Consider the following 55227-nt stretch of genomic DNA (forward strand, 5'->3'; position numbering starts at 1 on the left):
CCAGGAAGGGCCCCACGCCGTCGTCGCCGACACGGTTGATCAACTGCACCACGCCGACCGGCCGCTCCTTGAACCCCTTCAGCGCGAAAGCGAGGATCGAACGGGTGCGGAACCCGGTCTTCTGGTCGAAGCCCGGGTTGAAACGGAAGGGCCGGTCCGCAGGGATGGCGTAGGCGTCCTCCACGAACACCGTCTCGCCGGTGGCGGCGACGTAGCCGGCGATGGAGGTGAGATCCACCGGGATCCGGAAGGCGGTGCTGCGCGTGCGCACCCGATCGTTGTGCAGCGCCACCGCCTCCAGCGTGCGGCTCCGCCCGCGGCCGTGCAGGAAAAAGACCGATCCCGCCTCCGCCCCGGTCAGATCGCGACACTTGCCGAGCACCCGGCCGCTGAGCGCGCGCAGAGACTGGTTCGGAGCCTGCTCGATGAACTCCAGGAACTGCTCGACGAGGCTCACCAGTGCGTCCTTTTGCGACAACATCGCACAGGATACACCAATCAGGCGAAACGCATCCACCCGCCAAGCCACAGCCAGACGACCGCGAACGCCATCGACAGCAGCGTCATCGGCACGCCGCAGCGCGCGTGCTCGCGAAAGCCGAGCGTCACGCCGGCCAAGGCCGCCCGCTCGGCGACGATGATGTTGCACAGGCTGCCCGGCAGGGCCAGGTTGCCGGCCAGCGTCGATAGCAGCGCCAGCCCATAGAGCGCGCCTTCCGGTGGCGCCTCCCAGGCGGAGAGCAACAGCACCACCGCCGGCACGTTGCCGATGGAGTTGCTGGACGCCAGCGCCAGCGGCGTCAGCACCGCCAGCCGGTCCGGCCACCAGCCGGCGGCGGACAGCGCCTGCACGATTTCCGCCGGGATGCCGGTGAGGCCGAGCGCACGGTTCACCGCGAACAGCCCGGCGAACAGCACCAGCAGGTGCCAGTCCACCATGCCCAGCATGTCGCGCGACGCGAGGCGCCGGCTGACCAGGATGAAGCCGGCCACCAGCAGCACGCCCGTCTCCTCCGGCAGCGGCGCGGCGAACAGCGCCAGCAACGCCACGGTCGCCGCCACCGCCTTGCCCAGCTGCCAGCGGTCGAGCGACGCCGGCGCGATCTCCTCCCCCTCCGGCCCGCGGAGGTGCAGGCGGTCGCGCCACACCCACCAGACGACGCCGTACACGCACGCCACGGCGACCAGCGCCGGGACGCCGCAGGCACCGAGAAAGCGCCAGAAATCCAGGTGACCGATCTGGGCGATCAGGATGTTCTGCGGGTTGCCGATCACCGTCGCCGCCGAGCCGGCATTGGCAGCCCCGGCCAGCGCGATCAGGTACGGGCGTGGGTCGAGGCCGCGCGCCTTCAACCCGACGCACAGCATCGGCGTCATGGCGAAGGCGACCACGTCGTTGGCCAGCACCGCCGACAGCCCCCCGGCCACCGCCACCGTCGCCGCCAGCAGCCGCGCCGGCGAGCGCGCCGAAGCGGAGATGCGCAGCGCGCACCAGTCGTAGAATCCGCTGGCGGCGTACTGCGCCGACAGGATCATCAGGCCGAACAGGATGAACAGGGTGGGAAAGTCGATCGCCTCCACCACCTGCCGCGAGGTCAGCGCGCCGGATCCCAGCAGCAGCACGGTGGCGACCACGGCGATTCCGGTGCGGTCGATCCGCAGCCCCGGAAAGCGCCCCAGCGCCATACCAAAGTAGGTGAGCGCGAACAGCGCGACGACGGTCGTGGTCATGCCCACGCTTATAGAGGCTTCCGTCGCTCCACGGAACGCATGGCTGCCATGCGTCACACCGGGTGTGGGCGATCCGTCCTGGGGGCGTACCTCACGCAACGGGAAAGGGACACGACCCATGGACTTCCGCTTCGACCTCAGCGCCGACGCGCCCGACCTGTACGGCGCCTTGTCCAACGTCACCAAGGCGCTGGGCGCGTCCGGCCTGCCGACCGGCCTGAAGCACCTGATCGACCTGCGGGTGTCGCAGATCAACGGCTGCGCCTACTGCATCGGCCTGCACACCGAGTGGGCGCAACGCGACGGTGAGAGCCGCGAGCGCATCGCCGCCGTGGCGGACTGGCCCGCTTCGCCCCTGTTCACCCCCGATGAGGGCGCCGCCTTCGCCTGGGCCGAGGCGCTGACCCGCCGGGAGAAGGACCGCCTGGACGACCTGCACGCCGACCTCGGTCGCCACTTCGACCGCGCGCAGGTGGCGGCGCTGACCATGGCGGTGGCGGCGATCAACGCCTGGAACCGCGTCGGCATCGCCATCCACCGCGAGGCGCCGGCGGAGCAGGCCGCCGCATGACGCTCGTGGCCGACGACCGTTCGCTCGATCTGTTCGTCGCCGAGCGGCCGCGGCTGCGCGCGCTCGCCTACCGCATGCTGGGCTCGCTCAGCGACGCGGACGACGTGGTGCAGGACGCCTGGCTGCGCTGGGCGGCCGCCGACACCGGGGCGGTGGACAGCCCGCGGGCGTTCCTCACCACGCTCACCGCGCGCCTGGCGCTCGATCGCCTGCGCGCGGCGAAGGCAAGCCGCGAGACCTACGTCGGCCAGTGGCTGCCGGAGCCGGCGGTGGCCCCCGAGGGCAACGCCGACGAACCGGAGGGCAGCGTGCCGCTGGCTCTGCTGGTCCTGCTGGAGCGGCTGAGCCCGGAGCAGCGCGCGGTCTACGTGCTGCGCGAGGCAATGGACCTGGACTACGCCGAGATCGCCGGGATCCTCGGCCGCTCGGTCGAGGGCTGCCGGCAGATCATGAAGCGGGCGCGGGCCGCGCTGGACGGGCCACAGCGCTTCGCCGCCGACGGGACCGGCACCCGCGCGCTGGCCGACGCCTTCGTCCAGGCCTGCGCGTCACTCGACTATGGGCGGATCGTCGCGCTGTTCAGCCAGGACGCGGTGCTGCTGGCGGACGGCGGCGGCGTGGCGCGCAGCGCGCTGAACCCGATCCGCGGGCCGGACCGCATCGCCCGCTTCTTCCTGGGGGTGCAGCGCAAGCGCGCCCTGCTGCTCGACCTCGTGCCGGTGCGGGTCAACGGCGGGCCGGGCTTCGCGCTGCGCCAGGACGGCGATCTCATCGGGGTGATGGGGGTCGAGGCGGCGGATGGGCAAATCCGCCGGCTCTACCTGATCGTCAACCCGCGGAAGCTTCCGCCAGAAGATCTATGGTGACGCCCTCGCGCGCCGCGACGACGTGGCCGGGCCACGCCGCCTGCGCCTCGGCCTCCAGCGCCGCCATGCCGGTGTCGTCGCGGTCGGGATCGTGGTGGAACAGCACCAGCCGCTTCACGTCGGCCGCCCGTGCCAGCCGCACCCCCTCGGTCCAGGTCGAGTGGCCCCAGCCGACGCGCTGCCGGTACTCCTCCTCGGTGTAGGTGGAATCGTACAGCACCATGTCGCAGCCGGCGATCAGGCCCAGGATGTTCCGGTCGATCTCGCCCGGCACGTGCTCCGTGTCGGTGACGTAGGCGAGCGAACGGCCCGCGTAGTCGACACGGTAGCCGGTGGCGCCGTCCGGGTGGTTGAGGGGAGCGGTGCGCACGCTCAGCCCGTCGCCGAGGTCGAGGGTCGAGCCCGGCTCCACGTCGGTGACGCTCAACGACGCGGCCAGCGTGCGGTAGGGCACCGGGAACAGCGGGCCCCGCATCTGCCCCTCCAGTACCGCCTCCGCCCCGCCGGCGGCGCACAGGTGGCCGGAGACGATCTCCAGCGCGAAGCCCGGCGTGTAGACCGGCGCGAAGAACGGGAAGCCGCTGATGTGGTCGAGGTGGGTGTGGCTGAGCAGCAGGGTCGCCCGGGCGATGCCGCGGTCCAGCAGGCGGCGGCCGAGCAGGCGGATGCCGGTGCCGGCGTCGAAGATCAGCGTGCGGTCGCCCGCCGTCACCTCCACGCAGCTGGTGTTGCCGCCGAACCCCATGTGCGAGGCCATCGGGCACGGCACCGTGCCGCGGACGCCCCAGAAGGTGAGAGTGAAGCCCATGCCGTGCGCACCCAGAGAAACGGGCCATTCTAGCACAGCCGGGCCGGTGTGCAGTGACTGCGATCACAGGTCGCGCGTTTACGCCGCCCCCGCCATGATGTCGAGCACCCGCGTCTCGCACATGGGCTTCAGGCGGCAGGAGTCGCACGCACGCGGCGCACAGGCGAGCGTCTGCTTCATGGCGGCGAGCTGCCCAAGCATCTCCCGCTTCTGCCGGCGGGAGACGACATCGCTGTACAGAACATAGACAAACGCCGCCTCGACGACGTCGGCCTCGGCCTCGGACAGGTTGATCCGCATGTGCGTCCTCCGCTGAATGACAGGATTAGCACACGAATCTTTCCCGCGGATTGCGGTGATGAAATATTCCGACGCGGAATACACTATTTCGTACGCCTATTCGCCTTGTGCAGTGCGGTGGCGGGAGCTAGGCTCCGCCCATGAGCGCCGTCCCGCACCCTCCCACCGCCGTTCTGGACGCCGAGATGGTCGAGGCCATCAGGGTGCTCACCGACGCGGTGCGGCGCGAGCGGGTGCCCGGCGTCATCGAGTTCCGCCAGTTGGAACGCGCGCTGGAGCAGGCCGTCGCCCAGGGGACCGAGGAGCATCTGGCCGAGGCCGCCTCGGTGTTCCACGCATTGGACGGCGACTTCCGCTCGCGGATCGTCAACCGTGCCCGCGCGCTGGCGCAGGCGGTGGTCGACAAGCGCCACACCGCCGCGGCCGATGCGCCGCCACCGCTGACCGCCGGCCCGCGCCCGCAGCCGTCGGTGGGCGCCTCCCCCTTCCTCGCCGCGCTGAACCAGAGCCGGGCGCGCTGATACCCTCTCAGTGATACCCCTCCGCCACCTTGCCGCGGAACACGCGGTAGGAATAGACGGTGTAGCCCAGGATGACCGGCAGCAGGAACGCCACCCCGACCAGCAGGAAGATCTGCGAGTCGCGCGGCGACGCCGCGTCCCAGATGGTCAGCGCGCGCGGCACCACGTAGGGCCACAGACTGATCGCCAGCCCCAGGAACGACAGCGCGAACAGCGCCATGGTCAGCACGAAGGGCGCCGTCTCGCGCCGCCGGTGCAGCGCCGCGAACAGCGCCAGCACCACCGCCCCGGTCACCAGCGGCACCGGCGAGAGGTAGAGCAGGTTCGGCCAGGTGAACCAGCGCTCGCGGATCGCCGGGTGGGCGTAGGGCGTCCACAGGCTGACCACCACCAGGAACGCCGCCACCAGCCCCGCCAGCCACCACGCGGCGCGGTACGAGAAGCGCTGCAGGTGCCCCTCGGTCTTCAGCACCAGCCAGGTGGCGCCCAGCAGCGCGTAGCCGCACACCAGCCCCACCCCGCACATCAGGTTGAACGGCGTCAGCCAGTCGAGCGCCCCGCCGGTGTAGCGCCAGTTGCCGGCCTCGATGGCCTCCACCGGCACGCCGGTGATGAAGGCGCCGAGCAGGATGCCCTGCATCACCGTCGCCACCAGCGAGCCCAGGAAGAACGAGGCGTCCCACCACGGCCAGCGCAGCGTCGACTTGAAGCGGAACTCGAACGCGACGCCGCGGAAGATCAGGCCGAACAGCATGACCATGATCGGGATGTAGAAGGCCGGCAGCAGCGTCGCGTAGGCCAGCGGGAAGGCCCCCAGCAGCGAGGCGCCGCCGAGGATCAGCCACGTCTCGTTGCCGTCCCAGATCGGCGCCACCGAGTTCATCATGGTGTCGCGGTCGCGCTTTTCCCGCACGAACGGGAACAGGATGCCGACGCCCAGGTCGAACCCGTCGAGCAGCACGTACATGAAGACGCCCAGCGCGATGATGGCGCTCCAGATCAGCGGCAGGTCCATGGCGCTCCCCTTCCCTTCACGCTTGGCCGTAGAGCGTGCGGGCCTTGTCCTGGAAGTGCGGCGGCTCGGTGACGTAGTCCGGCCCGCGCCGCACCATGCGGAAGAAGAAGATCAGGAAGGCGGTCATCAGCACCGTGTAGGCCAGCAGGAACAGCGCCAGCGTGGTCGCCACCGACGCGGCCGGCAGCAGCGACACGCCGTCGGCCGTGCGCTGCAGCCCGTAGACCACCCAGGGCTGCCGCCCGACCTCGGTCACCGTCCAGCCGGCCAGCAGAGCCACGAAGCCCAGCGGCGAGACCGCCACGCACAGCCGCTGGAACCAGCGCGCCCGGTACAGCCCGCCGCGCATGCGCAGCCACAGGCCGAGCACGGCCACCAGCACGAACAGCATGCCGAGGCCGACCATCAGCCGGAACGCGAAGAAGACGATGGCGACCGGCGGCCGGTCCTGCGGCGGCACCTCCTTCAGCCCCTTCACCGCGCCGTCCAGCGAATGGGTGAGGATCAGGCTGCCGACGTAGGGGATGGACAGCTCGACGTGGTTGCGCTCGGCCTCCTGGTCGGGGATGGCGAAGACCACGAAGGGGGCCGGCGCCTCGGTCTCCCACAGCGCCTCCATGGCGGCGATCTTCACCGGCTGGTGCTTCAGCGTGTTGAGGCCGTGCAGGTCGCCGATCGCCACCTGCGCCGGCGCGGCCAGCAGCCCCATCCACAGCGCCAGCGAGAGGGCGCGCCGGGCGAACTCCTCATGCACGCCCTTCAGCAGGTACCAGGCGGCGATCCCGCCGACCACCAGCGACGTGCTGAGCAGGCAGGCCATCACCATGTGCGCGAAGCGGTAGGGGAAGGACGGGTTGAACACCGCCGCCCACCAGTCGGTGGCGACCACCCGCCCGTCCTCGATGGCGAAGCCGGCCGGCGTCTGCATCCAGGAATTGCCGGCGAGGATCCAGAAGGCGGAGATGATGGTGCCCAGCGCCACCATGCAGGTGGCGAAGAAGTGCACGCGCGGGCTCACCCGGTGCCAGCCGAACAGCAGGATGCCGAGGAAGCCCGCTTCCAGGAAGAAGGCGGTCAGCACCTCGTAGCTGATGATCGGCCCCAGCAGGTTGCCGGAGAAGGTGGAGAAGCGGCTCCAGTTCGTGCCGAGCTGGTAGGAGAGCACCAGCCCGGACACCACGCCAACGCCGAAGGCCAGGGCGAAGATGCCCGTCCAGAAGCGCAGCAGGCGGTAGGCAAGCTCGTCCCGGCGGAAGAACCACTGCGCCTCCAGCACCACCAGGAACAGGCCAAGCCCGATGGTAAGTGTGGGGAACAGGATGTGGAAGCCGATGGTGAAGGCGAATTGCAGCCGGCTCAGCAGCAGCACATCCAGATCCATGAACCCTCTCCCGCAAGGCCATACGGTGCCCGTGCGGGAAACGGAGCGGAGGCGTTACTGTTGCAGGAAACGGAAGTCCTACCCCTCTCCCGCCCCGGGAGAGGGAGGGGCCCGCCCATAGGGCGGGAGGGTGAGGGTGCGTGCGAGGATCCTGGAGTTTACCCTCACCCGGCCGCCTGCGGCGGCCACCCTCTCCCGGGACGGGAGAGGGTTGATACCCGCCGCCAGCCTAGACCTTGTACGCGAGCCGCAGCCCGCCCCAGTGCCGCCCGCGGACCGTGATCGGGGCGGAGACGTCCTTCATCAGGACGAAGTTGCCGCCGCCCATGTCGCGGCGGTAGGTCTGCAGCAGGAACGGCTTCATGTTGCGCCCCGCCGCCAAGCCGACGCGGTCGTTGAAGATGCGGCGGTTGCGGCAGTTGGCGGCGTTCCACACCGGGTCCCTGCCCTGCGGCTGGCTGAATTTCCGGTTGTGGGTCGGCAGGTAGCCATTGGTGTCGATGGCCACGCAGAAGACGATGCGCGGGTTCTCGCCCAGCACCGCCTCCTGCAGGTTCGGCAGCACCCGGTCGCAGAAGGTGGTGCCGCGCGCCATCACCTGCTGCGGGTTGCTTCCTGGGACCGGCTGGTAGTTCTGGTCGAACAGGTCGGATTCGGAAATCTCGCCCTTCGCCACAGCGTCCTCGAACGCGGCGGAGATCTTCTCGGCGGTGCCGCGGGCGAGCCGGATGAAGGGGGTGTCCACCGTCTCGACATCGAGTTCGGCGGTGATGCCGATCAGGCGCTCGCTCATGCCCAGCAGGGTGTTGATGCGGTCGCGGGCCTGCGCGAGGTTCTCGTTGGACAGCTGCACGCCCACCGCGAGGTCGGCGATTTCGTGTTCTAGGTCGGTGCAGTTGGTGCCGATCTCCGCCGCGGCGGCGTCGATCTTGTCGGTCTCGCCGGTCAGTTCCGACATGGCGCGGCCGACGGTGTCGATGACGCCGCCGATGGCGGTGGTGCCCTCGCTGACCGCGCGCGCCTTGGCGGCGCTGGCCGAGCTTTCGGTCATCAGGCGCTGCGCCTGCTCGTTCAGGTACTTCAGCGTGGCGTCGATCTCGGCGGTGGCTTCCGAGGTCTTGGTGGACAGCGCCTTCACCTCGCCCGCCACCACCGCGAAGCCGCGGCCGGCCTCGCCCGCCCGCGCCGCCTCGATGGTGGCGTTGAGCGCCAGCAGGTTGGTCTGCTTGGCGATGGCGTAGATCTCCTTGGCGACCTTGCCGACGCGCTCCAGCGCCTCGCGCAGGCCGGCGATCTGGCTTTCCATGCCGCCGACCGCGGCGACGAGGTTGTGGATGTCGGCGAGCGACTGCTGCACGCGGTCGTGCGACGTCTCCACCTCCTGGCGCGCCCGCTCGGTCACCGTCCGCGCCACCGAGGAGGCGGCGGAGATGTTGCGGGTGCTGGATGTCATCTTGGCGCCGGTGTCGCGAAGCTGCGCGAAGACTTCGGCCTGTTTGGCGATGCGTCCGGCGACGTCATCCACGTGTCCGGCCACATCGGCGATCTCGATGCCCAACGTGCCCGCTTCCGCCGCGATGTCCGCGATCAGAAACGAGCGGTTGCCGAGGGTGCTGTCCATTGCGTCCGCCGTAACTGGGGTTTTTGTTGTAGCTGCTTTGATGCGCTTCTTCCCTGGACGGATTATTGCGAAAATCTTGCAAATCCGCAACTACGGCGGACAGCCGGAAGCCTCTCCAAATCCTCGTATAACAAGGATTTTACAGGCTTCCACCGTTCCGGCCCAAAAATGGCGGTATGGGACTATGGTCGGGGTTGAATTACCGGTCCGCCGCGATGCGGTTGTCCAGGCGTTCATCGTTCAACCCGGCCGGCTCCTGATGGATCAGCACCTCCGCGTTGTCGAAGGCGGCGCGCAGCGTCCGCTCGACCGCGTCGGTGATGTCGTGCGCCTGCACGAGGTCGAGGTGAGGATCCAGTTCGAGGTGCAACTCGATGAACACGCCGGTGCCGGAGCTGCGGGTGCGCAGGTCGTGCATGCCGCGCACCGGCTCGTGCGACCGCACCAGGCCGACGATGCGCGTGCGTTCCTCCTCCGGCAGCTCGCGGTCCATCAGCACGGCGAGCGCGTCGCGAGCGATCCCCCAGGCGCCGTACAGCAGGAAGCCGGCGATGCCGATGCCGAACAGCGGGTCGACGGCGCCGATCCCGGTCCAGCGGTTGAGCAGCAGCGCGGTGATCACCGCCGCGTTCATCAGCAGGTCGCCGGAGTAGTGCAGCCGGTCCGCCCCGATGGCGACCGAGCCGGTGTGCCGCACCACGTAGCGCTGGAAGGTGACCAGCACCGCCGTCAGCACCATGGACAGCAGCATGACGCCGACGCCGACCGCGGTCTCGCCCACCGGCGCGGGGAAGATCAGCCGCCGCACCGCCTCGATCAGCAGGAAGGCCGCCGAACCGCCGATGAACGCCGCCTGCGCCAGCGCCGCCAGCCCTTCCGCCTTGCCGTGGCCGAAGCGATGGGCGGTGTCGGCCGGGCGCAACGCGTGCCGCACGCCGAGCAGCGTCACCACCGACGCCATCAGGTCGGTCGAGGAGTCGATGAGCGAGGACAGGATGCTCACCGATTCGGTCAGCAGGTAGGCGACCAGCTTGGCGACGATCAGCGTCGACGCCATGGAGACGCTGGCGTAGGTCGCCCAGCGGCGCAGCCGTGCGGCCTTGTCCTCGCCGCCCTTTTCGACGTCGGTCATCACGGGAACAGCCGCTGCGTGGTCCAGCCGTCGCCGGCGCGCAGGAACTCGATGCGCTCGTGCAGGCGGAACGGCTTGTCGGTCCAGAACTCGATGCGCGCCGGCAGCACGCGGAAGCCGGTCCAGTGCTCCGGCCGCGGCACGTGGCCCAGCCCGAACTTGGCGGCGTACTGGGCGACGCGCTTCTCCAGCTCCCAGCGGCCCTCCATCGGGCGCGACTGCTGCGACGCCCAGGCGCCGATGCGGCTGTCGCGCGCCCGGCTGTCGAAATAGGCGTCGGCCTCGGCGTCGGTGACCCGTTCGACCGCGCCCTCGACCCGCACCTGCCGGCGCAGCGACTTCCAGTGGAAGCACAGCGCCGCGTTGGCGTTGGCCGTCAGCTGCTGGCCCTTGCGGCTTTCCGTGTTGGTGTAGAAGACGAATCCGCGGGGATCGATGCCCTTCAGCAGCACCATGCGCACCGACGGCCGGCCCTCGGCGTCGGCGGTGGCCAGCGCCATGGCGTTGGGGTCGTTCGGCTCGCTGCGGGTGGCCTCCTCCATCCACGCGGCGAACAGCGCGTAGGGGTCCTGATCGGTCACGTCGCTCATCTCCCGCCCAGCCTTTCTGCGTTCCCTGGTGCAAGACGCTTGATCACAGCGTCGTCGCAATTCACAGATAGCGTGCGTTCGCATATATCACTGTCCGTCGGGACGGGGGCGCTCCAATTGCGGATGGCGCCCATGAAAAAAGCGACGCAGGCAACAGTTCGAGGCAGGCACCATGTTCAAGACGTTCATCCCCGTGCTCGCGGCCGCGGCCCTGCTGGCCGGCTGCCAGTCCACCAAGGAGACCGCGAGCAATCCCGCCAACACGTTCGGGGGTGTGATCAACTCGCAATACGGCGCGTCCGCCAACCAGAAGCTGGCGCAGAGCGGCACCGGCACCATGCTGGGCGCCTTCATCGGCAAGGAGGCGAAGATCGAGCAGGCTGACCTGCCGCTCGCCGAGAGCGCCGCCAAGCGCGCCTACGCCGCCCCGGTCGGCGAGCGCATCTTCTGGAACAACCCGCAGACCGGCAACTCCGGCACCATCACCAGCACCCGTGAGGGCTACACCTCCGCCGGCACCTACTGCCGGGAGTACCAGCAGACGGTCACCGTCGCCAACCAGACGGAGCTGATCTACGGAACCGCTTGCAAGCAGGCGGACGGTGCGTGGAAGATCGTCACCAACAGCTAACCGGCACTCGAAGCCCCGGCCGGGGTAAAGGAACAGTCTGCTCGTGGCCCAGATTCGCGATCCCTATACCGTCCTCGGCGTGACCAGAGGCGCCAGCGCCGACGACATCAAGAAGGCGTATCGCAAGCTCGCGAAGCAGCACCATCCCGACCTCAAGCCGGGGCACGCCGGCAACGAGGAGCGCTTCAAGGAGATCTCGGCGGCGTACGCGTTGCTGTCCGATCCCGTGAAGCGCGCCCGGTACGACCGCGGCGAGGTGGACGCCTCCGGCAACGAGCGGCACGCCGGGTTCGGCGGCCGCTCCGCGCACGGCGCCCGCTCGCGCGCCCACGCACCGGGCGGCAGCGGGGCCGGCGGGGCGGACGAGGGCTTCGGCGGCTGGGGCGACGACTGGTTCTCCGACCTGTTCGGCGGGCGCAAGCGGCCGGGCGCGGGCGCGGGCTCCGGAACCGGAACCTCGGGCGGCGCCAAGGCGCGCGGCACCGACATCGCGTACTCGGTCACCGTGCCGTTCCTGGAGGCCGCCAACGGCACCAAGCGGCGCATCAGCCTGTCGAACGGCAAGAGCATCGACGTCGCCATCCCGCCCGGCACCGAGAACGAGCAGAAGCTGCGCCTGAAGGGCCAGGGCCTGTCCGGCCTGGGCGGCGCGCCGGCCGGCGACGCCATCGTCGAGGTGCACGTCGAGCCGCACCCCTACTTCACCCGGCAGGACGGCGACATCCACGTCGACGTGCCGATCACCCTGAACGAGGCGGTGCTCGGCGCCACCATCCGCGTGCCGACGGTGAGCGGCCCGGTGGCGGTGAAGGTACCGCCGGGGTCCAACACCGGCTCCACGCTGCGCCTGCGCGGCAAGGGCGTGGTCAGTCAGAAGACCAAGGCGGCCGGCGACCAGTACGTCAAGCTGAAGGTCGTCCTGCCCGACCCGCCGGACGCCGAGCTGGTGCAGTTCATGGAAAAGTGGTCGAAGACCCGCAGCTACGACGTGCGCAAGAAGGCGGGGCTGGAGTAGGACGCCACAAGGCGGCGGCTCACAGCGTGTGCTCGACCAGGATCTTCACGCCGATCGCGATCAGCCCCAGGCCGCCGACCAGCTCCGCCCGCTTGCCGAACAGCGGCCCCGCCGCGCGGCCCATCAGGACGCCGCCCGACGCCATGCCGAAGGTCACCAGACCGATCAGCAGGCAGGTGCCGACGATGTCCACGTCCACCACCGCCAGCGACACGCCCACCGCGGCGGCGTCGATGGAGGTCGCCACCGCCATCAGGAACAGCTGGCCGAGCGCCAGCCGGCCGTTGGGCGAGTCGTCCTCCTCGTCATCGGAAAAGCTCTCCCACAGCATCTTGCCGCCGACGCCGAGCAGCAGCAGGAAGGCGATCCAGTGGTCCACCGCCTCGACGTACGTGGCGAAGGTCAGGCCGAGCGCGAAGCCGATCAGCGGGGTCGCCAGTTGCACCCCGCCGAACATGACGCCGACGCGCAGCGCCTCGCCCACGCCGGGGCGGCGCAGGACAGCGCCGGTGCCGAGCGCCGCGGCGAAGGAGTCCATGGACAGGCTGGAGGCGAGGATCAGGGCGGTGGCGTAGCTCATGGACCCGGCGCGCGGAAGGGGTAAGGGCGCGGGCATGGCTACCAGACTATGAACAGCTGTTCAAATGCTATCCCTGTGACCGGTCAGGAGGAGGAGCGCCGCCGCGCGCTCAGCGGCACCGCGCCGCTGCCGCCGCCGGCGGGCTCCTGTTCGGACAGCAGCGTCTTCAGGGGCACGCCGAGGATCTCGTGCTGCGAGGCTTCGGCGGCGTCGAGCAGCTGGGCGGTGCGCTCCTGCCAGGGCAGCTCCAGGCCGCCGATGTTGCGCACCGGGCCGCGCAGGCCGATGCCCAGCGCCTTCATCAGGTCGAACAACGTCGCCTCGGTCAGGTCGCGGGTCACCACCCAGGCGTCGCGCGTGGTGTGCGCCACCCAATGGGCGTCGCGCATCTGCTCGAGGATGCCGTCGATCAGCACCGCGCCCACCGGCACCCGCTGCACCAGCGTGCGCCGCCGCATGCCGACGCCCAGGCGGTTGGCGTCCATCAGCTCACACAGCACCGCCAGCGCCAGCGCCAGACGCTGTCCGGGCAGCAGCCCCTCCGGCCCGCCGCGGGTGATCTTGCCGGCGCGCCATTCCGGCAACCCGGCGGTGATGACCGCGCCGAACAGCACGGTGGACCAGGCCACGTACAGCCAGAACAGGAAGATCGGCACCGTCGCCAGCGCGCCGTAGATGGTCTGGTAGGCCGGGAACTCCAGCATGTACCAGGCAAAGCCGGCCTTCGACGCCTCCAGCAGCAGCGAGCCCACGGCGCCGCCGCCCACCGCGTCCATCCACAGCACCGTGCGGTTCGGGATGATGAGATAGAGCAGCGAGCAGCCGATCCATTGCAGCACCAGCGGCAGCAGCCCGCTGAACCCGGCGGCCGGTGCCGCCAGCTCCTCCAGGTGGACCATGCGCAGCACGTTCCACAGCTGGGTGGACAGCGTCAGGCTGGCGCCGGCGAACAGCGGGGTCAGCGACACGATGGCCCAGAAGGAGAGGATGCGGGTGACCATCGAGCGCGGCTCCCGGACGCGCCAGATGGCGGCGAACGACCCCTCGATGGTCCAGATCAGCAGCACCGCGGAGACCGCCAGACCGATGATGCCGAAGATCGGCATCTGCCCGGCGTTGGCCATGAAATGGCCCAGGTATTCCAGGATGGCGTCGCCGATCTGCGGCACCATGTTGCGGAAGATCAGCTCCTGCATGCGCTTCTGCAGCTCGGCGAAGGCCGGGAACGCCGAGAAGATGGCGAAGCCGATGGTCATGATCGGCACGATGGCCAACAGCGTCGTGTACGTCAGCGACGCCGCCGTCTGGAAGCAGTTGTCGTTGTAGTAGCGCATCGCCGCGTGGCTGAGGAAGCCGAACAGCTCCCGCGCCATGCGCACGATCCGCGGCTTGCGCCGGCGCTCCGCGAAGGGCTTGGCCGCGGTCGGCTCCGTCATAGGACTTCCTCCCCCGCCCGGTTTGACCCGGCGTGTCTTTCGTGTAGGATGCGCCGCGAAATTCCTGAACCGCCGTTCAAAACGGCCATAATAGTCACGAGGTCCGGATGTCGAACCCGAAGCCGCTCATGGCTGGCAAGCGCGGCCTGATCATGGGCGTCGCCAACGACCGCTCGATCGCCTGGGGCATCGCCACAGCGCTTGCCGAGCAGGGGGCGGAGCTTGCCTTCACCTACCAGGGTGAGGCGCTGCTGAAGCGCGTCAAGCCGCTGGCCGACTCGGTCGGCGCGCGGCTGGTGCTGCCCTGCGACGTCAGCGACGAGGCCAGCATCGACGCGACCTTCGCCGCGATCGAGAAGGAGTGGGGCAAGCTCGACTTCGTGGTGCATGCGATCGCGTTTTCCGACAAGAACGAGCTGGACGGCCTCTACCTCAACACCACGCGCGGCAACTTCCTCCGCACGATGGACATCTCCGCGTACTCCTTCACCGCGGTGGCCCAGCGCGCGGTGCCGCTGATGACGGACGGCGGCAGCCTGCTGACGCTGTCCTACTACGGCGCCGAGCGCGTCATGCCGCACTACAACGTGATGGGCGTGGCGAAGGCCGCCCTGGAGGCCAGCGTACGCTATCTCGCGGTGGATCTGGGAGCGCAGAACATCCGCGTCAACGCGATTTCCGCCGGCCCGATCAAGACTCTGGCCGCCAGCGGCATCGGCGACTTCCGCTACATCCTCAAGTGGAACGAGCTGAACGCGCCGCTGAAGCGCAACGTTACCATCCAGGAGGTCGGCGGCGCCGGCCTGTTCCTGCTGAGCGACCTGGGCGCCGGCGTCACCGGCGAGGTGATGCATGTGGACAGCGGCTATCACGTCGTCGGCATGGTCGCGGTGGACGAGGCGGCGGCCGTCGGCCAGCTGCTGAACGGGCTGAGCGGCACCGCGGCGAAGGCGGAGTAAGGCCAAGCGCTTGCGACGGGGGCGGCGACCACCTCCCCCGCCCGTCATCCCCGCGAAGGCGGGGATCCATAACTCCCAAAGCGGGCGGCTGTGGAACGTATGGATCCCCGCCTTCGTGGGGATGACGGTGAGGAAGCGTGATTGATTGCATGAGGGATCTCCGATGGCCGGCAACAGCTTCGGCAAGCAGTTCCGTTTCACCACCTGGGGCGAGAGCCACGGGCCGGCGATCGGCGTGGTGGTGGACGGCTGCCCGTCGCTGCTCGACCTGACGGAGGCCGACATCCAGCCCTGGCTGGACAAGCGCCGCCCCGGCCAGTCCAAGTACACCACGCAGCGGCAAGAGCCGGATCAGGTCAGAATCCTCTCCGGCGTGTTCGAGGGCAAGACCACCGGCACGCCGATCTCGCTGATGATCGAGAACACCGACCAGCGCTCCAAGGACTACGGCGAGATCGCGCGCAAGTTCCGCCCCGGCCACGCCGACTACGCCTACCAAGCCAAATACGGCATCCGCGACTACCGCGGCGGCGGCCGCTCCTCGGCGCGCGAGACGGCGTGCCGCGTCGCCGCCGGCGCGGTGGCCCGCAAGGTGGCGTCCGGCGTCACCATCCGCGGCGCGCTCGTGCAGATCGGCCCGCACAAGGTGGACCGGTCGCGCTGGGACTGGGCGGAGGTCGACAACAACCCGTTCTTCTGCCCCGACGCACAGACCGCCGCGCTGTGGGCCGACTACCTGGACGGCATCCGCAAGTCCGGCTCCTCCATCGGCGCGGTGGTCGAGGTGGTGGCCTCCGGCGTGCCGGCCGGCCTGGGCGAGCCGCTGTACGACAAGCTCGACAGCGACCTCGCCGCCGCGATGATGACCATCAACGCGGTCAAGGGTGTGGAGATCGGCAACGGCTTCGAGGCGGCGACGCTGACCGGCGAGCAGAACGCCGACGAGATGCGCCACGGCAACGGAGACGGCCCGCGTTTCCTGTCCAACAACGCCGGCGGCATCCTCGGCGGCATCACGACCGGCCAGGACGTGGTGGTGCGCTTCGCGGTGAAGCCGACCAGCTCGATCCTGGTGCCGCGCCAGACCGTGGACCTCGACGGTCACGACACCGAGCTGATCACCAAGGGCCGCCACGATCCCTGCGTCGGCATCCGCGCCGTTCCGGTGGGCGAGGCGATGATGGCCTGCGTGCTGGCCGACCACTGGCTGCGCTGGAAGGCGTACGCGCGGTAAGGAGCGCTTTTCCATGGCGATGGCGGGCAATCGGCACGACGGTTTCGGCCTCGGATTGCGAGTGAGACGCATTGTCGCAGGCGCCGGCTGGGGCACGCTGGTGTCGGTCGGACTCGCGACGGTGATCGCGGCGCCCATCGCGGCGGTGTTCTCGCAGGCGCTGACCGGGTCGAGCGGTGGGCTGTGGAGCCACCTCGCCTCCACCGTGCTGCCCGACTACGTGGTCAACACGCTGGCGTTGCTGGTGCTGGTGGCGCTGATGACGCTGGTCACCGGGGTCGCCTGCGCCTGGGCGGTCACCATGCACGAGTTCCGCGGGCGGTCGGTGCTGCAATGGGCGCTGCTGCTGCCGCTGGCGATGCCGGCGTACGTGCTGGCGTACACCTACACCGACTTCTTCCAGTTCACCGGCCCGTTGCAGACGGCGCTGCGCGCCGCCTTCGGCTGGCGCAAGGCGGACTACTGGTTCCCGGAGATCCATTCGCTGGGCGGCGCGGCGTTCGTGCTGTCGTCGGTGCTGTACCCGTATGTGTACGTACTCGCCCGCTCGGCGTTCCTGGAGCAGTCGGCCTGCGTGCTGGAGGTCAGCCGCACGCTGGGCGCCACGCCGTTCGGCACCTTCTGGCGGGTCGCCCTGCCGCTGGCCAGGCCGGCGCTGGCGGCGGGGGTCGGCTACGCGCTGATGGAGACGCTGGCCGACTTCGGCGCGGTGAAGTACTTCGGCATCGACACCTTCACGGTGGGCATCTACCGCACGTGGTTCGCGCTGGCCAGCCCGGTGGCGGCGGCGCAGCTGGCCTCCCTGCTGCTGCTGTTCGTCGTGCTGGTGGTGGCCCTGGAACGGGTCAGTCGCGGGCGCATGCGCTTCCACCAGACCACCAACAAGTACCGGGCGCTGCCCACCGTCCGCCTGGGCGCCGGGCGCACCGCGCTGGCGTGGCTGGTGTGCGGCACGCCGGTGTTCTTCGGCTTCGTGCTGCCCGCCGTCATCCTGCTGCGCCTGATCTGGCTGGGCGGCGACGAGGCGTGGGATACGGCCATCGCCAAGCCGGCGTTGAACAGCTTCATGCTGGCGGCATCCGGCGCGGTGGTGGTGGTGTCGGTCGGGCTGGCGGTGATCCACGGCGTGCGCAGCGAGCGCAGCCGGCTGGCCGCCGTCGCCGCGCGCGTCGCCACGCTGGGCTACGCCACGCCGGGCACGGTGATCGCGGTGGGCATCCTGATCTCCATCGGCGCCGTGGGCGCGTGGTTCGACCTGCCGACCGGCGCGCTGCTGGGCGCCACGGTGTTCGGCATCCTCTACGGCTACCTGATCCGCTTCTTCCAGGTCGCCTACGGGCCGCTCGAGTCGGGGTTCTCCAAGGTCAGCCCGAACATCGAGGGGGCGGCGCGCTCGCTGGGCAGCGGGCCGGTGCAGGTGCTGTTCCTGGTGCAAATGCCGCTGCTGCGCGCCAGCATCCTCAGCGCCGCGCTGCTGGTGTTCGTCGACATCATGAAGGAGCTGCCGGCGACGATGATCCTGCGGCCCTTCAACTTCGACACGCTGGCGGTCGAAGCCTTCCGCATGGCCTCCACCGAGCGCCTGGACGCCGCCGCCCTGCCGGCGCTGATCATCGTGCTGGTCGGCCTGCTGCCGGTGATCCTGCTGAGCCGGTCGCTGAATTCCTCCAGGCCGGGGCATCGCCGATAATCCCGTGCGACACCCCGCCGCATCGGCAACACCCCTCTCGACAGGCCAAGCCCAACCTGCTATCACTTCGCAAGTGATAATGAGTTGCAATTGCAGAGGTCGGAGAATGCTTCGTTCGAAGATTGGTGCGCTGGCGCTTCTGGCCGGCATCGGTGTGTGCTCCGCGGCGCAGGCCCAGGAGGTCAACGTCTACAACTCGCGGCACTACAACACCGACAAGGCGATCTACGAGGCCTTCACCAAGAAGACCGGCATCAAGGTCAACGTCATCGAGGGCAACCACGACGAGTTGATCCAGCGCCTCAAGGCCGAGGGCGCCAGCAGCCCGGCCGACCTCTTCATCACCGTGGACGCCGGCCGCCTCGCGCTGGCCGCCCGCGAGGGGCTGCTCGCCCCAGCCAAGTCGGAGCTTCTCGACAGGGTGATCCCGCCCAACCTGCGCGACGCCGAGGGCCAGTGGTACGGCCTGTCGATGCGCGCGCGCATCGTCGTCTATGCCAAGGACCGCGTGAAGCCCGAGGACCTCAAGGACTACGAGGACCTCGCCAAGCCGGTGTGGAAGGGCCGCGTGCTGACCCGCAGCGGCACGCACCCGTACAACCTCGCGCTGACCGCCTCGATGGTCGCCGCCAACGGCGAGGCCAAGACCGAGGAGTGGGCCAAGGGCCTGGTCGCCAACTTCGCCCGCGCGCCGAAGGGCGGCGACACCGACCAGATCAAGGCGGTGGCCGCCGGCGAGGGCGACGTGGCGCTCTCCAACTCCTACTATCTCGGCAAGCTGCTGACCTCGTCGAAGCCGGACGATCAGGAGGTGGCGAAGAAGGTCGGCGCCATCTTCCCGAACCAGGGCAACCGCGGCACGCACGTCAACCTCAGCGGCGCCGGCGTCGTCAAGACCGCTCCGCACCGCGCCGACGCCGTCAAGCTGCTGGAGTTCATGGCCTCGCCCGAGGCGCAGCGCGCCTTCGCCGACAGCAACATGGAGTTCCCGGTCAACCCGGCGGTGCAGCCGCACCCGGCGCTGGCCGCGCTGGGGGCTTTCAAGCAGGATCCGCTGAACGCCGCGTCCTACCTCGATCACAACGACCAGGCGCTGCGGATCATGGACCGCGCCGGGTGGAAGTAATAGAAGACCGCCGCGGACCCTCGGGTCCGCGGCTTTTCGCTTTTCGGGGCCACGTTTGGGGGATGACTTGAAGCCGCCGTCATCGACCATCGAGATCGTCGACGTCAGCCACCGCTACCCGGGACACGCCGCGCTCAACGGTGTGTCCTTGACCGTTTCGCCGCAGGAGGTGACCTGCATCGTCGGCCCGTCGGGCTGCGGCAAGTCCACCCTGCTGCGTCTGATCAGCGGGCTCGAGACTCTGCAGGCCGGCTCCATCAGCATCGGCGGGGTGCCGGTGGCGGTGCCCGGCCGCTCGCTGCCGCCGGAGCGCCGGCCGGTCGGCCTGATGTTCCAGGACTTCGCGCTGTTTCCGCACCTGACCGTGTCCGGCAACGTCGCCTTCGGCCTGCGCCACCGCCCGCGCGCCGAGCGCGACGCCCGCGTCGCCGAGTTGCTGGAGCTGGTGGCACTGACCCGCTACGCCGACGCCTACCCGCACACGCTGTCGGGCGGCCAGCAGCAGCGCGTGGCGCTGGCCCGCGCCATGTCGCGCGAGCCGGACGTGCTGCTGCTCGACGAGCCGTTCTCGGCGCTGGACGAGCAGATGCGCCGCTCGGTGCGCGAAGAGGTGGTGCAGATCATCCGCGCCACCGGCATCGCCACCCTGGTCGTCACCCACGATCCCGAGGAGGCCATGGAGATCGGCAGCCGCGTCGTGGTGATGACCGACGGCCGCATCGTCCAGGCCGACACCCCCTTCGCGCTGTACCACAGCCCGGCCAACAGCTTCGTGGCGCAGCTGTTCGGCGAACTGAACCGCTTCTCCGCCCGCGTGGTGGACGGGCACCTGGACACGCCGCTCGGCCGCTTTCCGGTGCCGGCGGACGCCGCGGCCGACGCGCTGGAGGTGGCGTGCCGGGTCGAGGACGTCGCCGTCCTGCCCCCCGGCAGCCGGCCGGACGGGATCGCCGCGAAGGTGCGGCGGACGAGCTTCCTGGGATCCACCACGCGGGTGTGCCTGAGCCTGCCGGCGGCGGGGGTGCCCGAGGGCGTGGAGATCCACGCCAAGCTGCCGGGCTACGTGCCGATGCGGGCGGGCGACGAGGTGACCGCGGCGGTGGATCCGCGGCGGCTGATGCTGTTCCGGGCGGGGGCGTAACCTTTTTATCCCCACCCCAGCCCCCCCGCTGGACGGGGGAGGGCTGGGGTGGGGGTCAGCCACGTGCCTACGCCGCGACCTTCCGCCCCTCCACGAGTCGCCGCAGCGCCGCGTCCAGCGTCGCCGCGCCGCGCCGGGCCTCCTGCCCTTCCCACGCCACGCGGCCGTTGTTGATGCCGTCGTACATGCCGACGAACAGCGCCACCACGTCCGGCGGGAACCCGACCCCGGCGAGCGTCGGCGCCCACTCCCCGCGCGGCACCGCCACCGCCTGCACCGCCCGCCCGGCCGCCGCGCCGATGGCGGCCGCGGCATCGGCCGGCGAGGCCTCCGCCGGCCCGGACAGCTCCACCACCCGCACGCCGCGCGCCCCTTCCAGCAGCAGGTCCGCCGCCGTGCGGCCGATGTCGGCGACCGAGACCATGGGCAATGCCTTGTCCAGCGGGTGGATGAAGCTCGGCAGCACGCCCTGGCCCAGCGCCGGCTCCAGCACGTTGCCCCAGTTCTCCATGAAGTAGGCGGCGCGCAGGAACGTCACCGGCGCCCCGGCACCGCGCAGGATCGTCTCCATCCGGTGCAGCGTGCCGATGATGCCGGTGCCGTCCGGATGGTGCGCGGCGATGGACGACAACACCACGGCGTGCGGCAGCGCGGTCTTGCGGATCGCCTCGGCGTAGGCGGCACCCACCGCGTCGGCGTCGGCCATCGGATCGCGCGAGCCGTAGTCCGGCGGATCGAGCAGGTAGGCGCCCTTCGCCCCGGCCAGCGCGCGTGCCACGGCGGCGGCGTCCTTGACGTTGCCCTCGACCACCTCGACACCGCGCGCCGCCCATTTGGCCGCCTTGCCGGCGTCGCGCACCAGCACCCGCACCGCCTCGCCGCGCGCCAGCAGGGTCTCCGCCACCACCGCGCCCGTGTTCCCGGTCACTCCCGTCACGACGTACATCTGTCCCTCTCCTCGGGTGTTTCGCCGGCCCGGCCGGCGTTCTGGAGAGGACGGTAAACCCGGCGCTGGCATTACGCTCATGCATGCTTGATATTGAGTGCATGCGTGAAGTGAATTTGGCCGGCATCGACCTGAACCTGCTGGTGGCACTCGACTCGCTGCTGGCCGAGCGCAGCGTCACCCGCGCCGCCGACCGTGTCGGCCTCAGCCAGCCAGCGATGAGCCGGGCGCTTGGCCGGCTGCGCGCCGTGTTTGAAGACCGGCTGCTGGTGCGCAGTTCCGCCGGCCTCGTCCCCACCCCGCGGGCCGAGGCGCTGGCGCCGCGACTCCGCGCCGTGCTGGCGGAGGTCGGGCGAATCGTCCAGCCGCCGGCCTTCGATCCCGCCACCCACCAGGGCGTCGCCCGCATCGCCATGCCGGACTATCTGGGCCTGCTGGTGCTGCCCGCCCTGCTGCACCGGCTGGAGCGCGAGGCACCGGGGCTCGACATCGTCCTCGCGCCGCCGCGCGCCGGCACGCTGGCCGAGCTGGAGTCCGACGGCCTCGACCTCGCCGTCGGCAACTTCCCGCAGGTACCCGCCGGCTTCTTCGGCCGGACGGTGATGACGGACGGCTTCGCCTGCCTCGCCCGCCGCGGTCACCCGGCGCTTGCCGGGCCGCTGACGCCGCAGGCCTTCGCCGGCCTGCGCCACGCCCTCATCACCGTCCGCGACGACCGCAGCCCCGGCGCGGTGGACGAGGCGCTTGGCCGCCTGGGCCTTACGCGGCGGATCGCGCTGCGGGTGCCGAACTTTCTGGCCGCCCCGCTGATCGTCGCCGAGACCGACCTGATCCTCACCCTGCCCCGCCGGCTGGCGCACTGGCTGGCGGGCCGGGCCGACGTGCAGGTGGTGGAGCCGCCATTGGAACTGGGCACCTTCTCCATCACGCAGCTGTGGCACGAGCGGCGGCACGACGACCCGGAGCACGCGTGGCTGCGCGCCACCCTGGCCTCGGCCATCGCGCCAATGGGGTAAGTCTACGACCTCAGCGCCTTTGACTCCTTTGTGTCACAGGCGCATGCTTTGACCTGTGGCCGGGACCGGTGAGGTACGGACCACGGGAGTGACCCACTCAGGTGGGCCTCGTGCGCAGACGCACAGCCGGCGGCTACGTCTTGCGCGAGACCTCGGAAACGGGGATTTCCGCCGGAAGCCTCCGCTTGTCGGAGACCGAAAAGGCTGGACCTGGGTCCGGCCTTTTCGCTTTTATGCGCCCAGCCCAGGAATGAAAGAGTCCCTCAGGAGACGGCATTTTGGACGACGAGTTCAGCTTCGCGGAGATCATGCTCCGCCGCGGCACCGACCTGCTGCAGGGCAACGACGAGGACCAGCCGGCGACTACGGTGGACTTCATGGCGCGCCTGCTGGCGACCGTGGCGGTGACCGACGGCCCGCTGGTGGTGCACACCGAGGCCGGCGGCAGCCCGGAGCTGTTCGAGGAGGCGTCACGCATTTCCGCCGGCCCGCTGTCCGGCAAGGCCGCCATCCTCGCCGACGCCCGCCAGAGCGAGCGTGCCGTGGTGTTCGAGTTCGACGGCGTCGGCCGCCTGTCGGGCAGCCGCGTGGTCGCCGCCGTGCTGCGGCCGGAGGACCGCGACGACCTGCTGGAGGCCTACGTGGCGGTCGGCCGCCTGCGCGGCGAGACGCTGGAGATGACGGTAGCCCCGGCCTCCGTGCGCCTGGACGCGGCGGCGCTTGGGCAGACGCTGGCTCTGGTCGGCTCGGCGACGGGGCTGAGCGCCAACGCGGTCGGCGCTGCGATGGCGCACGCCTCCGGCACCTACGCCATGGCCGGCTACGACACCGAGGAAGTGCCGGCCGCCATGGTCGACCTGTGCTGGCACGCCTTCTGTCTGACCTCGGTGCGCGGCCGCCGCGCCGGTGACGGGCGGCCGACGACCGTTCACTGAACACCTTAGCCTTCCAAACCGTCATGCCCGGGCTTGTCCCGGCCATGACGGTTGAATCGGAAAGGGCTAATGCGACAGCAGCGCCGGCAGGGTCAGCGTGCGCAGGATGTGCCGGGTGTTCGAGCCGCGCAGCAGATGCGGGAAGCCGTACTGCCCGTAGCCGCCCATCACCAGCAGGTTCGAGTCCGTCTCGTAGGCGCGGTTCAGCACCGCGTCCGCAAAGGCGATCTCGCTGAGCGGCAGGCGCTCCAGGTTGGCCGTGATGCCGTGCGCGGCGAGGTGGGCGACGATGTCGACGTTCGGGACCTTGCCGGGGTCGTGCGGCATCTCGCCGGCGTGCACCGCCAGAACCGTCACCGATTCCGATCCCTTCATGAAGGGAATCGCGTCGTTCACCGCGCGCGCCGCCTCACGGCTGCCGTTCCAGGCGATCAGCGTCTTGCCGCCCGGTGCGCCGAAGCGGCCGATGTGCGGGAACACCAGCACCGGCCGGCCGGAGTTCAGCAGCACCTGCTCCACCAGATCCTCGGGCATCACCGAGGCGTCGGGGTCGTGCTGGCCGAGAATCGCCAGGTCGGCGTAGCGGGCGCAGATCACCGTCTGGGTGACCACGTTGGTGTGATCGCCGTTCTCGACCTGCCACCATTCGCCGGTGACGCCGGCCGCCGCCGTCGCCGCCTCGAAGCGGGCGCGGGTCTCGTCCATGGACTTCAGGAGGTTCTCGCTGGCGCGCCGCGCGACGATGCTCGGCCCGAAGCTCTCCTTCTGGGCGAACAGACCGGTCAACCGGGCCTGGAAGCGCTTGGCCAGCGCCACCGCGAAGTCGAGGCGCGCCATCGCGCGCTCGGTGGCGTCCACATGGACGAGCAGATGCTGGATGCTCATTCCTCTCCCCTTCTTTGATTCGTTCGCTCACCGCAGCGCGGCGTTGACCTTGACCAGCGCCGCCGCGCCGGGACACAGCTCCGCATCATTGAGCCGGTTGAGCGGCGTGTCCACCGTGTTCAAACGGTCGTGCAGATCGCCGGCCTCGGGATCGACGTAAAGCAGGCCGGTGACGATCTCCCCCTCCGCCTGCCGCTCGGCGAGATGGTTCATCGCCGCGATGCGGTCGTGCACGTCGTGGTCGCCCGCCACCGGGCGCAGCCGCACCACCGAGCCATCGTGCAGCGTCACCTCGGCCACGTCGCCCGGCGCGGTCTCCGCGGTGATCTCCTCGCGGTGCGGCACGAAGTCGGGGCGGTTGAACACCGCGTTGTGCTCGCGGACGTGATCATAGCTCTTGGTCGAGCCGGCGTGGTTGTTGAAGGTCACGCACGGGCTGAGCACGTCGAGGAAGGCCGCGCCGCGGTGGCGCAGCGCCGCCTTGATCAGCGGCACGAGCTGCGCCTTGTCGCCGGAGAAGCTGCGGCCGACGAAGGTGGCGCCCATCTGCAGGGCGAGGCTCACGAGGTCGATGGGGTCGTCTGGGTTGACGGCGCCCTTCTTGCTTTTCGAGCCCTTGTCGGCGGTGGCCGAGAACTGCCCCTTGGTCAGGCCGTACACGCCGTTGTTCTCGACGATGTAGAGCATGTTGACGCCGCGCCGCATGGCGTGGACGAACTGCCCCAGGCCGATGGACGCGCTGTCGCCGTCGCCGGACACGCCCAGGTACACCAGTTCGCGGTTGGCGAGGTTCGCGCCGGTGAGCACCGAGGGCATGCGCCCATGCACGCTGTTGAAGCCGTGCGAGGCGCCCAGGAAATAGGTCGGCGTCTTCGACGAGCAGCCGATGCCCGACAGCTTGGCGAGGCGGTGGGGCGGCAGGTCCAGCTCGAAGCAGGCCTGCACGATGGCGGCGCTGATCGAATCGTGGCCGCAGCCGGCGCACAGCGTGGACACCGCGCCCTCGTAGTCGCGCCGTGTATAGCCCAGCGCGTTGGCCGGCAGGGCGGGGTTGCGGAAGTGCGGCTTCAGGTAGGTCATGGCAGGGCCTTGCGCAGCGGCACGACGGTGAGGGCCAAGAGCTTCTCGGCGACGGCCCCGGCGATGAAGCGGGCGGTGATCGGCGTGCCGTCGTAGTGCAGCACCGGCACCAGCTTCGCGGGATCGACGGCGCCCTCGTTGACCAGCAGCGTGCGCAGCTGGGCGTCGCGGTTCTGCTCGACCACGAAGACGGTGTCGTGCCGCTCGACGAAGTCGATCACCTCGTCGCCGAAGGGGAAGGCGCGCACCCGCAGCGCGTTGACGTGCAGCCCCTGCCCGTCCAGCATCCCCAGCGCCTCCTGCATGGCCGGCGCGCTGGAGCCGTAGTGGATCACGCCGACCCGCGTCGGCTGGCGGGCCGGGCGCGGCACCGCGGCGGGCACCAGCTGCGCCGCCGTGGCGAACTTGCGCAGCAGGCGCTGCATGTTGTCGACGTAGACCGAGCCTTCCTCGGTGTAGCGGGCGTAGGGGTCGCGGCTGGTGCCGCGGGTGAAGTAGGCCCCCTTCGTCGGGTGCGTGCCGGGGTAGGTGCGCCAGGGGACGCCGTCGCCATCCACGTCCTTGTAGCGGCCGAAGTCGGTGCCGGCCTCCAGCGCCTCGGCGGTCATCACCTTGCCGCGGTCCATGCGGCGGGAGTCGTCCCAGGCGAAGGGCTCGCACAGCCAGTCGTTCATGCCGATGTCGAGGTCGGTCATGACGAACACCGGCGTCTGCAAGCGATCGGCAAGGTCGAGCGCGGTGGCCGCGAACTCGAAGCATTCCCGCGGATCCTCGGGGAAGAGCAGGACATGCTTGGTGTCGCCGTGCGAGGCGTAGGCGGCGAGCAGCAGGTCGGACTGCTGCGTGCGGGTCGGCATGCCGGTGGAGGGACCGCCGCGCTGCACATCGATGATCACCGCCGGGATCTCGGCGAAGTAGGCCAGCCCCAGGAACTCCTGCATCAGCGAGATGCCCGGGCCGGAGGTGGCGGTGAAGGCCCGCGCCCCGTTCCACGCCGCGCCGATGACCATGCCGATGGCGGCCAGCTCGTCCTCCGCCTGCACGATGGCGCAGCGCGCCTTGCCGGTCTCCGGGTCGGTGCGGAACGCCTTGCAGTGCTTCATGAACGCCTCGGCCACCGAGGTGGAGGGCGTGATCGGGTACCACGCCGCCACCGTGGCGCCGCCGTAGACGCAGCCCAGCGCCGCCGCGTTGTTGCCGTCCACGAAGATGCGGTCGCCCACCGCGTCCGCGCGCTTCACCCGCAGCCCGATCGGGCAGTGCAGGTTCTGGAGGGCATGGTCGCGGCCGAGGTGCAGGGCGTGCACGTTGGCCGCGACCAGCTTCTCCTTGCCCTTGAACTGCTCGCCCAGCAGGCGCTCGATCTCGGCCACGTCCATGTCGAGCAGGGCGGAGAGCACGCCGACGTACAGGATATTCTTGAACAGCTGGCGCTGGCGCGGGTCGGCGTACGCGGCGTTGCAGAGCGCCGTCAGCGGCACGCCGATCACCGTCACGTCGTCGCGGAAGCGCGACGGCGGCATCGGCTTGGTGCTGTCGTAGAGGAGGTAGCCGCCGGGCTCCACCTCCGCCACGTCGCGCGCCCAGGTCTGCGGGTTCATGGCGACCATGAGATCGACGCCGCCGCGCCGGCCGCGGTGCCCGGCCTCCGACACCCGCACCTCGTACCAGGTCGGCAGGCCCTGAATGTTGGAGGGGAAGATGTTGCGGCTGGCCACCGGCACGCCCATGCGCAGGACAGCCTTGGCGAACAGCTGGTTGGCGCTGGCCGAGCCGGAGCCGTTGACGTTGGCGAACTTGACGACGAAGTCGTTGATGCGCTCTAGCGGCTGCGGCATGCGGCCCCTCCGGCGTGGCTCATTTCCAGGAAGAACTTCTGCATGTCCCAGGCGCCGGTCGGGCACCGCTCGGCGCACAGGCCGCAGTGCAGGCAGACGTCCTCGTCCTTCACCATGACACGCCCCGTCTTCAGCGCGCCGGACACGTAGGTCGGCTGGTCGGCGTGGAGCTTCGGCGCCTTCAGGCGGGTCAGCAGCTCGCCCTCCTCGCCGTCCTCGGCGATGGTCAGGCAGTCCACCGGGCAGATGTCGAGGCAGGCGTCGCACTCGATGCACAGATTGGTGGCGAAGGCCGTCTGCACGTCGCAGTTCAGGCAGCGCTGCGCCTCCTGCCACGCCTGCCCTGCGTCGAAGCCCAGTTCCACCTCCACCCGCACGTCCTTCAACGCCACCGCGGTCTCGCGCAGCGGCACCTTGTGGCGGGCGTCGGCAGAGACGTCGTTGTCGTAGCTCCACTCGTGCAGGCCCATCTTCTGGCTGATGAGCGTGACATGCGGCGGCGGCCGGTCGTTCAGGGACGATCCCTGGCAGAAGGCGTCGATGGAGATCGCCGCCTCATGCCCCTGCGCCACCGCGGTGATGATGTTCTTCGGGCCGAACGCCGCGTCGCCGCCGAAGAAGACTTTTGCGTTGGTGGACTGGAAGGTGACCGGGTCCACCTTCGGCAGCCCCCAGCGGTCGAAGTCGATGCCGGCGTCGCGCTCGATCCAGGGGAAGGCGTTGTCCTGGCCGATGGCGACCAGCACGTCGTCGCACGCCATGTGGACGTTCGGCTCTCCGGTCGGGATCAGGCTGCGCCGGCCCTTCTCGTCGTAGTGCGCGGCGACCTTTTCGAAGACGACGCCGGTCAGCCGGCCACCCGCGTGCGTGAAGGCCTTGGGCACGAGGAAGTTGTGGATCGGGATGCCCTCGTGCAGCGCGTCCTCCTTCTCCCAGGGAGACGCCTTCATCTCCTCGAAGCCGGAGCGCACCACCACCCGCACATCCTCGCCGCCGAGGCGCCGCGCGGTGCGGCAGCAGTCCATGGCGGTGTTGCCGCCGCCCAGCACGATGACCCGCTTGCCGATCCGCCCGGTGTGCCCGAAGGAGACCGAGGACAGCCAGTCGATGCCGATGTGGATGTTGGCGGCGGCCTCAGCGCGGCCGGGCACGTCGACGTCGCGCCCGCGCGGCGCGCCGGTGCCGACGAAGATCGCGTCGTAGCCCTCGTCCAGCACCGCCTTCAGGCTGCTCACCCAGGTGCCGAAGCGGGTCTCGACGCCCATGTCGAGGATCTGCCCGACCTCCTCGTCCAGCACCGAGTCGGGCAGGCGGAAGCGCGGGATCTGGCTGCGCATCATGCCGCCGCCCTTCGCCTCGCCGTCGTAGACCACGACGTGGTAGCCGAGCGGCACGAGGTCGCGCGCCACCGTCAGCGAGGCCGGGCCGGCGCCGATCAGCGCCACGCGCTTGCCGTTCTTCCGCTCCGGCGCCCGGGGGAAGCGGGCGCGCACGTGCGGCCCCTTGTGGTCGGCGGCGACGCGCTTCAGGCGGCAGATCGCCACCGGCTCCGCCTCCACCCGGCCGCGGCGGCAGGCGGGCTCGCACGGGCGGTCGCAGGTGCGGCCGAGGATGCCGGGGAAGACGTTCGATTTCCAGTTGATGAGGTAGGCGTCGTCGTAGCGGCCCGCGGCGATCAGCCGGATGTATTCGGGGACCGGCGTGTGGGCGGGGCAGGCCCACTGGCAATCGACGACGCGGTGGAAATAGTCGGGGGAGCCGGTGTCGGTCGGTCTCATGCCGGACCTCCACGGGCGTTGCGGGCCGATCGCGACGGCCCACCGACCGCCGCTCTGCCGCGGCGGGGCGTCCTGGACCTCATGTTTCCTCCCAAGTCCCGGCCGTCTTGCCCCACCCGCGGGTGGAAGAGCCGGGTTCTCGCACGGCCGAAGCCGTCTGTTCTTATTACATGCACTCCTTGTGCGATTCCGCAAGCGCCGGCGTGGGCGTAGGGACCAACAGCCTCTCGTCGGTGGTAGCCAATTCGGCAGAGCGACGATCCACCGCCTCCCCACTTCCGCCTGTTTGCGCTCACCCGCTTTTTCACTAGACTGTTCGTGTGCCAAACAAACCGGCCGTCAGTGCCGGGTCGGCCCAAGGGAGGGGACCAGCATGAATCGCCGCCTGTTCATGGGGATCGCGACGGCTGCCGTCGCGCTTGGGGTGATGGCCGGACCGGCCGCCGCGCAGACGAAACTGAAGTTCGCGCACGTCTACGAGACGTCGGAAGCCTATCACAAATGGGCGCTGTGGGCGGCGGACGAGATCGCCAAGCGCACTGGCGGCCGCTACGCCATGGACGTGTTCCCGGCCTCCTCGCTCGGCAAGGAGACGGACATCAACCAGGGCCTGACGCTGGGCACGGTGGACGCCATCTACACCGGCACCAACTTCGCAGCGCGCTCCTACGGGCCGATCGCCATCGCCGCGGCGCCCTACATGTTCCGCGACTTCGACCACTGGCGCGCCTACACCAAGAGCGACCTGTTCAAGGAGCTGTCCGGCGGCTACGAGAAGGCGACGGGCAACAAGATCCTCGCCATGCTCTACTACGGCGAGCGGCACGTCACCTCCAAGCAGCCGGTCACCAAGCCGGAGGACATGAAGGGCATGAAGATCCGCGTCCCCGACGCGCCCATGTACGTCATGTTCCCCAAGGCGGTCGGCGCCAACGCCACCCCCATCGCCTTCGCCGAGGTCTACCTGGCGCTGGCCCAGGGCACGGTCGACGCGCAGGAGAACCCGCTGCCGACCATCCTCGCCAAGAAGTTCTACGAGCCGAGCCCGGTCATCAACCTGACCGGCCACATCACCGAGAGCCTGCTGACCATCGTCGGCGCGCCGCTGTGGAAGAAGCTGTCGGAGGACGACAAGAAGACCTTCGCGGCTGTGTTCGCCGAGGCCGCCACCAAGTCGGACGAGGACATCATCGCCTCGGAAAAAGAGCTGACCGACGGCTTCACCAAGCTGGGCGCCAAGGTCAACAAGGTGGACCGCGCGCCCTTCCGCGCCATGGTGACCAAGGCGCACCTGGAGGGCGTGCCCTGGAGCAAGGAGCAGTACGAGCGCCTGCAGCAGATCAAGTAGACGCTCCGTGACGGAGATCCCGAACGATGGGCCGCTGGCCGGCGTGACCGTCGCGCCGGCCATGGCCGCCCCGCCGGAAGAGGCCGAGTTGCGCCTCGCCCCGCGGGCGCCGGAGGACGTGCTGGCCTTCCTGGTCTTCTGGCTGCTGGCCTTCACCGTCTTCCTGCAGTTCTTCACCCGCTACGTGCTGAACAACAGCCTGCCCTGGACCGAGGAGGGCGCGCGCTACCTGCTGGTCGCGGTGGCGTTCCTGGGCGGCGGGCTGGCGGTGCGGCGGCGCGCCCACATCGCGGTGGAGTTCGTGCACAACTACCTACCGCTCGGCGCCTCCAACGCGGTGCTGCTGCTCGCCGATCTGGTCTGCATCGGCTTCTACGCCTACTCGGCGTACTTGGCCTGGCTGATGGTCGGGCTGATGGGCACGCAGCAGATGGCGGTCATCGACCTGCCGATGAGCTGGCTGTACGCCGCCGTGCTGGCGGGCCTGTGCGTGATGTCGCTGCGCTCGGTGCAGTCGGCGTGGCTCCGCTTCCAACTCCGCCGACGCTGAGGGCCCGCGCATGCTGTATCTCCTGTTCGGATCGCTGTTCGGGATGATGGCCGTCGGCGTGCCGATCGCGGTGGCGCTGGCCGGCTCCTCGCTGCTCTACGTCTGGGCGGCGGGGATGCCGGACGTGGTGGTGCTGCACCGCATGATCGGCGGCATCGACAGCTTCCCGCTGCTCGCCATCCCGTTCTTCATCCTGGCCGGCAACCTGATGAACTCGGCCCTCATCACCGAGCGCATCTACGCCTTCGCGGTCGCCGCCTTCGGCTGGATGCGCGGCGGGCTGGGGCACGTCAACGTGGTGGGGTCGGTGATCTTCGCCGGCATGTCGGGCACCGCCGTGGCGGACGCCGGGGGCCTGGGCACCATCGAGATCAAGGCGATGCGCGACCACGGCTACGACGACCGCTTCGCGGTGGGCATCACCGCCGCGTCCTCGACCATCGGGCCGATCATCCCGCCGTCGCTGCCGCTGGTGATCTACGGCGTGATGGCCAACACCTCGGTCGGCCAGCTGTTTGCCGCCGGCTTCATCCCCGGCCTCGGCATGGCGGGCGCCCTGATGATCTGGGTCGCGTGGATCGCGCGGCGCAAGAACTATGGCCGCGACGCGCGCTTCTCGGCGCAGGTGCTGGTGGTGACGTTCAAACAGGCGTTCCTGGCGCTGATGACGCCGGTGATCCTGATCGGCGGCATGGTCAGCGGCATGTTCACCCCCACCGAGGCGGCCATCGCCGCGGTGGTCTACGCGCTGTTCCTGGGCTTCGCCGTCTACCGCACGCTGACCTGGGAGTCGTTGGTCCGCGTCAGCCTGGAGACCATCGAGACCACGGCGGTGATCCTGTTGATCGTCGCCGCGGCGTCGATCTTTGGCTGGCTGCTGACCTCGGCGCGGGTCACCGAGCAGCTGACGGAGTGGGTGCTGGGCTTCTCCAAGGACCCGGTGACCATCCTGATCCTGGTGAACGTGTTGTTGCTGGTCGTCGGCTGCTTCCTGGAGACCATCGCGGCGATCACCATCCTGGTGCCGGTGCTGCTGCCGATCATGACGCAGATCGGCGTCGATCCGGTGCAGTTCGGCCTGATCATGGTGCTGAACCTGATGATCGGCCTGCTGACGCCGCCGGTGGGGATGGTGCTCTACATCCTGGCGCGGGTCGCGCGCATCCCGTTCGAGGAGTGCGCCAAGGCGTGCCTGCCCTTCCTGGTGCCGCTGCTTCTGGTGCTGGCGGTGGTGACGTTCTGGCCGGCCTTCTCGCTGTGGCTGCCGACGCTGGTGTACCGCTGAGCGGGGCTTACCCCTCGCCCTCGCCCGCCAGGGCGAGCGTTTCGTCTGGGTCCGTCGGGCCGGGCTGGTAATAGTGCAGGTAGAGCGGCGTCAGCTGCATGCCCAGCGTGCAGAAGGTGGTGAACACCACTCCGGCCAAGCCGATGTAGAGGATCGCCGGGTTGGCCGGCGCCACGACGCCGCCGGCCAGCACGTTGATCAGGTTCTCCGAGTTGGCGGCGACCGCCCCCGCCGTGCCGGCGCTCCCGAACAGGACGCAGCCCCACGCCGCCACCACCTCCTTGGGCGGCCCCGGCGGTTCCTGGGCCAGCGCGCCCGACAACGGCATGGTCGCAAGGGCGGCGGCAACCAGCACACCGATGAAGCGTAGCAGCGCGCGCATGGACCTCCCCTCCCCGGCCGTGTCCCCGAACGGTACTCAACTTCCGGGGCGATTGCACGGCCCGCGTGCAGTCCGAGGCGGCTTTGCAGGCGGAGGCCCGGTCAGCTGCGGCTGATCTGCACCACCCGCAGGTTGTTTGTGGTGCCGGCCTGGGCGAAGGGGATGCCGGCGACCACGACCATGGTGTCGCCGGGGCGCGCGAACTCCTCCCTCTGGGCGAAGGCGCAGGCGCGCTCCACGCTCTCCTCGTAGGTGTGGATGTCCTCGGACAGGACGCTGTGCGCCCCCCACAGCAGGCACAGCCGCCGCGACACCGCCTGGTCCGGCGTGATCGCCAGCACGGACACCGCCGGGCGTTTGCGCGCGATGCGCGCCGCCGTGGTGCCGCTGGAGGTGAAGGCGACGATGGCCGTGGCGTGGATCACCTCGGCCAGATCGGCCGCCGCGGCGGCGACGGCGTGCGGCGCGGTCTGCTCCTCGCCCGGGTCGGACGCTTCGATGATCGAGCGGTAGAGCTTGTGCTGTTCGGTCGAGTGGATGATGCGGTCCATCATCTCCACCGCCTCCAGCGGATAGGACCCGCTGGCCGATTCCGCCGACAGCATCACCGCGTCGGCGCCGTCATAGATGGCGGTCGCCACGTCCGACGCCTCCGCCCGCGTCGGCGTCGGCGCGGCGACCATGGAATCGAGCATCTGCGTGGCGACGATCACCGGCTTCACGGCGAGGCGGCAGGCGCGCACCAGCTCCTTCTGGCGGCCCGGCACCTCCTCGTGCGGGATCTCGACGCCGAGGTCGCCGCGGGCGACCATGATGGCGTCGGACAGGCGGATGATGTCCTCGATGCGCTCCAGCGCCGCGGGCTTCTCGATCTTCGCCATCAGCCCGGCGCGCTCGCCGATCAGGCCGCGCGCCTCCAGCAGGTCGCCGGGCTTCTGCACGAAGGACATCGCCACCCAATCGACGCCGAGGTCGAGGCCGAAGGCAAGATCGACGCGGTCCTTCGCGGTCAGCGGCGAGAGATCGAGCACGGTGCCCGGCAGGTTGACGCCCTTGCGGTTGGAGATGACGCCGCCGGTCACCACCTTCGCCTCGATGACGTCGTCGCCGAGGCCGGTGACGGCGAGGCGCACGCGGCCGTCGTCGATCAGCAGGTGGTGCCCCGGCGCGATGGCGGCGAAGATCTCCGGATGCGGCAGCGGGATGGCGTCGCGGTCGCCCTCGGTGCCCGCGGGCACGAAGCGGACCGTCTCGCCGGCGGTGACGGTGATCTTGCCGTCGCGGATGGTGCCGACGCGGATCTTCGGACCCTGGAGGTCCTGGAGGATGCCGATGGGGCGGCCGACCTCGGCCTCCAGCTCGCGGATGGCGCGGTGCACCCGGGCGTGGTCGTCGTGCGTGCCGTGGCTGAAGTTCAGGCGGAAGGTATCGACGCCGGCCAGGAACAGCCGTTTCAGCATTTCCGGCGAGGCGCTGGACGGCCCGACGGTGGCGACGATCTTGGCTCGGCGGTGACGACGCATTTCTGTCCGGCCCCGGGGGCCGCCTCCTCGCTGGGGTTCTCGCAACGCGCAACAAGCTGGACCCGCCGCGGCCGGATGGCAAGGCGTCGGAGGCCTTCCGTCGGGTTCCCCCCTGTTCATCGCCGGGCCGAGCCTCCACCTTCCGATCATGGTCCGTTCCGCGGAGTTGTCCGATGCCCCTGCCCCAAGACTGGCGGATCCCGCCCGAGTTCCAGCCCGATCCGGACGCGCTGGACTTCGACCTCGACCGCGCGCTGGCCGCCGTGGTGTCGCTGCGCGCGGCGATCCCCGAGGACGCCTTCACCGCGGAGACCCTGGGCACCGAGCGGGAGGGGCAAGGCGCCGTCATCCGCGAGGACGGTCTGGTGCTGACCATCGGCTACCTGATGGCCGAGGCGGAGGAGGTGTGGCTGACCACCGGCGACGGCCGCGCCGTGCAGGCCGAGCCGCTGGCCTACGACTTCGTCAGCGGCTTCGGCCTCGTGCGGGCGCTGACGCCGCTGGGCGCGCCGGCGCTGCCGCTGGGCAATTCGCGCCGCATCGAGCCGGGCGACCCGGTGGTGGTCGGCGGCGCCGGCGGCGCCGCCCATTCCCTGGCGGCGGAGATCGTGGCCACGCAGGAGTTCGCGGGCTATTGGGAATACCTGATCGAGGACGCCATCTTCACCGCGCCGGCGCACCCGAACTGGGGCGGCACCGCGCTGCTCGGCGCGGGGGGCGAGTTGCTGGGGATCGGGTCGCTGCAGTTGCCGTCGCGCACCTCGGACGGTCGGGTCCTGCCGCTGAACATGAGCGTGCCGATCGACCTGCTGAAGCCGATCCTGGACGACCTGCTGCGCTTCGGCCGCGTCGACCGGCCGTCGCGCCCCTGGCTCGGCCTCTATGCCATGGAGGACGAGCACGACCGGGTGGCCGTCGTCGGGCTGGCCGGCAACGGCCCGGCGCGCAAGGCGGAATTGCGCACCGGAGACCTGCTGCGCGCCGTCGGCGGCGTCCCGGTCCGGTCCCTCGCCGGGTTCTACCGGACGCTGTGGTCGCTCGGCGGGGCCGGCGTCGACGTGCCGCTCACGGTCGAGCGGGAGGGCGACGTGTTCGACGTGGTGCTGGGCTCGGCGGACCGCAGCCGCTTCCTGAAGTCCGCCCGGCTGCACTGAGGCTCGTGCCGGACACCGAAGGAAACGCCGGTCTGCCATGCGGGATCCAATCCGGCGTACCGCCGTTGTGCACCGCAGCGTACGGCAACCACGATCGGACGAGCATGAACAGCCAGACCGACAAGCCCGCCGCGGAGCCGGCGGCGGAAGACGTCACCGTGATCTATTCCAACACCGGCGGCACGGCTTTCGCCGTGCTCATTCCAGCCACCACCGCGACCGGGGGCGACCGCCCGCCGGCCGCCGGCAAGACACCGGAGCGCTGACCGACGCCCGCGCCGCGGCGGGCGGGGACGATGCGCGGTGGGGGCCGGACTTGAGCCGCCGCCGCGCATCGCCATATAGAGGCTACGCCGATCGACAAACCGCAGCTCCATCGGCCATCTCTCTCCATTCCGTTCCGCCTTGCGCGCACACCGGCAGCGCCGGGAGCGACGCCGCTCGAGTCCTTGCCATGATCGAACACGCCGACGACCGCCTCTCCTTCCCCACCATCCTCGAACCGGTGCTGTCCGTGCCGGACGGGGACGACGCCGCGCTGGATTCCGCCATCAACGAGGTGGCGGGTGCGCTTGCCGACAGCGGCACCCTCATTCTCGATTCCTTCGGCCGCCCGGCGCGCGGCGCCACCGACGAGGAGGCCGTGCTCGGCCTGCTGGACACCTATGTCCGCGTGCTGCTGCACCTGGGCGAGGTGGAGGAGGCCTCGACCATGGGCGACCTCATCGACCGCATCCACGCCGTCAACCGCCGCCGCAAGCGGCGCGGCTCACCGGTGTGACATCAAGGGCGCCTGACGTCAGTCCGCGGCGGCGACCGCCTCCGGGGCCGGGTCGAACGCGTTCAGCGCCTGGAGATGGATCCCGAACGCCCGCAGGACCGGGGCGAGGCGCCGCGTCTCGACCTCCGTCACGTGGGCGTCCGTCCTCAGCACGATGTGCGGCGCGTGCTGCATGAGGCGCTGGGCACGGAAGGGGCCGATCGTCTCGTCGCAGTACATCGCGGTCCCGAGCAGGATGCCCAGGGTGACGTCGTCCGGTGCCAGCGGGTCGGCCACGACGGCGTGAAGCTCGCGCAGCAGCGCGCAGACGACGATGGCGGTGCGTTCCAGGGTGTCGGTCTCAGTCATGATGATGCCCTCCAAGGCCGGCAAGCGTGTCGCACACACCCTATGCCGGCCGCTGTGACGGCGAAGTGGAGGGGCTCACACCCGACGCAAAATGTCAGGCGAGGCGCCAGCGGTGCAGGCGCTCGTAGGTGGGGCGCGCCGCCTCGGCGACCCGCAGCAGGTCGCCCGACAGCGCGGGTGCCCGCGGCGGTGGCGCGCCAAAGCCGGTCGAGGCCTCCACCGACGCGTACCAGTGCGGCGCCCACACGCCGTCGGTGGCCCGCCGGCCGGGTGGCCAGCGCAGCATGGCCTCGGTAAAGGGCACGCCGAGCGCGTCGCAGAGCCTGGCCAAAGTCGCGGCGGGCGCCACCAGCACGTCGCGCGCGTCCACCACCGGCGGCGCGCGGCCGAGCCGGTCGGCCTCGCGGTCGAACAGCTCCGCCTGCCGCTCGACGCCGATGTCGGCGAGGTCGACGCTGCCCCGGCGCTGAACGTAGGAGGCCACGACCTCCGCCGGGTCGCGGATCAGGAAGGCGTTGCGCACGCGGTCCGTCCAGTCCAGCCCGACCCCCGGCAGCATGTGGTGGGTCATGTGCTTCTGGTAGAAGATCGCCCGCCCGCCGGGCACCGGGTCGTCGACCAGGGTGGCGGCGACGGTGCGCCAGTCGGTGGGCTGGCTGGCCAGCACCTCCTCGCGGCCGGGGTGGTCCAGGCCGGTTTCCGCCAGATAGACGGCGTAGAAGGGCTCGTCCACCACGGCGGTGTCGGGGCGGTTCTCCCACGCCCGCATCATGGCCGTGGAGATGTTGCGCGGCCCCGACCACATGGCGATTCGAATGGGGCCGCTCACGACGCGGCCTCGCCGGTGATGTAGGCCTCGTAGCGGGCCGCCAGCGCGCGGGTGTAGGCGCCCGGCCGGCCGTCGCCGACGGGGCGGCCGTCGATGCGCGTCACCGGGGTGATGCCGCCCAGCGTGCCGGTCACGAACGCCTCGTCGGCGCTGTAGGTCTCGGCCAGCGTGAAGTCGGTCTCGCGCACCGGGCCGCCGTCCGCGCGCACGAGGTCGAGCACCTTGCGCCGGGTGATGCCCTTGAAGTTGTAGCGCCCGGTCGAGGTCCACAGCTCGCCGCGGCGGACGATGAAGAAGTTGGTCGAGTTGCAGCTCGCCACGAAGCCGTGCGGGTCGAGCATCAGCGCCTCGTCCGCCCCGGCGTCGATCGCCTGGATCAGCGCCTGGATGAGGTTGAGGCGGCTGTGCGAGTTGAGGCGCAGGTCGAACACGTCCGGCCCGCTGCAGCGGAAGGTGGAGGTGAAGAGCGTCAGGCCCTTCTCCTTGGTCTCCGGCCTCGGCCGCTTGTATTCCGCCACCACCACGATGGTGGGACGGCCAAGGACGAAGCGCGGGTCCTGGTTGACCGTCTTCTTGCGGCCGCGGGTGATCATCAGGCGGATGTGGACGCCGTCGTCCATGCCGTTGCGGGCGAGCGTCTCGCGCACGACGCCGGTCAGCGCGTCGCGGTCCAGGCCGATGTCCATGCGGATGGCGCCGGCGCCCTCGTACAGGCGGTCCAGGTGGTCGTCCAGCGCCAGGAGCCTGCCCCGGACCAGCCGGAGCCCTTCCCAGACGCCGTCCCCCAGCACGAAGCCGCTGTCGAACACCGAGACCTTGGCCTCGTTCCGCGGCACGAACTCCCCGTCCACATAGACCAGCACGGAGTCGTTCCGCGGGTCGTCCACGTAGCCCTGGGCACTTTCCTTCGCCATCGTCCTCACTCCCCTCCGCGGCCGTCGTTGCGGCCCGCACGCACGGCACGATACAGGGCGACCGGCTTGCACGCCAAGCCCAGGCACCCACATGGTACGCTCCGGACCGACACCGACACGCACGACCGACACGCACGGAAGGACGCACGCATGACCCAGCACCCCGCCCTGGCATCCGGCCGCGCCGCCGTCGTCACCGGCGCGGCCAGCGGCATCGGGCTCGCCGCCGCCGAACGCTTCGCCGCGCTCGGGATGAAGGTCTGCCTCGCCGACGTCGATGCCGGCGCGCTCGGCGCCGCGGCTGAGTCGGTGGCGCGGATCGCGCGCGATCCGCAGGACGTGATCGCCGTGCCGACCGACGTCTCCCGCGCCGACGCCGTCGAGCGCCTGAAGGAGCGCGCGTACGCGGCGTTCGGGGAGGTCGCCGTGCTGATGAACAACGCGGCGACGGAGGGCGGCGGCGGGCTGTTCGGCGATCCCGGCCGCTGGCGGGCGATCCTCGACACCAACCTGTGGGGCGTCATCCACGGCGTTCAGAGCTTCGTGCCGGCCATGATCGCCCAGGGCACGCCGTGCGCGGTGGTGAACACCGGGTCGAAGCAGGGGATCACCTGCCCGCCGGGCGACACCGCGTACAACACCAGCAAGGCCGGGGTGAAGGTGGTGACCGAGGCGCTGGCGCACGAGCTGCGCAACACGCCCGGCTGCCGGATCAGCGCGCATCTGCTGATCCCCGGCTTCACCTTCACCGGCTTCACGCGGGCGCGCGGCGTCACCGAGAAGCCCGCCGGCGCCTGGACGGCGGAGCAGGTGGTGGATGTTCTGCTGCCGGCGATGGCGAACGGAGACTTCTACATCCTCTGCCCGGACAACGACGTCACCCGCGCCATGGACGAACGCCGCATCCGCTGGGCGGCCGAGGACATCATCCGGAACCGCCCGGCGCTGTCCCGCTGGCACCCCGACCACCAGGAGGAGTTCGCGGCGTTCATGGCCGCAAAGGAGTGAGCGGCCATGAACGGACCCGCGTCCGGCCGCGTCGCCGCCCTCGCCGCCACGCTGATCCTCGGCGCCTGCGCCGGGCTGCAGCCGCCGCCCCAAGGCGTGCCTCCACCCGGCAGCGTCGCCGCGCTCGACCGGCTGGCGACCAACCCCTGCAACGAGGCGGTGGCCTCGGTCCTCGCCGGCTCGGGGGTCGCCATCGAGCGGATCCGCGGGCTGGTCTACGGCGTGGATTACGACGAGCTCAGCGACCGCATCGTGCGCTATCAGGCGTGGGCGTCCTTCGCGGACCAGCCGGGGCAGGCCGTGGTGCTGCTCGACGACCGCTGCCGGCCGTACCAGATCTACACCCGCGGCGGCGCCCGGGTGCCCGGCGTGGCGTCGTACTGACGCGCCACCGCCACCCTAGGAACGCCCCCCGTTTCCGGCTGTTGGGCTGTACCGATGGCCGTACCTGCGCCCGCGCCGCACGTCCGGCCTATGCCGATCCACTTGCATACAAACGATCGCGGATCGCTACGATAGGCCGGCTCGTGTCCAGTGCGAACGGTTCAGGGGACGTCGTTGAAACAGCGCACCGCCCACATCGGCGCCTCGCGCGGCCCAAGCCGGGAAGCCGAGCTTGCCGCCCGCATCGAGGAATTGGAGGAGGCCGTACGGGCGCGCGACGCCTTCCTCGCCATCGCGGCGCATGAGCTGCGCAACCCGATGTACGCATTGAGCCTCCATCTGCACGTCGCGCTGCAATTGGCACAGGCCGGCGGCAACGCGGACCTGACCGACGCGTTGCAGGGCGCCACCCGCTCGCTCGCCCGCTATGTGGATCGGGCGACGACGCTGCTGGACGTGTCGCGCATCAATTCCGGCCACAAGGATCTCCACATCGGCGCGGTGGACTTCGCCGCGGTGGTCCGGCAGGTGGCGGACAGCCACGCGGCGGAGGCGGCCTACACCGGCGCCACCCTCCGGCTCGACGTGCCGGACAGCCTGCACGGCCGCTGGGATGCCCTGGCGCTCGAGCAGATCGTCGGCAACTTGGTGTCCAACGCCATCAAGTTCGGCGCCGACGGCCCCGTCGACGTGATCCTGGCCGCGGAGGGGGACGAGGTCCGCCTGACGGTGCGGGACCAGGGGCCGGGCATCCCCCCCGTCGAGCTGGAGCGGATCTTCGGACAGTTCGAGCAGGTGGTCTCGGGGCCGGCGCGGGCCGGCTTCGGCGTCGGGCTGTGGCTCGTGCGCTCGCTTGTGGAGGCGCACGGCGGCAGGATCGCGGTCGACAGCTCCCCGGGCGCGGGCGCCGCCTTCACGGTGCGACTGCCGCTGGACGCCACCTCAACCGGATCACGACCCTCATGACGGAAGACCTGCACAGGATGGAACTCGACCGTGTCCCCACGGGCATCGCCGGCCTGGACCTCGTGCTGCAGGGCGGCCTTCTCAAGGGTGGGGTCTACATCGTCCAGGGTGTTCCGGGCGCCGGAAAGACCATCCTGGCCAACCAGATGTGCTTCACCCACGTGGCCGGCGGCGGCCGGGCGGCGTACGTCACGCTGCTGGCCGAGTCGCACACGCGCATGCTCCAGCACCTGCGCCCGCTGGCGTTCTTCGACGAGTCGGTCATCCCGGAACGGCTGTACTACATCAGCGCCTTCAAGACCCTGGAGGAGGAGGGGCTGAAAGGGCTGCTCGACCTGCTGCGGCGCGAGATCCGCGGGCACCGGGCCAGCCTGCTGGTGCTCGACGGCCTCGTCGCGGCGGAGGATACGGCGGTGTCGGACCGCGAGTTCAAGAAGTTCGTCCACGAGGTGCAGATGCACGCGGCGATGAACGAGTGCACGGTCCTCCTCCTCACCACCGGCGGGGCGGGGCCGGTGCGGGCCGAGCACACCATGGTGGACGGGCTGATCGAGCTGGACGACCGCCTCTTCGAGGTGCGCAACGAGCGCAGCCTCCAGGTGCGCAAATTCCGGGGCAGCGGCGCCCTGCGCGGCCGCCACGCGTTCCGCATCACCCTCGACGGGCTGGTCGTCTTTCCGCGCTTCGAAGCGCTGTTCGCCACGCCCAGCGCGCCGGACCGGGCGAGCCGGAACCGGGTTCAATCCGGTGTCGACGGTCTGGACGCGCTGATCGAAGGTGGGTTGGTGGAGGCGACAACCAACGTCGTGATGGGGCCGACCGGCATCGGGAAGACCACCTTCGGGCTCCACTTCCTCGCACGGTGCAGCGCGGCGGAGCCCGGCCTGATGCTGGGCTTCTATGAAACCCCGGCGCGCCTCAGGCTCAAGGCGACGGCGCTGGGGATCAATCTCGAAGGGCTGGAGGCGCGCGGCGCGCTCGAGATTCTCTGGCAGGCCCAGGGCGAGACCGTGCTCGACGAGTTGGCGCACCGGCTGCGCGACGCGGTGCGGCGCCGCGGCGTGCGGCGCCTGTTCGTGGACGGCCTCGGCGCGTTCATCGAATCCGCCGTCCATCCGGAACGCATAAGCCGCTTCTTCTCGGTGCTGTCCAACGAACTGCGGGCGCTGGGCGTCACGGCGGTCTACACGCTGGAATCGCGCGACATCATCGGCCCGACGCTGGAGGTTCCGATCACCGGCATCTCCTCGCTGGCCGAGAGCCTGTTCGCCCTGCGCTACGTCGAGGTGCAGGCGCGCACCCGGCGCCTGCTGTCGGTCGTCAAGATCCGCGACAGCGGCTTCGACCCGGCACTGCACGAGTTCGAGATCACCGGCCGCGGGGTTCGGATCGTCGGCCGCTTCGCCGGGTACGAAGGGATGCTGCGCGGCTATGCCGAGGCACCCAACGCGCCCCCGCCCGAACCCACCGGCGCCCCCAAGCGGCGCCCGCGCCAGGAGTGATGCGTGAAGACCATCCTGCTGGTGGAAGACGAGTTCGGCATCGCCGGCGTCCTGACGGTCCTCCTGGAGGACGAGGGCTACCGCGTGATGTCGGCCGCCAACGGCCGCCAAGCCCTGACACGGCTTGCCGAGGGCAGGCCGGACCTCGTGGTCACCGACTTCATGATGCCGCTGCTGGACGGTGCGGCGCTCGGCGAGGCGATGCTCGCCAACCCCGCCTGGAAGGACATTCCCATCGTCATGATGAGCGCCGTGCCGGAAGCCGCCGTCCGCGCACGGTTCGGCGGCTACACGGCCTTCCTGCGCAAGCCGTTTGCCATCCCGGCCTTCTTCGATCTCATCACCGGCATCCTCAAGGCGTGAGCGCCAGGGGTGGCGCGATTCCGCCGTCGGAACCTCGGGTACCGCCGCCCGTTCCCCACGAGGCGGAATATTAGGCGTTCGTCATGGAACGGCGTCATCGCCCCAACCGACCTGAGGAGCACATCATGATCATCAGCGGACTGCGTCGCTTCGTCATCCCGCTCGCCACCGGCGTGGCGCTGCTCGCCGGCACGGCGGCGGCCCAGCAGGGGCCGGGCTCCGGCCCGATGGGCGGTCCGGGCATGCCGGGGAACCAGGGCATGATGCAGGGCCAAGGGCAGGGCATGCCGGGCCAGGGCATGCACCAGGGGCGCAACGCCCAGGCCATGCCGACGGACCCGGCCTCGCGCGGCTACATGCAGAGCATGCGGACGATGAACCGCGAGATGCGCAAGCCGATGACCGGAAACGCCGACCAGGACTTCGCGCGGATGATGGCGGCGCACCATCAGGGCGCCGTGGACATGGCCCGCGTCGAACTGCAGCACGGCACCGATCCGGATCTCAAGGCCATGGCCCAGAAGATCGTCGACGACCAGACGCAGGAAATCCAGAAGCTCCAGGACTGGATGAAGCAACACCCGGCCAAGGCGGCCGCCAAGTAGGCGCGGCCGCTCAGCCGCGACCGTTCCCGACGCATGCGGAATGGTAACCGTATGCGCCGGGGGCGCCGTGCCGTTGCGCCAGCGCGGCGCCGCTCCGACCGTTCCCTCATCGCTTTTTGAATGGCAGCACCGGCTTTTGAATGGCCGGTTTCCGGCTCTTTTGCCCTCCTGCCTCGCCGGCTATAGAAAAACCTTATAAGACTCGGGGAATTTCAAAATGGCATGATCCGTGCGGCCAGCGGATGATGCGGGCAACGGCATCGTCCCCGCTTCCGCGGCGCGGCGAGACCCGAGAGAGAACAAGAACCAGGAGGAAACGCCATGACAAGCGTCAGTGCGCCGGAACCGATCCCCGGCACCACCATCTTCGACGGCGCGATGGCCATGAAGGGCTACGCGCTGAACAAGATGTGCTACTCGTTCAACGAGGCCGAGAACCGCAAGGCCTTCCTGGCGGACGAGGACGCCTACTGCGCCAAGTACGGCCTGAACGACCAGCAGAAGGCCGCCATCAAGGCCCGCAACGTCCTGCAGCTGATCGCCGCGGGCGGCAACATCTACTACCTCGCCAAGTTCGCCGGGATCTTCGGGCTGAACGTCCAGGACGTCGGCGCGCAGCAGACCGGCATGACGGTCGAGGACTTCAAGGCGAAACTCGTGGCGGCGGGGGTCTGAACATGGCGCGCATCGTCGGTGGCATCACCACCTCCCACATCCCCGCGATCGGCAACGCCATCGCCCGCGAGATGTTCGAGGATCCCTACTGGAAGCCGTTCTTCGACGCCTACCCGCCGGTCCGCGCGTGGCTGGACGAGGTCAAGCCGGACGTCGCCATCGTGATCTACAACGACCACGGGCTGAACTTCTTCCTCGACAAGATGCCGACCTTCTCGGTCGGCGCCGCGTTCGAGTACCAGAACAAGGACGAGGGCTGGGGCCTGCAGCCGCTGCCGCCCTACCCCGGCGACCCGGAGCTGTCCTGGCACATCATCAATTCGGTGGTCGCCGAGGATTTCGACCTCTGCACCTGCCAGGAGATGGCGGTGGACCACGGCTTCACCGTGCCGATGTCGCTGCTGTGGCCCGACCGGTCGAAGATGGGCGGGCTCAAGACCATCCCGCTGGTGGTCAACACGGTGCAGCACCCGCTGCCCAGCCCGGCGCGCTGCTTCAAGCTGGGCCAGGCGCTCGGCCGCGCGGTGGAATCCTTCGACAAGGACCTGAAGGTGGTGGTGATCGGCACCGGCGGCCTGTCGCACCAGCTCGACGGCGAGCGGGCGGGGTTCATCAACAAGAACTTCGACCTGATGTGCCTGGAGAAGATCGTCGATGATCCCGAGGCGCTGACCAAGTACTCCATCCACGACCTCGTCCGGCTGGCCGGCGCGCAGGGGGCGGAGCTGATCCTGTGGCTGGTGATGCGCGGCGCGCTGACCGGCACGGTGAGCAAGCTGCACAGCAACTACCACATCCCGATCTCCAACACCGGCGCCGGGCTGCTGCTGCTCGAAAACGCGACCTGATAAAGGGCGTTCACCCCGCCACTGAGCCCCTCCCCCAACCCGGGGCGAGGGGCTTTCTTTTTGTGCGTCTCGCGGATCATCGTTGATCCAGATCAATTGCCGCACGCCTGTCATTGTATACATTGAGAGCCATCAACGGCGGAATCGGAGCGGCGCCCCCCGCACAGCCTGCCCCTCTCTCACCCGTCACCCCCGCGAAGGCGGGGATCCATACGTTTCATAACAGCCCGCTTTGGGAATTATGGATCCCCGCCTTCGCGGGGATGACGGAATGGAAAGGTTCAGGTGGACAGGGGGAGAGGGCGATCCGGCCATCTATTGTACGCAATTAAACACATCCGGACGGGAGGCTCGGCAACGGATGGAAGCGGTCAGGCACTGGAGCGTCCGCCACGCCCGTGGCCTCAAGCGGGTCTACGACGCGTGCGCGCGCTGGGCGCCGCTGCTCGGCGGCGCGGTGCGGCGGCTGGGGCCGCCGCGCGCCGAGCGCCTGCTGCTGCCGGCCGAGCGCGCGGCCAAGCGCTTCCTGTTCGACTGCCGCATGTGCGGCCAGTGCGCGCTGTCGCACACCGGCATGGCCTGCCCGTCCAACTGCGCCAAGGGGATGCGCAACGGCCCGTGCGGCGGCGTGCGCGCCGACGGCGGCTGCGAAGTGGACCCGGCGATGCGCTGCGTCTGGGTCGAGGCGACGGCCGGCCGCAAGCGGGTGGACGGCCGTCCCGACGGGCCGGCGCTCGCCCCGCTCGACCACCGCCGGGCCGGACGCTCGACCCTGGTGCCGCTGATGACCGGCCGGCCGGTGCCGGCCACAGCCGCCGCCGAGGCCCCGCCGCCGCGCGAGCGGGCGGTGCACGGCTTCGAGCAGGCCTGCCGCTCCGGCCGCTTCGTGGTGACGGCGGAGGTGGCGCCGCCGGACTCCGCCGACCCCGCTGCGCTGGTCGAACGGGCGCAGCGCTTCCGCGGGCTGGTGGACGCCATCAACATCACCGACGGCGCCGGCGGCAACTGCCACATGTCCAGCGTGGCCGCCGCGGCGGTGCTGGCGGCGCACGGCTTCGACCCGGTGGCGCAGATCGCCTGCCGCGACCGCAACCGCATCGCCGTGCAGGGCGACATCCTCGGCGCCGCGGCGCTGGGGGTGCGCAACGTCCTCTGCCTGACCGGCGACCACGGGGCCGGCGGCGACCAGCCGGAGGCCAAGCCGGTCTTCGACCTGGACGCGGTGTCGCTGCTGCGCGTGGCGCGCGACATGCGCGACCGCGGCGTCTTCGCCTCCGGCCGGGCGCTGGAGACGCCGCCGAACCTGTTCCTCGGCGCCACCGCCAACCCCTTCGTGCCCCCCTTCGCCGACCGCGCCGCCAACCTGGAGCGCAAGGTCGAGGCCGGGGCGCGCTTCATCCAGACGCAGTTCTGCTTCGACCTGCCCGCCTTCGCCGATTTCCTGCGCGCCGTGCGCGAGCGCGAGCTGCACAAACGCTGCGCCCTCATCGTCGGTGTCGGCACGCTGGGCAGCGCCAAGGCGCTGCGCTGGATGGCCGAACACGTGCCGGGCGTGCGCGTGCCGCCCCCGGTGATCGAGCGCGTCGCCCGCGCCGCCGACCAGAAGGCCGAGGGCAAGCGCATCCTGGTCGAGACGATCCGCGCCCTGGCGGCGATGGAGGGCGTGGCCGGCGTCCACCTGATGGGGCATCGCAACGAGGGCGTGCTGGCCGACGCCATCGTCGAATCCGGCCTGCGCACCCGACAAACCGCCGCCTGAGCGGCCAAGAACGGAGGACTCTGCCGATGGAAGAGATGACCGAACAGGAACGCCAGCTCGTCGACTGGCTGGCCGACATGAACGAGGACGACGCCATCGACCTCGCCAGGCGCATGCTGCTGGAGGAGGGCGCCAACCCGCTGCGGGTGCTGGAGCTGTGCCGCGCCGGCATGGACATCGTCGGCAAGCGCTTCGAAGAGGGCGAGTACTTCCTGCCCGAGCTGGTGCTGGCCGGCGAGATGCTGGAGACCATCGGCGCCATCGCCAAGCCGCTGATCACCCACGCGCCGGGCGAGGAGCCGAAGAAGCTCGGCCGCGTGCTGATCGGCACGGTGCACGGCGACCTGCACGACATCGGCAAGAACATCGTCAGCTTCATGCTGGACATCAACGGCTTCGAGGTGAAGGACATCGGCGTCGACGTGCCGGTGCAGACCTTCCTCAAGGAGATCGACGCCTACAAGCCGGACGTCATCGGCCTGTCGGGCTTCCTGACGCTGGCCTTCGACGCCATGAAGGAGACCATCGCCGCCATCGACGGCGCCGGCCTGCGCGGCAGCACCAAGATCATGATCGGCGGCGGCCAGATCGACGAGACGGTGCGCAGCTACACCGGCGCCGACGCCTTCGGCACCAACGCGGTGGACGCGGTGTCCCTGTGCAAGCGCTGGGTCGGGGTGGCGGCATGACCGACCTGATCCAGACTCCCGAGGCCAAAGCGGCGTACGACGCGCGCTGGCAGCGCGTCATGGACTGCGTGGCGCTCAGGCAGCCGGACCGCATGCCCATCGGCATGCAGCCGACCTTCTGGCTGGCCAAGTACGCCGGCATCTCCTGCAAGCAGCTGATGTACGACTATGAGGGCACCAAGGCAATCGCCGAGCGGGCGGTGCTGGAGTTCGCCCCCGACGTGCACAGCCCGCTGGTGCTGGCCACCGCGTTCGGCAACGCACTGGAGGCCATCGGCTTCAAGCAGCTGAACTGGCCCGGCCACGGGGTCGGCGACGACCAGCCCTTCCAGTACGTCGACCGCGAATACATGAAGCCGGAGGAATACGACGAGTTCCTCTTCGACCCCACCGGCTTCTACCTGCAGAAGTACCTGCCGCGGGTGGCCAGGGCCTTCGAGGGCTTCGAGGATCTGCCGAGCCTGCCCGGCCTGCACTATTTCCGCCTGATCGGCGGCATCCGCGCCTTCGCCAAGCCCTCCGTCCGCGCCGCGCTGGAGAAGGTCATCAAGGCCGCGGAGGAGGTCGAGCGCTTCGCCGCCCACCACACGCAGTTCACCCAGCGCATGGCGGCGCTGGGCTTCCCGGTCAGCTACACCACGACCTCGGTGTCGCCCTACGACTTCATCGCCGACTATTTCCGCGGCGCCACCGGCATGATGAAGGACCTGTTCCGCAACAAGGACAAGCTGCTGGAGCTGCTGGACAAGGCGTCGGTCTTCCTGCTGCGCCACGCGGTGGCGGGAGCACAGGCGTCCGGCAACCCGGTGGTGTTCATCCCGGTGCACTGGGCGCCCGACGCCTTCATGTCGCCCAAGCAGTTCGAGACCTTCTGGTGGCCGTCGTTCCGCAGGATGCTGATCGGCCTGATCGACGCCGGGCTGATCCCGATGCCGATGTGGGAGGCCGACTGCACCAAGCGGCTGGAGGTCATCCGCGACGTGCCCCCGGGCAAGTGCATCTACTGGTTCGAGCGCACCGACATGGTCCGCGCCTTCGAGGTGCTGGGCGACGTGGTGGCGCTGCGCGGCAACCTGTCGCCGTCGATGATGACCACCGGCACGCCGGACGAGGTGGACGCCGCCGTCCGGCATCTGGCGGAGAACGTCTTCCACAAGGGCGGCCGGCTGATCCTCGACTGCGCCTTTGGCATCCCCGACGAGACGCCGGTGGAGAACGTGCGCGCCATGTTCGACGCCGCCCGCACGTACGGCGGCTGAGCCATGACGAGCACGCGGACGGAGCGCTTCCGGCGGGAGGCGGAGGAACTGGCGGAGCGCGAGAGGCTGGTCGAGATCGCCCTCGCCCACCGCGTCGTGTCGCTCGACCACGGCGAGGCGCTGGACACGGCGCGCCTGACGCCGGAGTCCGGCACGCTGACCGGCTTGGCCTGCGGTGTCTGCACCATCGGCCCGCGGCTGGAGCGGCGGGTGTCGGCGCTGTTCGCCGAGCGGCGGATGTCGCTGGCGCTGGCGCTCGACGCCTACGGCAACGCGCGGCTGCGCGACGCGGTGCGCCGGCTGCAGGACCGCATGCTGGCCGAGGTCCGCCGGCAGAGGTTGAGCATGGCCGGCGAGCTGCGGCCCGGCGACCCGGGCATGGCGCTGGAGGCGCAGCCGGCCGTGCTGCGGTTGGCCGACGCCGAGCGCATCGGCGTGGCGGTGACGCACGGGCTGGCGCTCTCCCCGGCGAAGTCCGCGTCGATGGTGCTGGGCGTCGGCATCGACCTGCCGCCGGCGCGCTGGTCGCGCTGCGACGACTGCCCGACGGCGCCGCGCTGCCGGATGCGGGAGACGAGCGATGCGTGAGGTGATGGAAGAGCGCCGACGTCGGGCCCCCACCCAAACCCTCCCCCACTGCGCGGGGGAGGGCTTCAACTCCTCCCCCCGCGCAGTGGGGGGAGGTTGGGAGGGGGGCCCCGCGCCACGACCCGAGGGCCGGGCATGACCCACACCCTCCATTTCCCCCAGCTCGACCGCGCTATTCCCGTTCGCCCCGGCGAGACGGTGTTCCACGCCGCGCGCCGCGCCGGTGTGCGGATCGTCGGCGCCTGCGGCGGGCGCGGCACCTGCGGCACCTGCGCGGTGCGCATCGGCCCCGACCGCAAGTGGACGCGCGCCTGTCAGGCGGTGCCCGACGCCGACGCGGAGGTCGAAGTGGCCGCGCGCTCGCTGGCCCCCGTCGTCCGGACCGAACCGGATTCCGCCGCCACGGAAACCCTCCCCCTCGCCCCCGCCGTCATCGACCGCGACGTCGCCGTCGCCGAGGCGACGCTCAGCGACACCACCGGCGATCTCGACCGCCTCGCCCGCGCGCTCGACTTGCCCGTCGGCGCGATCGACATCGCCGCAGCGCGCGCCCTGCCCGGCGTGCTGCGCGACGGCGGCTGGCGGCTGCGCGCCCGGCTGCGCGGCGGCGAGCTGATCGGCGTGGCCCCCGTGGGAACGCGCACGCTTGGGCTCGCCATCGACCTCGGCACCACCAACGCCGCCGGCTTCCTGATCGACCTGCAAACCGGCGCCCGCCTCGCCAGCCTCGGCATCGAGAACCCGCAGACCGCCTGGGGTGCCGACCTGATCAGCCGGATCAACCACGCGGTGCGCGACGCGGACACCGCGGAGGAGCTGCGCCGCAGCGCCGTCGACGCGGTCAACGCCCTGGCGCACGACCTCTGCCGCGCGGTGGAAGCCGACCCGGCGGAGGTGGTGGACGTCGCCATCTGCGCCAACACCGCCATGCACCACCTGCTGCTGGGCCTGCCGGTCCGCCAGTTGGGCCGCGCGCCGTTCGTCGCGGCGGTGCGCGACGCGGTGGACGTCAAGGCGCGCGACCTCGGCCTGACCGTCGCGCCCGGCGCCTGGGTGCATCTGGCCCCCACCGTCGGCGGCTTCGTCGGCGGCGACCACGTCACGGCGCTGCTGGCCACCGAGGGCGAGTGGTCGGCGCACGCCACCGCGCTGGTCATGGACATCGGCACCAACACCGAGATCTCGCTGATTCACCGCGGCGCCATCCTCTCCGCCTCCTGCCCGTCCGGGCCGGCGCTGGAGGGGGGGAACATCTCCTGCGGCATGCGCGCCGCCGAGGGCGCCATCGAACGCGTCGCGGCCGACGCGGACGGCCTCGTCCTCGGAATCATCGGTGGCAAGGAGCCGGTCGGGCTGTGCGGCTCCGGCGTGCTCGACGCGCTGGCGACGCTGCGCGCGGTCGGCGCGGTGGACGCGCGCGGCCGGCTGGCCGCCGGGCACACGCTGGTGCGCGAGGCGGGCGGCAAGCGCGCCGCCGAACTGGCGCCCGGCGTCCTCTTCACCCAGGACGACGTGCGCGCCGTGCAGCTCGCCAAGGCGGCGATCCGCACGGGTGTGGAATTGCTGCTGCGCGAGGCCGGGCTGCGCGAGGCCGACATCGGCCGCTTCATCATCGCCGGCGCCTTCGGCGCCTACATCGACGTGGCGAGCGGCGTCGCCGTCGGCCTGTTCCCCGACCTGCCGGCGGAGCGCTTCGTGCAGGTCGGCAACGCCGCCGGTCTGGGCGTGCGCCGCATGCTGGCCTCGCGCCACGCCCGCGACCGCGCCCGCGACCTCGCGGCGCGCTGCCGGTACGTCGAGCTGAGCACGCGCGCCGACTTCCAGAAGAACTTCCTGAACAACATCGGCTTCAGCGGGAGGATCCCCTCGTGACCCAGCCCAACGGCTTCGCGCTCACCATCATCGGCGAGCGCATCAACCCCGGCTTCAAGAGCACCAAGGCGCTGTTCGACACCGAGGACCTGCCCGGCATCCAGGCGCTGGCCGTCAAGCAGGCCGAGGCCGGGGCGCGCTATCTCAACGTCAACATCGGCGCCCGCGCGCTGACCGACCCGCACTTCATGGCCGAGGTGATCCGCGCCATCCAGGCGGTGGTGCGCGTTCCCCTGTCCTTCGACTTCCCCAGCGCCCAAGTGCAGGAGATCTGCCTGAAGACCTACGACCGCGCGAAGGCGGACGGGGCGCTTCCCATCGTCAACTCGATCACCGAGCACCGCTGGGACCTGATGGACCTCTACCCGGCGCTCGGCCCCTTCAAGGTCATCCTCATGGCGTCCGAGCGCGTCGAGGACGGCGTCGCCAAGGGCAACAAGACGGCGCAGGAGATCGCCGGCACCGCCAAGCGCGGCGCGCTGCGCCTGGCGCGCGAGCACGGCATGGCGATGGACGACGTGTTCATCGACCTGTCGGTCAGCGCCATCATCGCCGACACCGCCGGCCTCAACCGCGCCACGCTGGACGCCGTGCGGCTGATCGGCGAGGACCCGGACCTCAAGGGCGTGCACATGATGGGCGGGCTGTCCAACATCGGCCAGCAGCTGCCGGCGAAGGCCGTCGACGGCTCCGACCTCAAGCACTCCCTGGAATGCGCCTTCCTGACGCTGGCGGCGCCGCACGGCTTCGACTCGGTGCTCGGCACGCCCTGGCGCGGCTACCACCCGCTGCCGGACGACCACCACGTGCTGGCCACCTACCGCGCCTTCCTGGAGCAGAGCGGCAGCAACGCGCTGCGCGCCGTGCGCAAGTTCTACAAGGCGTGACCGCCATGACGACGCTGGTGGTCGGATCGTATTTCGACGGGGAGCGCCACTTTGAGCGCGGCCCCTACGCCCTGCGCTTCGACGGCGCGGTGCTGCGCGCCATCGACCCGGCCGCGCCGGACACGCCGCTCGATGCCGCCTTCGCCATGCCGTCGCTGGTGGAGGCGCACGCGCACCTGTTCCTCGACGGCGGCGTTCTCGACCTCAAGGCGCGCGCCGCGGCGATGAAGGCGGACCGCGACGCCATGCTCGCCACCGCCCGCCGCAGCCTGGGGCAGGCCCGCGCCGCCGGCATCGGGCTGGTGCGCGACGTCGGCGACCGCTGGGGGATCAACCACCAGCTGCGCGACGAGACGCGCGGCCGGCGGGGGGCCCAGGTGCGCTCCTGCGGCGTGGCGCTGCGCCGGCCCGGCCGCTACGGCGGTTTCATGGGGCGGGAGGTCGCCGATGACGACGCGATGCTGGCAGCGGTGGACGAGATCGCCGCGCGCGGCGACGACGTGAAGGTGCTGCTGACCGGCATCATCGACTTCGCCACGGGGACCGTCCCCGGCACGCCGCAGTTCGCCGCCGACGCGCTGCGCCTGATCACCCACCGCGCCCGCGAGCACGGTCGGCCGACGCTGGCGCACTGCAGCGGCCTCGCCGGGCTGGAGGTGGCGGTGGCCGGCGGCATCGGCTCGGTCGAGCACGGCTTCTTCATGACCCACGCCGTCCTGGAGCGCATGGCCGGCGAGGGCACCGCCTGGGTTCCGACCTTTGCGCCGGTGGCGTTCCAGGGCGCACGGCCGGAGTTCGCCGGCTGGCCGCCGGAGACCGTCGCGGTGATTGGCGGCATCCTGCAATCGCACCGCGACCACGTGGCGCTGGCGCAGCAGATGGGCGTGCCGGTGCTGTGCGGCACCGACGCCGGCAGCCACGGCGTGGAGCACGGCCGCGCGCTGGTGGACGAGATGATGGTGCTGCTGGACTGCGGCCTGCCGATGGACGCGGTGCTGCGCGCCGCGACGTCCCTGCCCCGCCGGCTGTGGGGCGCGCCGGCCAACGACTTGGTGCCCGGCGCCCGGCCCGACCTGCTGCTGCTGCGGGAATCGCCGTTCCGCAACCCCGAGGCGTTGCGCATACCCCTGGCCGTCGGCGAGGCTGGCGAGGTGGCGCCGGCCCGGCTAGACTGCGGCTGATGTCCCGACACCAGCAGATCGTCCTCAAGCTCCGCGAAATGATCGTCAGCGGCGCGCTCCGCCCCGGGGAGCGCGTCACCGAGATCCCCATCGCCGAACAGCTCGGCGTGTCGCGCACGCCGGTGCGCTACGCGCTTGGCATCCTGTCGCGCGAAGGCTTGGTGGTGCCGACCGACAACCGGCGCGGCTTCGTGGTGCGCGAGTTCACGCTCAAGGACATCGTCGATGCCATCCGCGTACGGGGCCTGCTGGAGGGCATGGCGGCGCACGACCTCGCCCGCGCCGGCCTGACGCCCGCCCTGGAGTCCGACCTGCGCGCCTGCGTCGAGGAAGGCGCGCGGCTGTTCGTCAAGGGGCACCTGGACGACGAGGACGGCGTGGCGTGGACCGACCTCAACGGCCGCTTCCACGACCTGATCGTTGGGGGCTCGGCCAACAAGGCGCTGACACACGCGCTGCAGATCAACGACAAGGTGCCTTTCGCCTCGGCCAAGGCGTTCCTCGACGACCGTTCCGACGTCGAGGTGGTGCGCAGGCAGTTCGACGTGCTGTACCTCGCCCAGAGGCAGCACGAGGCCATCTTCCAAGCGCTGCGCACCGGCGAGAGCAGCCGCGCCGAGGCCCTGATGCGCGAGCACAGCTACGCCGCCATCGACAACATCCGCCTGTTCCAAAGCGCACTGAGCCAGCAGATCGGTGCGCTCTGAGCGGCGGTCATTGTATGCAATGTCCTCGCCTTTTCCTGTTTCGCCGTCATCCCCGCGAAGGCGGGGATCCATAATCTTGATAACTGCATGTTCCGGTAATTATGGATCCCCGCCTTCGCGGGGATGACGGCGAAGGGGTGCGCGGAGACGAAGCGTCCACCGATTCGCTTCGCGAACAAACATTCTCTTGTATACATTCACGCTTCAGCGCATACTCCGCCCAACGACCGTGCGAACGCGCGCATCCCGAGGGAGGGAGACCGTGACCGACACCCCATCGTTCCCGATGAACGCCTGGTACGCCGCCGCCTGGCACCACGAGGTGGAGCGGGTCCTGACGCCCCGCACCGTGTGCGGCAAGGACATCGTGCTGTACCGCCGCCTCGACGGCGCCGTCGCGGCGCTGGAGGACGCCTGCTGGCACCGGTTGCTGCCGCTCTCTATGGGCCGGCTGAACGGCGACGAGGTGGTGTGCGGCTACCACGGCCTCGTCTTCGACCCGGCCGGCCGCTGCACGCACATGCCGGCGCAGGAGACCATCAACCCGTCCGCCTGCGTGCGCGCCTATCCGGCGGTGGAGCGGCACCGGCTGGTCTGGGTGTGGATGGGCGACCCGGCGCGCGCCGACCCCGCCGCCATCCCCGACTTCCACTGGAACGACGGCACCGACTGGGTCGGCGAGGGCGGCACCTTCTACAGCCTGAAGTGCGACTACCGGCTGGTCATCGACAACCTGATGGACTTGACGCACGAGACCTACGTGCACGCCGGCAGCATCGGCCACGACGCCATCACCCGCAGCCCCTTCGACGTCACCCACACCGACCGCACCGCGACGGTGACGCGCTGGATGGAGGGCATCGAGGCGCCGCCCTTCTGGGCGCGGCAGCTCGGCCGGCCGGGGCCGGTGGACCGCTGGCAGATCATCCACTTCCAGGCGCCGTGCACCATCGCCGGCGACGTCGGCGTCGCGGTGGCCGGCACCGGCGCGCCTCAGGGCGACCGCTCGCAGGGCGTCAACGGCTGCTTCCTCGCCACCATCACCCCGGAGAGCGAGAAGACCTGCCACTATTTCTGGAACTTCGTCCGCACCTTCCGCGCCGACGACGCGGAGCTGACGACGGCGCTCAACCTCGCCCACGTCAACGATGGGCGCGGCGTCTACGACCAGGACCACGTGGTGCTGGAGGCGCAGCAGCGCGCCATCGACCGCAACCCGCGCCAGCCCTTCTACAACCTGAACATCGACGCCGGGGCGCTGTGGGCGCGCCGCCTGATCGACCGCCTGATCGCCGCCGAGGTGCCGCATGGCCGCCGATGATGAATGGCTCAGCGCCCGGCTGCGCGCCACGCGCGACCTGACGCCCGACATCCGCCTGTTCGAGATCGAGCCGGACGAGCCGCTCGACGCCGCCCCGCCGGGTAGCCACATCGAGGTGGCGGTGCATCCGGAGGGGCGGCCCGGCACGCGCTCCTACTCGCTGATCGACCGCTGCGGCGACGGCGTGCTGCGCATCGCGGTGAAGCGGATGCCGCAGAGCCGCGGCGGTTCGGCCTACATGTGGGGCTTGGCGCCCGGCGACCGGCTGCGTGTCACCCGGCCGCGCAACCGCTTTCCGCTGGCGCACGGCCGGCCGGAATACCTGCTGGTGGCCGGCGGCATCGGCATCACGCCGATCCACAGCATGGCGCTGGCGCTCGCCGAGGCCGGCGCGCGGTTCCGCATGCTGTACGGCGCCCGCGGCCGGGCCGACCTCGCGTTCGGCGAGGAGCTGCGGCAGCTGCTCGGCGACCGGCTGGAGGTGGCCCTGGACGAGGACGGCCAGCGCATCGACCTGGAGCGGGAGATCGCGGCGCTCGCCCCCGGCGGCGAGCTGTACGTCTGCGGCCCCATCGGCCTGCTGGATGCCGCCCGCGCCGCGTGGCAGCGCAGCGGCCGGCCGGCGGCGGGGCTGCGCTTCGAGACCTTCGGCAACACCGGGCGCTTCGCTGCC

57 protein-coding genes (2 of these 57 running past the window's edge) are annotated in these 55227 nt (G+C 70.4%); 36 read left to right on the forward strand and 21 right to left on the reverse strand.

Annotated features, from left to right (window positions below; translation table 11 throughout):
* Together ACRWK7_RS17250 and ACRWK7_RS17255 are read right to left on the reverse strand one after the other, a co-directional pair.
* Nucleotides 1-457 carry the 5' end (the start) of an HD domain-containing phosphohydrolase gene (locus ACRWK7_RS17250; protein WP_431857502.1) on the reverse strand. Its footprint begins 758 nt before the window's first position, so the window shows 457 of its 1215 coding nt (coding positions 1-457); its start codon is at nt 455-457; the stop codon falls past the left edge of the window.
* 41 nt (nt 458-498) lie between these two features.
* Nucleotides 499-1731, reverse strand: coding sequence for an SLC13 family permease (locus tag ACRWK7_RS17255; protein WP_431857503.1), 1233 nt, complete (start codon nt 1729-1731; stop codon nt 499-501).
* Nucleotides 1732-1849: 118 nt separating this feature from the next.
* Between ACRWK7_RS17255 and ACRWK7_RS17260 the strand changes: the two genes are divergently transcribed.
* Both ACRWK7_RS17260 and sigJ read left to right on the forward strand, forming a co-directional pair.
* The gene (locus tag ACRWK7_RS17260) at nt 1850-2302 is read left to right on the forward strand and encodes a carboxymuconolactone decarboxylase family protein (RefSeq protein ID WP_431857504.1); all 453 of its coding nucleotides are present in this window, start codon (nt 1850-1852) and stop codon (nt 2300-2302) included.
* Nucleotides 2299-3168, forward strand: coding sequence for an RNA polymerase sigma factor SigJ (gene sigJ / locus ACRWK7_RS17265; RefSeq protein ID WP_431857505.1), 870 nt, complete (start codon nt 2299-2301; stop codon nt 3166-3168). The genes ACRWK7_RS17260 and sigJ overlap by 4 nt, the downstream gene beginning before the upstream one ends.
* Here the strand turns inward: sigJ and ACRWK7_RS17270 are convergent.
* Both ACRWK7_RS17270 and ACRWK7_RS17275 read right to left on the reverse strand, forming a co-directional pair.
* The gene (locus tag ACRWK7_RS17270; protein ID WP_431857506.1) at nt 3131-3976 is read right to left on the reverse strand and encodes an MBL fold metallo-hydrolase; all 846 of its coding nucleotides are present in this window, start codon (nt 3974-3976) and stop codon (nt 3131-3133) included. The two genes, sigJ and ACRWK7_RS17270, sit on opposite strands and share 38 nt — an antisense overlap.
* A gap of 78 nt (nt 3977-4054) precedes the next feature.
* Entirely contained in the window at nt 4055-4276 is a 222-nt protein-coding gene (locus tag ACRWK7_RS17275) for a hypothetical protein (RefSeq protein WP_431857507.1), read from the reverse strand.
* Nucleotides 4277-4416: 140 nt separating this feature from the next.
* On the opposite strand from ACRWK7_RS17275, the gene ACRWK7_RS17280 reads away from it, so the two are divergent.
* Nucleotides 4417-4797 carry a hypothetical protein gene (locus ACRWK7_RS17280; protein ID WP_431857508.1) on the forward strand — a complete coding sequence of 127 codons (381 nt, stop codon included), beginning with the start codon at nt 4417-4419 and terminating at the stop codon, nt 4795-4797.
* A gap of 7 nt (nt 4798-4804) precedes the next feature.
* Here the strand turns inward: ACRWK7_RS17280 and cydB are convergent, their stop codons facing one another.
* The 5 genes from cydB to pdxH form a co-directional block, all read right to left on the reverse strand.
* On the reverse strand, nt 4805-5812 hold the full coding sequence (gene cydB, locus ACRWK7_RS17285; RefSeq protein ID WP_431857509.1) for a cytochrome d ubiquinol oxidase subunit II: 1008 nt from the start codon (nt 5810-5812) through the stop codon (nt 4805-4807).
* A gap of 16 nt (nt 5813-5828) precedes the next feature.
* Nucleotides 5829-7193, reverse strand: a complete 1365-nt coding sequence (locus ACRWK7_RS17290) for a cytochrome ubiquinol oxidase subunit I (protein WP_431857510.1) — start codon at nt 7191-7193, stop codon at nt 5829-5831.
* Nucleotides 7194-7422: 229 nt separating this feature from the next.
* Nucleotides 7423-8814 (reverse strand): methyl-accepting chemotaxis protein, encoded by a 1392-nt coding sequence (locus tag ACRWK7_RS17295; protein ID WP_431857511.1) that lies wholly within the window; start codon nt 8812-8814, stop codon nt 7423-7425.
* 199 nt (nt 8815-9013) lie between these two features.
* Nucleotides 9014-9946: a cation diffusion facilitator family transporter gene (locus ACRWK7_RS17300; RefSeq protein ID WP_431857512.1), complete on the reverse strand. Its 933-nt coding sequence runs from the start codon at nt 9944-9946 to the stop codon at nt 9014-9016.
* Nucleotides 9946-10536: a pyridoxamine 5'-phosphate oxidase gene (gene pdxH, locus ACRWK7_RS17305; RefSeq protein ID WP_431857513.1), complete on the reverse strand. Its 591-nt coding sequence runs from the start codon at nt 10534-10536 to the stop codon at nt 9946-9948. Before pdxH ends, ACRWK7_RS17300 begins: the two co-directional genes overlap by 1 nt.
* A gap of 172 nt (nt 10537-10708) precedes the next feature.
* On the opposite strand from pdxH, the gene ACRWK7_RS17310 reads away from it, so the two are divergent.
* Nucleotides 10709-11167 (forward strand): RT0821/Lpp0805 family surface protein, encoded by a 459-nt coding sequence (locus ACRWK7_RS17310; protein ID WP_431857514.1) that lies wholly within the window; start codon nt 10709-10711, stop codon nt 11165-11167.
* 52 nt (nt 11168-11219) lie between these two features.
* Nucleotides 11220-12182 (forward strand): DnaJ C-terminal domain-containing protein, encoded by a 963-nt coding sequence (locus ACRWK7_RS17315; RefSeq protein ID WP_431857581.1) that lies wholly within the window; start codon nt 11220-11222, stop codon nt 12180-12182.
* A 19-nt stretch (nt 12183-12201) separates the two neighbouring features.
* On the opposite strand, the gene ACRWK7_RS17320 is transcribed toward ACRWK7_RS17315, so the two are convergent.
* Together ACRWK7_RS17320 and ACRWK7_RS17325 are read right to left on the reverse strand one after the other, a co-directional pair.
* Nucleotides 12202-12762 carry a manganese efflux pump MntP gene (locus ACRWK7_RS17320; protein ID WP_431857515.1) on the reverse strand — a complete coding sequence of 187 codons (561 nt, stop codon included), beginning with the start codon at nt 12760-12762 and terminating at the stop codon, nt 12202-12204.
* 83 nt (nt 12763-12845) lie between these two features.
* Nucleotides 12846-14198, reverse strand: coding sequence for a YihY family inner membrane protein (locus ACRWK7_RS17325; protein ID WP_431857516.1), 1353 nt, complete (start codon nt 14196-14198; stop codon nt 12846-12848).
* Nucleotides 14199-14305: 107 nt separating this feature from the next.
* Between ACRWK7_RS17325 and fabI the strand changes: the two genes are divergently transcribed.
* The 5 genes from fabI to ACRWK7_RS17350 all read left to right on the forward strand — a co-directional run bounded on the left by fabI (nt 14306) and on the right by ACRWK7_RS17350 (nt 20348).
* Nucleotides 14306-15157, forward strand: coding sequence for an enoyl-ACP reductase FabI (fabI, locus tag ACRWK7_RS17330; protein ID WP_431857517.1), 852 nt, complete (start codon nt 14306-14308; stop codon nt 15155-15157).
* A 163-nt stretch (nt 15158-15320) separates the two neighbouring features.
* Nucleotides 15321-16391 carry a chorismate synthase gene (aroC, locus tag ACRWK7_RS17335; protein ID WP_431857518.1) on the forward strand — a complete coding sequence of 357 codons (1071 nt, stop codon included), beginning with the start codon at nt 15321-15323 and terminating at the stop codon, nt 16389-16391.
* Between the two features lie 61 nt (nt 16392-16452).
* Nucleotides 16453-18081 carry an ABC transporter permease gene (locus tag ACRWK7_RS17340; protein ID WP_431857519.1) on the forward strand — a complete coding sequence of 543 codons (1629 nt, stop codon included), beginning with the start codon at nt 16453-16455 and terminating at the stop codon, nt 18079-18081.
* A 106-nt stretch (nt 18082-18187) separates the two neighbouring features.
* On the forward strand, nt 18188-19207 hold the full coding sequence (locus ACRWK7_RS17345) for a Fe(3+) ABC transporter substrate-binding protein (protein ID WP_431857520.1): 1020 nt from the start codon (nt 18188-18190) through the stop codon (nt 19205-19207).
* Between the two features lie 67 nt (nt 19208-19274).
* A complete protein-coding gene (locus ACRWK7_RS17350) occupies nt 19275-20348 on the forward strand; it encodes an ABC transporter ATP-binding protein (protein ID WP_431857521.1) in 1074 nt (357 codons plus the stop codon).
* A 67-nt stretch (nt 20349-20415) separates the two neighbouring features.
* On the opposite strand, the gene ACRWK7_RS17355 is transcribed toward ACRWK7_RS17350, so the two are convergent.
* Complete coding sequence (locus tag ACRWK7_RS17355; protein WP_431857522.1) at nt 20416-21294, reverse strand: NmrA family NAD(P)-binding protein; 879 nt, start codon at nt 21292-21294, stop codon at nt 20416-20418.
* 101 nt (nt 21295-21395) lie between these two features.
* Here ACRWK7_RS17355 and ACRWK7_RS17360 point away from each other — a divergent pair, with 101 nt between their 5' ends.
* Together ACRWK7_RS17360 and ACRWK7_RS17365 are read left to right on the forward strand one after the other, a co-directional pair.
* A complete protein-coding gene (locus ACRWK7_RS17360; RefSeq protein WP_431857523.1) occupies nt 21396-22310 on the forward strand; it encodes a LysR family transcriptional regulator in 915 nt (304 codons plus the stop codon).
* A 278-nt stretch (nt 22311-22588) separates the two neighbouring features.
* Nucleotides 22589-23245 carry a hypothetical protein gene (locus tag ACRWK7_RS17365; protein ID WP_431857525.1) on the forward strand — a complete coding sequence of 219 codons (657 nt, stop codon included), beginning with the start codon at nt 22589-22591 and terminating at the stop codon, nt 23243-23245.
* 66 nt (nt 23246-23311) lie between these two features.
* Here ACRWK7_RS17365 and ACRWK7_RS17370 read toward each other — a convergent pair whose 3' ends face one another.
* Genes ACRWK7_RS17370 through ACRWK7_RS17385 form a run of 4 tightly spaced genes read right to left on the reverse strand, consistent with a single transcriptional unit; the run spans nt 23312 to nt 28826 of the window.
* Complete coding sequence (locus ACRWK7_RS17370) at nt 23312-24130, reverse strand: universal stress protein (protein ID WP_431857526.1); 819 nt, start codon at nt 24128-24130, stop codon at nt 23312-23314.
* 27 nt (nt 24131-24157) lie between these two features.
* Nucleotides 24158-25210, reverse strand: a complete 1053-nt coding sequence (locus ACRWK7_RS17375) for a 2-oxoacid:ferredoxin oxidoreductase subunit beta (RefSeq protein WP_431857527.1) — start codon at nt 25208-25210, stop codon at nt 24158-24160.
* On the reverse strand, nt 25207-27048 hold the full coding sequence (locus ACRWK7_RS17380; protein ID WP_431857528.1) for a 2-oxoacid:acceptor oxidoreductase subunit alpha: 1842 nt from the start codon (nt 27046-27048) through the stop codon (nt 25207-25209). The genes ACRWK7_RS17375 and ACRWK7_RS17380 overlap by 4 nt, the downstream gene beginning before the upstream one ends.
* Nucleotides 27033-28826, reverse strand: a complete 1794-nt coding sequence (locus ACRWK7_RS17385; RefSeq protein ID WP_431857529.1) for an FAD-dependent oxidoreductase — start codon at nt 28824-28826, stop codon at nt 27033-27035. Before ACRWK7_RS17385 ends, ACRWK7_RS17380 begins: the two co-directional genes overlap by 16 nt.
* 373 nt (nt 28827-29199) lie before the next feature.
* Between ACRWK7_RS17385 and ACRWK7_RS17390 the strand changes: the two genes are divergently transcribed.
* Genes ACRWK7_RS17390 through ACRWK7_RS17400 form a run of 3 tightly spaced genes read left to right on the forward strand, consistent with a single transcriptional unit; the run spans nt 29200 to nt 32009 of the window.
* The gene (locus tag ACRWK7_RS17390; protein WP_431857530.1) at nt 29200-30174 is read left to right on the forward strand and encodes a sialic acid TRAP transporter substrate-binding protein SiaP; all 975 of its coding nucleotides are present in this window, start codon (nt 29200-29202) and stop codon (nt 30172-30174) included.
* Nucleotides 30175-30181: 7 nt separating this feature from the next.
* Nucleotides 30182-30724, forward strand: a complete 543-nt coding sequence (locus ACRWK7_RS17395; protein WP_431857531.1) for a TRAP transporter small permease — start codon at nt 30182-30184, stop codon at nt 30722-30724.
* A gap of 10 nt (nt 30725-30734) precedes the next feature.
* The gene (locus ACRWK7_RS17400) at nt 30735-32009 is read left to right on the forward strand and encodes a TRAP transporter large permease (RefSeq protein WP_431857532.1); all 1275 of its coding nucleotides are present in this window, start codon (nt 30735-30737) and stop codon (nt 32007-32009) included.
* A gap of 7 nt (nt 32010-32016) precedes the next feature.
* Here ACRWK7_RS17400 and ACRWK7_RS17405 read toward each other — a convergent pair whose 3' ends face one another.
* The gene (locus tag ACRWK7_RS17405; protein ID WP_431857533.1) at nt 32017-32391 is read right to left on the reverse strand and encodes a hypothetical protein; all 375 of its coding nucleotides are present in this window, start codon (nt 32389-32391) and stop codon (nt 32017-32019) included.
* 101 nt (nt 32392-32492) lie between these two features.
* Nucleotides 32493-33914, reverse strand: a complete 1422-nt coding sequence (pyk, locus tag ACRWK7_RS17410) for a pyruvate kinase (protein WP_431857534.1) — start codon at nt 33912-33914, stop codon at nt 32493-32495.
* A gap of 173 nt (nt 33915-34087) precedes the next feature.
* On the opposite strand from pyk, the gene ACRWK7_RS17415 reads away from it, so the two are divergent.
* From ACRWK7_RS17415 to ACRWK7_RS17425, 3 genes are all read left to right on the forward strand, one after another.
* A complete protein-coding gene (locus ACRWK7_RS17415; RefSeq protein ID WP_431857535.1) occupies nt 34088-35068 on the forward strand; it encodes a S1C family serine protease in 981 nt (326 codons plus the stop codon).
* Between the two features lie 104 nt (nt 35069-35172).
* Nucleotides 35173-35334, forward strand: coding sequence for a hypothetical protein (locus ACRWK7_RS17420; protein ID WP_431857536.1), 162 nt, complete (start codon nt 35173-35175; stop codon nt 35332-35334).
* 188 nt (nt 35335-35522) lie between these two features.
* Entirely contained in the window at nt 35523-35849 is a 327-nt protein-coding gene (locus ACRWK7_RS17425) for a hypothetical protein (RefSeq protein ID WP_431857537.1), read from the forward strand.
* A gap of 18 nt (nt 35850-35867) precedes the next feature.
* On the opposite strand, the gene ACRWK7_RS17430 is transcribed toward ACRWK7_RS17425, so the two are convergent.
* The 3 genes from ACRWK7_RS17430 to ACRWK7_RS17440 all read right to left on the reverse strand — a co-directional run bounded on the left by ACRWK7_RS17430 (nt 35868) and on the right by ACRWK7_RS17440 (nt 37940).
* Entirely contained in the window at nt 35868-36197 is a 330-nt protein-coding gene (locus tag ACRWK7_RS17430; protein WP_431857538.1) for a hypothetical protein, read from the reverse strand.
* A 94-nt stretch (nt 36198-36291) separates the two neighbouring features.
* Nucleotides 36292-37026: a hypothetical protein gene (locus ACRWK7_RS17435; protein WP_431857539.1), complete on the reverse strand. Its 735-nt coding sequence runs from the start codon at nt 37024-37026 to the stop codon at nt 36292-36294.
* The gene (locus ACRWK7_RS17440; RefSeq protein ID WP_431857540.1) at nt 37023-37940 is read right to left on the reverse strand and encodes an aminotransferase class IV; all 918 of its coding nucleotides are present in this window, start codon (nt 37938-37940) and stop codon (nt 37023-37025) included. The genes ACRWK7_RS17435 and ACRWK7_RS17440 overlap by 4 nt, the downstream gene beginning before the upstream one ends.
* A gap of 150 nt (nt 37941-38090) precedes the next feature.
* Between ACRWK7_RS17440 and ACRWK7_RS17445 the strand changes: the two genes are divergently transcribed.
* The 18 genes from ACRWK7_RS17445 to ACRWK7_RS17530 all read left to right on the forward strand — a co-directional run.
* Nucleotides 38091-38948 carry an SDR family NAD(P)-dependent oxidoreductase gene (locus ACRWK7_RS17445; protein WP_431857541.1) on the forward strand — a complete coding sequence of 286 codons (858 nt, stop codon included), beginning with the start codon at nt 38091-38093 and terminating at the stop codon, nt 38946-38948.
* Between the two features lie 6 nt (nt 38949-38954).
* Nucleotides 38955-39332 carry a hypothetical protein gene (locus ACRWK7_RS17450; protein WP_431857542.1) on the forward strand — a complete coding sequence of 126 codons (378 nt, stop codon included), beginning with the start codon at nt 38955-38957 and terminating at the stop codon, nt 39330-39332.
* A 174-nt stretch (nt 39333-39506) separates the two neighbouring features.
* Entirely contained in the window at nt 39507-40298 is a 792-nt protein-coding gene (locus ACRWK7_RS17455) for a sensor histidine kinase (RefSeq protein ID WP_431857543.1), read from the forward strand.
* Entirely contained in the window at nt 40295-41800 is a 1506-nt protein-coding gene (locus ACRWK7_RS17460; RefSeq protein WP_431857544.1) for an RAD55 family ATPase, read from the forward strand. Before ACRWK7_RS17455 ends, ACRWK7_RS17460 begins: the two co-directional genes overlap by 4 nt.
* A gap of 3 nt (nt 41801-41803) precedes the next feature.
* On the forward strand, nt 41804-42163 hold the full coding sequence (locus ACRWK7_RS17465; RefSeq protein WP_431857545.1) for a response regulator: 360 nt from the start codon (nt 41804-41806) through the stop codon (nt 42161-42163).
* 125 nt (nt 42164-42288) lie between these two features.
* Nucleotides 42289-42768, forward strand: a complete 480-nt coding sequence (gene copM, locus ACRWK7_RS17470; protein WP_431857546.1) for a CopM family metallochaperone — start codon at nt 42289-42291, stop codon at nt 42766-42768.
* Between the two features lie 321 nt (nt 42769-43089).
* Nucleotides 43090-43443 carry a protocatechuate 4,5-dioxygenase subunit alpha gene (locus tag ACRWK7_RS17475; protein WP_431857547.1) on the forward strand — a complete coding sequence of 118 codons (354 nt, stop codon included), beginning with the start codon at nt 43090-43092 and terminating at the stop codon, nt 43441-43443.
* 2 nt (nt 43444-43445) lie between these two features.
* Nucleotides 43446-44291 carry a class III extradiol dioxygenase family protein gene (locus ACRWK7_RS17480; protein WP_431857548.1) on the forward strand — a complete coding sequence of 282 codons (846 nt, stop codon included), beginning with the start codon at nt 43446-43448 and terminating at the stop codon, nt 44289-44291.
* A gap of 361 nt (nt 44292-44652) precedes the next feature.
* A complete protein-coding gene (locus tag ACRWK7_RS17485; RefSeq protein ID WP_431857549.1) occupies nt 44653-46050 on the forward strand; it encodes a methylenetetrahydrofolate reductase C-terminal domain-containing protein in 1398 nt (465 codons plus the stop codon).
* Nucleotides 46051-46076: 26 nt separating this feature from the next.
* Nucleotides 46077-46739, forward strand: coding sequence for a cobalamin B12-binding domain-containing protein (locus ACRWK7_RS17490; protein WP_431857550.1), 663 nt, complete (start codon nt 46077-46079; stop codon nt 46737-46739).
* Nucleotides 46736-47998: a uroporphyrinogen decarboxylase family protein gene (locus ACRWK7_RS17495; RefSeq protein WP_431857551.1), complete on the forward strand. Its 1263-nt coding sequence runs from the start codon at nt 46736-46738 to the stop codon at nt 47996-47998. The genes ACRWK7_RS17490 and ACRWK7_RS17495 overlap by 4 nt, the downstream gene beginning before the upstream one ends.
* 3 nt (nt 47999-48001) lie before the next feature.
* Nucleotides 48002-48586, forward strand: coding sequence for a hypothetical protein (locus ACRWK7_RS17500; protein WP_431857552.1), 585 nt, complete (start codon nt 48002-48004; stop codon nt 48584-48586).
* A gap of 135 nt (nt 48587-48721) precedes the next feature.
* Complete coding sequence (locus tag ACRWK7_RS17505) at nt 48722-50458, forward strand: ASKHA domain-containing protein (RefSeq protein WP_431857553.1); 1737 nt, start codon at nt 48722-48724, stop codon at nt 50456-50458.
* Complete coding sequence (locus ACRWK7_RS17510; RefSeq protein WP_431857554.1) at nt 50455-51345, forward strand: dihydropteroate synthase; 891 nt, start codon at nt 50455-50457, stop codon at nt 51343-51345. Before ACRWK7_RS17505 ends, ACRWK7_RS17510 begins: the two co-directional genes overlap by 4 nt.
* A gap of 5 nt (nt 51346-51350) precedes the next feature.
* Entirely contained in the window at nt 51351-52526 is a 1176-nt protein-coding gene (locus ACRWK7_RS17515; protein ID WP_431857555.1) for an amidohydrolase family protein, read from the forward strand.
* A complete protein-coding gene (locus tag ACRWK7_RS17520; RefSeq protein ID WP_431857556.1) occupies nt 52526-53233 on the forward strand; it encodes a GntR family transcriptional regulator in 708 nt (235 codons plus the stop codon). The genes ACRWK7_RS17515 and ACRWK7_RS17520 overlap by 1 nt, the downstream gene beginning before the upstream one ends.
* 262 nt (nt 53234-53495) lie before the next feature.
* Nucleotides 53496-54554, forward strand: a complete 1059-nt coding sequence (locus ACRWK7_RS17525; protein WP_431857557.1) for a Rieske 2Fe-2S domain-containing protein — start codon at nt 53496-53498, stop codon at nt 54552-54554.
* Nucleotides 54541-55227: the 5' portion of a PDR/VanB family oxidoreductase gene (locus tag ACRWK7_RS17530; protein ID WP_431857558.1), read on the forward strand. The gene runs 282 nt beyond the window's last position; the window shows 687 of its 969 coding nt (coding positions 1-687); its start codon is at nt 54541-54543; its stop codon lies off the right edge, out of view. Before ACRWK7_RS17525 ends, ACRWK7_RS17530 begins: the two co-directional genes overlap by 14 nt.

The sequence above is a fragment of the Azospirillum sp. genome, assembly GCF_050789165.1.

Coding starts and splice junctions, on each gene's coding strand:
- ACRWK7_RS17255 (WP_431857503.1), bottom strand. CDS start 1,731: ATGACCACGACCGTCGTCGCGCTGTTCGCGCTCACCTACTTTGGTATG.
- ACRWK7_RS17260 (WP_431857504.1), top strand. CDS start 1,850: ATGGACTTCCGCTTCGACCTCAGCGCCGACGCGCCCGACCTGTACGGC.
- sigJ (WP_431857505.1), top strand. CDS start 2,299: ATGACGCTCGTGGCCGACGACCGTTCGCTCGATCTGTTCGTCGCCGAG.
- ACRWK7_RS17270 (WP_431857506.1), bottom strand. CDS start 3,976: ATGGGCTTCACTCTCACCTTCTGGGGCGTCCGCGGCACGGTGCCGTGC.
- ACRWK7_RS17275 (WP_431857507.1), bottom strand. CDS start 4,276: ATGCGGATCAACCTGTCCGAGGCCGAGGCCGACGTCGTCGAGGCGGCG.
- ACRWK7_RS17280 (WP_431857508.1), top strand. CDS start 4,417: ATGAGCGCCGTCCCGCACCCTCCCACCGCCGTTCTGGACGCCGAGATG.
- cydB (WP_431857509.1), bottom strand. CDS start 5,812: ATGGACCTGCCGCTGATCTGGAGCGCCATCATCGCGCTGGGCGTCTTC.
- ACRWK7_RS17290 (WP_431857510.1), bottom strand. CDS start 7,193: ATGGATCTGGATGTGCTGCTGCTGAGCCGGCTGCAATTCGCCTTCACC.
- ACRWK7_RS17295 (WP_431857511.1), bottom strand. CDS start 8,814: ATGGACAGCACCCTCGGCAACCGCTCGTTTCTGATCGCGGACATCGCG.
- ACRWK7_RS17300 (WP_431857512.1), bottom strand. CDS start 9,946: ATGACCGACGTCGAAAAGGGCGGCGAGGACAAGGCCGCACGGCTGCGC.
- pdxH (WP_431857513.1), bottom strand. CDS start 10,536: ATGAGCGACGTGACCGATCAGGACCCCTACGCGCTGTTCGCCGCGTGG.
- ACRWK7_RS17310 (WP_431857514.1), top strand. CDS start 10,709: ATGTTCAAGACGTTCATCCCCGTGCTCGCGGCCGCGGCCCTGCTGGCC.
- ACRWK7_RS17320 (WP_431857515.1), bottom strand. CDS start 12,762: ATGAGCTACGCCACCGCCCTGATCCTCGCCTCCAGCCTGTCCATGGAC.
- ACRWK7_RS17325 (WP_431857516.1), bottom strand. CDS start 14,198: ATGACGGAGCCGACCGCGGCCAAGCCCTTCGCGGAGCGCCGGCGCAAG.
- fabI (WP_431857517.1), top strand. CDS start 14,306: ATGTCGAACCCGAAGCCGCTCATGGCTGGCAAGCGCGGCCTGATCATG.
- aroC (WP_431857518.1), top strand. CDS start 15,321: ATGGCCGGCAACAGCTTCGGCAAGCAGTTCCGTTTCACCACCTGGGGC.
- ACRWK7_RS17345 (WP_431857520.1), top strand. CDS start 18,188: ATGCTTCGTTCGAAGATTGGTGCGCTGGCGCTTCTGGCCGGCATCGGT.
- ACRWK7_RS17355 (WP_431857522.1), bottom strand. CDS start 21,294: ATGTACGTCGTGACGGGAGTGACCGGGAACACGGGCGCGGTGGTGGCG.
- ACRWK7_RS17360 (WP_431857523.1), top strand. CDS start 21,396: ATGCGTGAAGTGAATTTGGCCGGCATCGACCTGAACCTGCTGGTGGCA.
- ACRWK7_RS17370 (WP_431857526.1), bottom strand. CDS start 24,130: ATGAGCATCCAGCATCTGCTCGTCCATGTGGACGCCACCGAGCGCGCG.
- ACRWK7_RS17375 (WP_431857527.1), bottom strand. CDS start 25,210: ATGACCTACCTGAAGCCGCACTTCCGCAACCCCGCCCTGCCGGCCAAC.
- ACRWK7_RS17380 (WP_431857528.1), bottom strand. CDS start 27,048: ATGCCGCAGCCGCTAGAGCGCATCAACGACTTCGTCGTCAAGTTCGCC.
- ACRWK7_RS17385 (WP_431857529.1), bottom strand. CDS start 28,826: ATGAGACCGACCGACACCGGCTCCCCCGACTATTTCCACCGCGTCGTC.
- ACRWK7_RS17390 (WP_431857530.1), top strand. CDS start 29,200: ATGAATCGCCGCCTGTTCATGGGGATCGCGACGGCTGCCGTCGCGCTT.
- ACRWK7_RS17400 (WP_431857532.1), top strand. CDS start 30,735: ATGCTGTATCTCCTGTTCGGATCGCTGTTCGGGATGATGGCCGTCGGC.
- ACRWK7_RS17405 (WP_431857533.1), bottom strand. CDS start 32,391: ATGCGCGCGCTGCTACGCTTCATCGGTGTGCTGGTTGCCGCCGCCCTT.
- pyk (WP_431857534.1), bottom strand. CDS start 33,914: ATGCGTCGTCACCGCCGAGCCAAGATCGTCGCCACCGTCGGGCCGTCC.
- ACRWK7_RS17415 (WP_431857535.1), top strand. CDS start 34,088: ATGCCCCTGCCCCAAGACTGGCGGATCCCGCCCGAGTTCCAGCCCGAT.
- ACRWK7_RS17420 (WP_431857536.1), top strand. CDS start 35,173: ATGAACAGCCAGACCGACAAGCCCGCCGCGGAGCCGGCGGCGGAAGAC.
- ACRWK7_RS17425 (WP_431857537.1), top strand. CDS start 35,523: ATGATCGAACACGCCGACGACCGCCTCTCCTTCCCCACCATCCTCGAA.
- ACRWK7_RS17430 (WP_431857538.1), bottom strand. CDS start 36,197: ATGACTGAGACCGACACCCTGGAACGCACCGCCATCGTCGTCTGCGCG.
- ACRWK7_RS17440 (WP_431857540.1), bottom strand. CDS start 37,940: ATGGCGAAGGAAAGTGCCCAGGGCTACGTGGACGACCCGCGGAACGAC.
- ACRWK7_RS17445 (WP_431857541.1), top strand. CDS start 38,091: ATGACCCAGCACCCCGCCCTGGCATCCGGCCGCGCCGCCGTCGTCACC.
- ACRWK7_RS17450 (WP_431857542.1), top strand. CDS start 38,955: ATGAACGGACCCGCGTCCGGCCGCGTCGCCGCCCTCGCCGCCACGCTG.
- ACRWK7_RS17460 (WP_431857544.1), top strand. CDS start 40,295: ATGACGGAAGACCTGCACAGGATGGAACTCGACCGTGTCCCCACGGGC.
- copM (WP_431857546.1), top strand. CDS start 42,289: ATGATCATCAGCGGACTGCGTCGCTTCGTCATCCCGCTCGCCACCGGC.
- ACRWK7_RS17475 (WP_431857547.1), top strand. CDS start 43,090: ATGACAAGCGTCAGTGCGCCGGAACCGATCCCCGGCACCACCATCTTC.
- ACRWK7_RS17480 (WP_431857548.1), top strand. CDS start 43,446: ATGGCGCGCATCGTCGGTGGCATCACCACCTCCCACATCCCCGCGATC.
- ACRWK7_RS17485 (WP_431857549.1), top strand. CDS start 44,653: ATGGAAGCGGTCAGGCACTGGAGCGTCCGCCACGCCCGTGGCCTCAAG.
- ACRWK7_RS17490 (WP_431857550.1), top strand. CDS start 46,077: ATGGAAGAGATGACCGAACAGGAACGCCAGCTCGTCGACTGGCTGGCC.
- ACRWK7_RS17495 (WP_431857551.1), top strand. CDS start 46,736: ATGACCGACCTGATCCAGACTCCCGAGGCCAAAGCGGCGTACGACGCG.
- ACRWK7_RS17500 (WP_431857552.1), top strand. CDS start 48,002: ATGACGAGCACGCGGACGGAGCGCTTCCGGCGGGAGGCGGAGGAACTG.
- ACRWK7_RS17505 (WP_431857553.1), top strand. CDS start 48,722: ATGACCCACACCCTCCATTTCCCCCAGCTCGACCGCGCTATTCCCGTT.
- ACRWK7_RS17515 (WP_431857555.1), top strand. CDS start 51,351: ATGACGACGCTGGTGGTCGGATCGTATTTCGACGGGGAGCGCCACTTT.
- ACRWK7_RS17520 (WP_431857556.1), top strand. CDS start 52,526: ATGTCCCGACACCAGCAGATCGTCCTCAAGCTCCGCGAAATGATCGTC.